36 protein-coding genes and 7 pseudogenes (1 of these 43 running past the window's edge) are annotated in these 48,443 nt (G+C 72.7%); 21 read left to right on the top strand and 22 right to left on the bottom strand.

Annotated features, from left to right (window positions below):
- The 7 genes and pseudogenes from BJF88_RS20700 to BJF88_RS00435 all read right to left on the bottom strand — a co-directional run.
- Window positions 1-976: FtsK/SpoIIIE domain-containing protein (locus BJF88_RS20700; protein ID WP_255371605.1), on the bottom strand; the 976-nt coding region annotated here is incomplete at its 3' end.
- 1,758 nt (window positions 977-2,734) lie between these two features.
- Window positions 2,735-4,231, bottom strand: coding sequence for an FtsX-like permease family protein (locus BJF88_RS22770; RefSeq protein WP_369824425.1), 1,497 nt, complete (start codon window positions 4,229-4,231; stop codon window positions 2,735-2,737).
- Window positions 4,204-5,289: an FtsX-like permease family protein gene (locus BJF88_RS22765; RefSeq protein WP_369824424.1), complete on the bottom strand. Its 1,086-nt coding sequence runs from the start codon at window positions 5,287-5,289 to the stop codon at window positions 4,204-4,206. The genes BJF88_RS22770 and BJF88_RS22765 overlap by 28 nt, the downstream gene beginning before the upstream one ends.
- Window positions 5,289-6,151, bottom strand: a pseudogene (locus BJF88_RS00450) (ABC transporter ATP-binding protein). The gene BJF88_RS22765 and the pseudogene BJF88_RS00450 overlap by 1 nt, the downstream one beginning before the upstream one ends.
- Window positions 6,152-6,220: 69 nt before the next feature.
- Complete coding sequence (locus BJF88_RS00445) at window positions 6,221-7,096, bottom strand: response regulator transcription factor (protein ID WP_083648737.1); 876 nt, start codon at window positions 7,094-7,096, stop codon at window positions 6,221-6,223.
- 157 nt (window positions 7,097-7,253) lie between these two features.
- Window positions 7,254-7,466, bottom strand: a pseudogene (locus BJF88_RS22760) (ATP-binding protein); the annotation flags it as partial.
- Window positions 7,448-8,488: a sensor histidine kinase gene (locus BJF88_RS00435; RefSeq protein ID WP_075827337.1), complete on the bottom strand. Its 1,041-nt coding sequence runs from the start codon at window positions 8,486-8,488 to the stop codon at window positions 7,448-7,450. The gene BJF88_RS00435 and the pseudogene BJF88_RS22760, both read right to left, overlap by 19 nt.
- 106 nt (window positions 8,489-8,594) lie before the next feature.
- On the opposite strand from BJF88_RS00435, the gene BJF88_RS00430 reads away from it, so the two are divergent.
- Both BJF88_RS00430 and BJF88_RS00425 read left to right on the top strand, forming a co-directional pair.
- Window positions 8,595-9,278: a response regulator transcription factor gene (locus BJF88_RS00430; protein WP_075827336.1), complete on the top strand. Its 684-nt coding sequence runs from the start codon at window positions 8,595-8,597 to the stop codon at window positions 9,276-9,278.
- Window positions 9,279-9,313: 35 nt separating this feature from the next.
- A pseudogene (locus BJF88_RS00425) lies at window positions 9,314-10,641 on the top strand (ATP-binding protein).
- Between the two features lie 10 nt (window positions 10,642-10,651).
- Here the strand turns inward: BJF88_RS00425 and BJF88_RS00420 are convergent.
- Window positions 10,652-11,209, bottom strand: a complete 558-nt coding sequence (locus BJF88_RS00420; RefSeq protein ID WP_075827335.1) for a GtrA family protein — start codon at window positions 11,207-11,209, stop codon at window positions 10,652-10,654.
- A 105-nt stretch (window positions 11,210-11,314) separates the two neighbouring features.
- Between BJF88_RS00420 and BJF88_RS00415 the strand changes: the two genes are divergently transcribed.
- Both BJF88_RS00415 and purE read left to right on the top strand, forming a co-directional pair.
- On the top strand, window positions 11,315-12,568 hold the full coding sequence (locus BJF88_RS00415) for a 5-(carboxyamino)imidazole ribonucleotide synthase (protein WP_075827350.1): 1,254 nt from the start codon (window positions 11,315-11,317) through the stop codon (window positions 12,566-12,568).
- A gap of 26 nt (window positions 12,569-12,594) precedes the next feature.
- Entirely contained in the window at window positions 12,595-13,086 is a 492-nt protein-coding gene (purE, locus tag BJF88_RS00410) for a 5-(carboxyamino)imidazole ribonucleotide mutase (RefSeq protein WP_075827349.1), read from the top strand.
- Between the two features lie 24 nt (window positions 13,087-13,110).
- Here the strand turns inward: purE and BJF88_RS20695 are convergent, their stop codons facing one another.
- The 3 genes and pseudogenes from BJF88_RS20695 to rfbB all read right to left on the bottom strand — a co-directional run bounded on the left by BJF88_RS20695 (window position 13,111) and on the right by rfbB (window position 16,952).
- Window positions 13,111-14,016 (bottom strand): LCP family protein, encoded by a 906-nt coding sequence (locus BJF88_RS20695; protein WP_075827334.1) that lies wholly within the window; start codon window positions 14,014-14,016, stop codon window positions 13,111-13,113.
- A 499-nt stretch (window positions 14,017-14,515) separates the two neighbouring features.
- Window positions 14,516-15,483 (bottom strand): annotated as a pseudogene (locus BJF88_RS00400) (LCP family protein).
- Between the two features lie 475 nt (window positions 15,484-15,958).
- Window positions 15,959-16,952 (bottom strand): annotated as a pseudogene (rfbB, locus tag BJF88_RS00395) (dTDP-glucose 4,6-dehydratase).
- Window positions 16,953-17,090: 138 nt separating this feature from the next.
- Here rfbB and BJF88_RS22755 point away from each other — a divergent pair.
- A pseudogene (locus BJF88_RS22755) lies at window positions 17,091-17,570 on the top strand (class I SAM-dependent methyltransferase); the annotation flags it as partial.
- Window positions 17,571-18,081: 511 nt separating this feature from the next.
- A complete protein-coding gene (locus tag BJF88_RS00385) occupies window positions 18,082-19,644 on the top strand; it encodes a glycosyltransferase (RefSeq protein ID WP_075827333.1) in 1,563 nt (520 codons plus the stop codon).
- A 77-nt stretch (window positions 19,645-19,721) separates the two neighbouring features.
- Here the strand turns inward: BJF88_RS00385 and BJF88_RS00380 are convergent, their stop codons facing one another.
- From BJF88_RS00380 to BJF88_RS20685, 3 genes are read right to left on the bottom strand one after another with little or no spacing between them, the layout of a single operon-like run.
- The gene (locus tag BJF88_RS00380) at window positions 19,722-20,927 is read right to left on the bottom strand and encodes a polysaccharide ABC transporter ATP-binding protein (protein ID WP_075827332.1); all 1,206 of its coding nucleotides are present in this window, start codon (window positions 20,925-20,927) and stop codon (window positions 19,722-19,724) included.
- Window positions 20,927-21,319 carry a hypothetical protein gene (locus BJF88_RS20690; RefSeq protein ID WP_369824423.1) on the bottom strand — a complete coding sequence of 131 codons (393 nt, stop codon included), beginning with the start codon at window positions 21,317-21,319 and terminating at the stop codon, window positions 20,927-20,929. Before BJF88_RS20690 ends, BJF88_RS00380 begins: the two co-directional genes overlap by 1 nt.
- The gene (locus BJF88_RS20685) at window positions 21,226-21,747 is read right to left on the bottom strand and encodes an ABC transporter permease (RefSeq protein WP_255371603.1); all 522 of its coding nucleotides are present in this window, start codon (window positions 21,745-21,747) and stop codon (window positions 21,226-21,228) included. Before BJF88_RS20685 ends, BJF88_RS20690 begins: the two co-directional genes overlap by 94 nt.
- 441 nt (window positions 21,748-22,188) lie before the next feature.
- Here BJF88_RS20685 and BJF88_RS00370 point away from each other — a divergent pair, with 441 nt between their 5' ends.
- The 5 genes from BJF88_RS00370 (at window position 22,189) to BJF88_RS20675 (ending at window position 29,162) form a co-directional block, all read left to right on the top strand.
- Window positions 22,189-23,229: a hypothetical protein gene (locus tag BJF88_RS00370; protein ID WP_075827331.1), complete on the top strand. Its 1,041-nt coding sequence runs from the start codon at window positions 22,189-22,191 to the stop codon at window positions 23,227-23,229.
- Entirely contained in the window at window positions 23,214-24,140 is a 927-nt protein-coding gene (locus BJF88_RS00365; protein WP_139315838.1) for a hypothetical protein, read from the top strand. Before BJF88_RS00370 ends, BJF88_RS00365 begins: the two co-directional genes overlap by 16 nt.
- Before the next feature lie 1,007 nt (window positions 24,141-25,147).
- Entirely contained in the window at window positions 25,148-26,599 is a 1,452-nt protein-coding gene (locus tag BJF88_RS00355) for a DUF2142 domain-containing protein (RefSeq protein ID WP_158068849.1), read from the top strand.
- A 53-nt stretch (window positions 26,600-26,652) separates the two neighbouring features.
- Window positions 26,653-28,206: a glycosyltransferase family 2 protein gene (locus tag BJF88_RS20680; protein WP_255371602.1), complete on the top strand. Its 1,554-nt coding sequence runs from the start codon at window positions 26,653-26,655 to the stop codon at window positions 28,204-28,206.
- Window positions 28,206-29,162, top strand: a complete 957-nt coding sequence (locus tag BJF88_RS20675; RefSeq protein ID WP_255371601.1) for a glycosyltransferase — start codon at window positions 28,206-28,208, stop codon at window positions 29,160-29,162. The genes BJF88_RS20680 and BJF88_RS20675 overlap by 1 nt, the downstream gene beginning before the upstream one ends.
- Before the next feature lie 39 nt (window positions 29,163-29,201).
- Here BJF88_RS20675 and BJF88_RS00345 read toward each other — a convergent pair whose 3' ends face one another.
- Together BJF88_RS00345 and BJF88_RS00340 are read right to left on the bottom strand one after the other, a co-directional pair.
- The gene (locus tag BJF88_RS00345; RefSeq protein ID WP_075827327.1) at window positions 29,202-30,218 is read right to left on the bottom strand and encodes a glycosyltransferase family 2 protein; all 1,017 of its coding nucleotides are present in this window, start codon (window positions 30,216-30,218) and stop codon (window positions 29,202-29,204) included.
- Entirely contained in the window at window positions 30,215-31,042 is an 828-nt protein-coding gene (locus BJF88_RS00340; protein ID WP_222843889.1) for a glycosyltransferase family 1 protein, read from the bottom strand. Before BJF88_RS00340 ends, BJF88_RS00345 begins: the two co-directional genes overlap by 4 nt.
- Before the next feature lie 521 nt (window positions 31,043-31,563).
- Between BJF88_RS00340 and BJF88_RS22750 the strand changes: the two genes are divergently transcribed.
- The 4 genes from BJF88_RS22750 to BJF88_RS00325 are packed head-to-tail and all read left to right on the top strand — an operon-like array spanning window position 31,564 to window position 34,721.
- Complete coding sequence (locus BJF88_RS22750) at window positions 31,564-32,076, top strand: glycosyltransferase family 2 protein (RefSeq protein ID WP_369824422.1); 513 nt, start codon at window positions 31,564-31,566, stop codon at window positions 32,074-32,076.
- Window positions 32,073-32,762, top strand: coding sequence for a phage holin family protein (locus BJF88_RS22745; RefSeq protein ID WP_369824421.1), 690 nt, complete (start codon window positions 32,073-32,075; stop codon window positions 32,760-32,762). Before BJF88_RS22750 ends, BJF88_RS22745 begins: the two co-directional genes overlap by 4 nt.
- 10 nt (window positions 32,763-32,772) lie before the next feature.
- Window positions 32,773-33,738: a glycosyltransferase gene (locus tag BJF88_RS00330; RefSeq protein ID WP_255371600.1), complete on the top strand. Its 966-nt coding sequence runs from the start codon at window positions 32,773-32,775 to the stop codon at window positions 33,736-33,738.
- Window positions 33,739-33,794: 56 nt separating this feature from the next.
- Window positions 33,795-34,721: a lysylphosphatidylglycerol synthase domain-containing protein gene (locus BJF88_RS00325; protein WP_255371599.1), complete on the top strand. Its 927-nt coding sequence runs from the start codon at window positions 33,795-33,797 to the stop codon at window positions 34,719-34,721.
- On the opposite strand, the gene BJF88_RS00320 is transcribed toward BJF88_RS00325, so the two are convergent.
- Window positions 34,663-37,428 carry a hypothetical protein gene (locus tag BJF88_RS00320; RefSeq protein WP_083648734.1) on the bottom strand — a complete coding sequence of 922 codons (2,766 nt, stop codon included), beginning with the start codon at window positions 37,426-37,428 and terminating at the stop codon, window positions 34,663-34,665. The genes BJF88_RS00325 and BJF88_RS00320 overlap by 59 nt on opposite strands.
- Window positions 37,425-38,006 carry a hypothetical protein gene (locus BJF88_RS00315; RefSeq protein ID WP_075827324.1) on the bottom strand — a complete coding sequence of 194 codons (582 nt, stop codon included), beginning with the start codon at window positions 38,004-38,006 and terminating at the stop codon, window positions 37,425-37,427. The genes BJF88_RS00320 and BJF88_RS00315 overlap by 4 nt, the downstream gene beginning before the upstream one ends.
- Window positions 38,007-38,145: 139 nt before the next feature.
- On the opposite strand from BJF88_RS00315, the gene BJF88_RS00310 reads away from it, so the two are divergent.
- Window positions 38,146-39,276, top strand: a complete 1,131-nt coding sequence (locus tag BJF88_RS00310) for a glycosyltransferase family 4 protein (protein ID WP_369824420.1) — start codon at window positions 38,146-38,148, stop codon at window positions 39,274-39,276.
- A 31-nt stretch (window positions 39,277-39,307) separates the two neighbouring features.
- Here BJF88_RS00310 and BJF88_RS00305 read toward each other — a convergent pair whose 3' ends face one another.
- Window positions 39,308-39,925: a dTDP-4-dehydrorhamnose 3,5-epimerase family protein gene (locus tag BJF88_RS00305; RefSeq protein ID WP_075827323.1), complete on the bottom strand. Its 618-nt coding sequence runs from the start codon at window positions 39,923-39,925 to the stop codon at window positions 39,308-39,310.
- Between the two features lie 186 nt (window positions 39,926-40,111).
- On the opposite strand from BJF88_RS00305, the gene rfbD reads away from it, so the two are divergent.
- Window positions 40,112-40,858: a dTDP-4-dehydrorhamnose reductase gene (gene rfbD, locus BJF88_RS00300; protein WP_369824419.1), complete on the top strand. Its 747-nt coding sequence runs from the start codon at window positions 40,112-40,114 to the stop codon at window positions 40,856-40,858.
- A gap of 35 nt (window positions 40,859-40,893) precedes the next feature.
- Here rfbD and rfbA read toward each other — a convergent pair whose 3' ends face one another.
- Both rfbA and BJF88_RS00290 read right to left on the bottom strand, forming a co-directional pair.
- A complete protein-coding gene (gene rfbA, locus BJF88_RS00295) occupies window positions 40,894-41,757 on the bottom strand; it encodes a glucose-1-phosphate thymidylyltransferase RfbA (RefSeq protein ID WP_075827346.1) in 864 nt (287 codons plus the stop codon).
- Window positions 41,758-41,785: 28 nt separating this feature from the next.
- The gene (locus BJF88_RS00290; RefSeq protein WP_075827322.1) at window positions 41,786-42,667 is read right to left on the bottom strand and encodes a glycosyltransferase family 2 protein; all 882 of its coding nucleotides are present in this window, start codon (window positions 42,665-42,667) and stop codon (window positions 41,786-41,788) included.
- Window positions 42,668-42,823: 156 nt separating this feature from the next.
- Here BJF88_RS00290 and BJF88_RS00285 point away from each other — a divergent pair.
- A pseudogene (locus tag BJF88_RS00285) lies at window positions 42,824-44,135 on the top strand (UDP-glucose/GDP-mannose dehydrogenase family protein).
- A gap of 45 nt (window positions 44,136-44,180) precedes the next feature.
- Here the strand turns inward: BJF88_RS00285 and BJF88_RS00280 are convergent.
- A complete protein-coding gene (locus BJF88_RS00280; protein WP_083648733.1) occupies window positions 44,181-44,963 on the bottom strand; it encodes a TIGR03089 family protein in 783 nt (260 codons plus the stop codon).
- A 158-nt stretch (window positions 44,964-45,121) separates the two neighbouring features.
- On the opposite strand from BJF88_RS00280, the gene BJF88_RS00275 reads away from it, so the two are divergent.
- The 3 genes from BJF88_RS00275 to BJF88_RS00265 all read left to right on the top strand — a co-directional run.
- Window positions 45,122-45,451 carry a WhiB family transcriptional regulator gene (locus BJF88_RS00275; protein ID WP_075827345.1) on the top strand — a complete coding sequence of 110 codons (330 nt, stop codon included), beginning with the start codon at window positions 45,122-45,124 and terminating at the stop codon, window positions 45,449-45,451.
- A gap of 99 nt (window positions 45,452-45,550) precedes the next feature.
- Entirely contained in the window at window positions 45,551-47,833 is a 2,283-nt protein-coding gene (locus tag BJF88_RS00270; RefSeq protein ID WP_075827320.1) for a glycosyltransferase, read from the top strand.
- Window positions 47,767-48,443: the 5' portion of a hypothetical protein gene (locus BJF88_RS00265; RefSeq protein ID WP_075827319.1), read on the top strand. Its footprint extends 463 nt past the window's final position; the window shows 677 of its 1,140 coding nt (coding positions 1-677); the start codon lies at window positions 47,767-47,769; the stop codon falls past the right edge of the window. The genes BJF88_RS00270 and BJF88_RS00265 overlap by 67 nt, the downstream gene beginning before the upstream one ends.

Here is a 48,443-nt window from a genome sequence, read left to right as displayed (position 1 = left end):
CACGTCGATCGCGGGCTGCCAGCGCACGCCCGCCGCGTCGACGACGACGAGAGCGCGTCGGGGTGGGGGCCGAGCGCCGCTCGGTCCGGTGCTCCCTTCCCGCGCGCCCCCCATCTCGGGGCCGGGCGCGCTCCGGCCGTGCCTGCCCGCACGGCGGCCCCGGCGCGCGCGCACTGCAGGCGACGGGCGGGGCTGCGCCGCAGCGCAGGACGAGGCGGCCCGGCGTGCGCGCGGGCACGAGCGCCGCGTGCGGCGTGTCGACGACGTCGCGCGAGTCCGCGGCGTCGACCACGCGCAGCGCCAGGCGCAGGGTGATGTTGGCGCGCACGTCCGCGCTGACGGCGCCCGCCGGTCGCTGCGTCGCGAGCACGAGGTGGACGCCCAGCGAGCGTCCCTGCGCCGCGACGCGCAGCAGCCCCGGGAGGAAGTCGGGCAGGTCGTCGGCGAGGGCCCTGAACTCGTCCATGACGACGACGAGCCGCGGCAGGGTGCCGGCGGGCAGCTCGTCGACGCTCGCGGCGCCCGCGTCGGCGAGCACCCGTTCCCGGCGGTGCAGCTCCGCGCGCAGGCCGGCGAGGGCACGTCCCGCGAGCCCGGCGTCGAGGTCCGTGACCTGGCCGACGACGTGCGGCAGCCGGCCGCAGGCACCGAAGCTCGCCCCGCCCTTGAAGTCGACGAGGGCGAACGTCAGCTCCGCCGGGGAGCGGCCGAGCGCGAGCCCGGCGACGAGGGTCTGCAGCAGCTCGGACTTCCCGGAGCCCGTCGTGCCCGCGACGAGCACGTGGGGGCCGTCGGCGACGAGGTCGACGCTCACGACCGCACCGTCCGCGCCCACGCCGAGCGGCGTGCGCAGCGCGCGGTGGTCGCGCCCCGCGGCGTCTTTCCAGCGTCTCGCCACCCAGGTCTCGAGGTCGGTCGGTGCGGCGTCCGGCCCGTCCGCGGCCGGACCGCCGCCGTCCCGCTCCGCGGGCGGCACCGGCGCGCCCAGCAGCGCGCCGAGCGCGACGTCGCCGGGAAGGGAACGTGCCGCCGGGTCGCAGCCGTCGGTGCCGGCGGCGTCGGCGGGCGCAGACGGTCCAGGTGGTCGGCCGCGGCGAGGTGGCGCGCGAGGACCTCGGCCCACGCCGTCCCGACGCGACGCGCGGGCACGCGGTGCGCGTGCCGTCGGCGCGGACGAGGGTCGTGCCCGCGTCGCCCACGTGCAGGACCGTGCGGCACCACGCCGGCACGGACCGCGCGTCGGCCGCGACGAGCACCAGCCGTGTCCCGATGGGCCCCAGACGTTCCCACGCGGCGGCGAGCTCCCCGGGCGCCGGCGAGCCGTCCACGACGAGCACGTCGGCGGTGTCGCGCGCCGGCACCTCGGCGTCGAGCCGCCGGGTCGCGCCGGCGCGCGGCAGCCAGCGGCACCACGCCCAGTCCGCGGTCGCGGCGGGGGAGTGGCGCACCGTGAGCGCCGGGCCCGACGCGAGCAGCTCGGCGAGCACCGCCCGCGCCGTGGCGAGCGCCGCAGGGCGAGGTCCGACGACCGCGACGCAGCCGTCCGGCAGCGCGGGGAGCGCCGTCGGGCCGCCAGGCTCCGTGGCGCCGCCCGGCTCCGCGCCGACGCCCGCCTCTCGGGTGCCGCCCGGCGGCAGGGCAGCACCCGGCCGGCGCCGACGTCGGGCGCGAGGTGCGCGACCAGCGCCCAGGTGAGCACGTCCGCCGGCCGTGGGCGCAACGGGTCCGGGGCGTCGGCGTCGTCCGCGCCGGGGCGCTCCGGCCGCGCCGTGCCCGGCGCGCCCGGGTCGCGCGCCGCCGGCGCGCGCGAGCAGCGCGGGGACGAGGAGGCGAGCGGCCACGAGCGCGAGCAGCGCGTACAGCGGCTGCCGGAACGTGACCGCGAGGGCGAGCGAGGCGACAGCGGGCGTGAGCGCCGTGGCGAGGTGCGTCGTCCAGGGCGCGGCGCCTCGGGGGCAGGGACCGGTGCCGGGCCGGGCACGGGCGGCCCGCCGCGCGGGCGGTGCTCGAGAGGGGGCGGCGGTCGCAGGGCGTAGGCCGACCCGCGGTGCACGACGACGTGCCGCGTCCGCCACGCCGCACCGCCCCGACGGCGGAGCCGGCGCCCACGCCGTCCGGCGACCGCCCGCGCGTCGTCCGCCACCTCGCCGCCCGCCCGCGCACGCACGCGCCGGGCATCCCCGGAGCCGCGGACGCGCACGGCCGTGCCGCGTCGGCCCCGCGACCACCGGACCTCGAGGTCGTCCACCACGACGACGCCGCGCCGGACGCCCGTGCCGTCCCCGGTCCCCAGCGGGACGAGGCGCCCCGCGTCCGCGCCGGTGAGCACGGCGACGTGCCAGGGCGCGGCGAGCACGTCGGGCGCGCGGGATCCCGGCTGCCGGGGCGCCACGGCACCCCGGCGGCGCGGCGCCGTCGAGAGCGTCGCGCCCGGCAGGAGCGGGCGCGTGCCGCACCGGTGGTCGTCGTCGACGGGGACGCCGTCCACCCGGAACGGCGCGGTGAGCAGCTCGGGCCGGCATGCGGCCCCCGCCAGGGCCGGCCGCAGGTCGCCCAGGCGTGCCCCCGCGTCGAGGAGGACGTCCGTCGCCGGGTGGAGCGTGACGCGGAGGCCGTCGGTCGTCGGGAGGGGCACGCGGCGATCCTGCCCCGGAGGCACGGTGCCGCGCAGCACGCGCGTGCGCCCCTGTGGACGACCGTCCCCAGGGGCGCACCCGCGGTCCGCGCCGCGGCGTCAGTCCACGGCGAGGGCGGCGACGGGCGACGTCCGCGCGGCCGTCCGTCCCGGGACCACGGACGCCACGAGCCCCGCGGCGAGGGCGACCACGAGCACGAGCGCGATGTCGCGCCACGGCACCGTGAGCGCCACGTCGCCCATGACGCTGAGCGCGGTCGCCGACCCGGCCCACCCGTACAGCAGGCCCAGCACGATGCCGAGCAGCGCGCCCACCCCGGCGATGAGCATGCCCTCGATCGCGAGCATCCAGCGCAGCTGCGAGCGGCTCAGCCCGATCGCGCGCAGCGTCGCGGACTCGCGGCGCCGCTCGATCACCGACAGCGACAGCGTGTTCGCCACGCCGATGAGAGCGATGACGACGGCCACCGCGAGCAGACCCACGATGACGCCCAGCACCGTGTCGATGACGTCCTGCATCATCGCGCGCTCGACCGCCGCACCGAGGACCTCGACCGGGACCTCGGTCTCGACGAGCGCGTCCTGGATCGTCGGCACGACCTGCGTGGCCGCCTGCGGGTCGTCGAGACCGACCCACAGGCGCGACACGACGGCCTCCGGGTCGAGAGCGCGGAGGTCCTCGGTCGTCAGGAGCCACCCACCCACGCCGCCCACGCGTGCCGTGACCTCGACGACGTCGCCCGCCGGTCCCGTGAGCTCGACGTCGTCACCGTCGGCCAGGCCGTACAGCTCCGCCGCGCTCTGCGGGATCAGCACGGTGCCCGCGGCGAGCTGCTCGAGCTCGTCCGGCGAGCGCACGACGCCGCGCGCCTGGTCGGGGTGCACGCCGTGCACGCTCGTGACGCTGCCGTCCGGGAGCGTCGCCTCCGCCGCGCTCAGCTCGACCACCCGCGCGACGCCGTCCACGCCCGACACGGCGCGCACGACCTCCGCCGGCACGGCGTCGCCCGTCGCCCCGTAGGCGTCGGTCGCCACGAGCACGTCGACCGGGTACTGGTCGTCGAGCGCCGAGTCGAGGCTCGACCGGGCGCTCGCGGCACCGGTCGACATCATGGCCACGAGCGTGACGCCGATGAGCAGCGCGGTGCTCGTCGCGGTGGTACGGCGCGGGTTCCGCAGGGTGTTCGCGGACGCGAGCCGCGCCGTCGACCCGGTGCCGGCGAGCAGGCGGCCGAGGAGGCCGACGACCGCGGGCAGCCAGAACACGGCGCCCACGAGGATCCCGACGAACGACAGCGCGCCCCCGGCGACGCCGACGAGGATCCCGGCCTCGGGCGTGCCGGCGTACCCGAGCGCGATGCCGCCGGCGAGCAGCGCGGTGCCGCCCAGGGTGAGCAGGGACGCCACGACGAGACGGACCCGACCTCCGCCGCGCGCCACCGTCGGGGCGTCCGCGGGGCGCAGGGCCTCGAGCGGGGCGACGCGCGTGGCGGCACGGGCCGGCGCGAGCGACGCCACGACCGTCACGGCCGTGCCGACGAGCAGGGGGACGAGCACGACCGCCGGCGTCACGGTGATCGTCGCCGGGATCGGCACGCCCAGGTCGCACCGCGCGCCACGAGGAGCGCCACCTGCGTGAGCAGGCCGCCGAGCAGGATGCCGCCGACGGACGACACGACGCCGAGGATGGTGGCCTCGGTGAGCACCGACCGGGCGAGCTGGCGCTTGTCCGCGCCGACGGCGCGCAGGAGCGCGAGCGTGCGCGTGCGCTGGGCGACGAGCACCTGGAAGGTGTTCGCGATGACGAGCGCCGCCACGAGGAGCGCGACGGCGGCGAAGCCGAGGATGACGAACGTGAACACGTCCCGGTCGCCGGTCAGCTGCCGCGCCTGCTCCTGCGCGTGCTCGGCGGGCGTGACGGCCTTCGCGTCCGCGGGCGCCTGCGCGCCGATCGCGGCGCGCGCCGTCTCGAGCTCGGTGCCGGGCGCGAGGCCGACCATCGCGGCCGAGTACGTGCGCTCCGGGTCGTCGGGCGTGGCCTGCGCGGACTCCCACGCCACGAGGTCCTCGCGCGCGACGACCGCGGCGCCGCCCATCTGCGCGTACGCGCCGTAGGGGTCGTCCGTGGTCCCGACGACCGTGAGCCGGTCGCGGACCTCCTCGTACGTCCCGCCGTCCGGTGCCGCGGCGTCCCAGACGTTGCGCGAGCTCGTCACCGTGCCGCCGACGGCGACGCCGAGGCGCTCGGCGACGTCCTCGGGGAGCGCGACCTGGCCGGCGGCGCTCGGCAGGGAGCCCTCGACGACCTCGAGCGCCTCGAAGCGGGGGTCCGACGGGGCCGGGACGGCCATCTGGAACACGCGCTTCGCCCCGTGCTGCAGGTCGAGGTACGTGAGCTGGACCGGCTCGACGGCGTCGACGCCCTCGACGCCCTCGAGAGCGTCGACGTCGTCCGGCGTGAGGTAGTCCGGCGCCGAGACGACGAGGTCGGCGTCCGCGTACTGCGCGGCGATCGAGTCGTTGGTGGTCTGCGTGATGACGTTGCCCGCGATGAGCGTCGCCGCGACGAAGGCCGTCCCGATGACGATCGCGACGCCGGCCGCCACGAGGCGGCCGATGCTGCGGCGCATCTGCGCCAGGGTGAGGCGGAGCATCAGGCGCGCACCGCCCCGGTGCCCGTGCCGGCGGGGGCCGTCGTGGCCGTCGTGGCATCGTCGGCCACGTCGAGCGTGCGCAGCGCGTCGAGCCCGGCGAGGACCGACTCGGGCGTCGGGTCCGCGATGTCGCCGGCGATGCGTCCGTCGGCGATGAGCACGACGCGGTCCGCGTAGGCGGCGGCCGTCGGGTCGTGCGTGACCATGATGATCGTGCGGCCCAGCTCACGGACGCTGCGGCGCAGGAAGCTCAGCACCTCGGCGCCCGCGCGCGAGTCGAGGTTGCCCGTCGGCTCGTCGGCGAAGACGACCTCGGGGGCCGCGATGAGGGCGCGCGCGATCGCGACGCGCTGCTGCTGGCCACCGGAGAGCTCGCTCGGCCGGTGCGTCAGGCGCTGCCCGAGCCCGAGCGTCGACACGAGCGTGTCGAACCACGCGCGGTCCACGGTGCCGCCCGCGAGCTCGACCGGGAGCGTGATGTTCTGCTCCGCGGTGAACATCGGCAGCAGGTTGAACGACTGGAACACGAAGCCGACGCGGTCGCGGCGCAGCCGGGTGAGCGCGGTGTCGTCGAGACGCGTGACGTCCGTGTCGCCGAGGAACGCGTGGCCGCTCGTCGCCGAGTCGAGGCCGGCGAGCAGGTGCATGAGCGTGGACTTGCCCGAGCCCGAGGGGCCCATGATCGCGGTGAAGTGGCCGCGTGCGAAGTCGACGTCCACGCCGTCGAGCGCGTGCACCGCGGCTCGCCCGTGCCGTACGTCTTGCGCAGCGCGCGGGCGCGCACCGCGGGCGGTCCGGCCGTCCCGGCTCCGGGGCCGCCGTCGGGTGCGGGCTCGGCGGGTCGGTACACGGTCGTGTCCACGTCGTCTCCTGGTCTCGTCGTCATGAGGTCGGTGCCCCCCGGGCGGCGCCCGGGCGGTCGTCCTCGACGCTACGGACCGCGACCTCGCGGCCGCGTCCGGCGACGGGGTGGTCCCCGGCCGCTGCGGGTCATCCCGTGGTCGTACGTGGGCAGCCCGTCGCGTCCGACCAGGGCCGACGCGGTGCGGGGCGGACCGGTCGCGGGGTCAGGAGCCGGGACGCACCAGCCGGTCTCGTACGCCGTGACGACGGCCTGCACGCGGTCGCGCGCGCCGAGCTTGGCGAGGATGCGGCCGACGTGCGTCTTGACGGTGGCCTCGGCGACGAAGAGCTCGGCGGCGATCTCGGTGTTGGACCGCCCGCGCGCCATGAGCAGGAGCACCTCGCGCTCGCGCTCGGTCAGGCCCGCGACGGCCGCGTGCTCCGGCGAGTCGGGCGCGTGGTCCACGGGGAGCGCCGTGACGAGGTGCTCCAGCAGCCGGCGGGTGGACGACGGCGCGATGACGGCGTCGCCACGGTGCACCGTGCGGATCGCGGCGAGCATCTCCTCGGGCGGCGCATCCTTGAGCAGGAAGCCGCTCGCGCCCGAGCGGATGGCCTCGAGGACGTACTCGTCGAGGTCGAACGTCGTCAGCACGATGACCTTGGGCGCGTACCCCCCGTCGGCGGCCGCCGCCGTGAGCCGGGCGGTGGTCTGCAGACCGTCGAGGTTCGGCATGCGGACGTCCATGAGCACGACGTCGACCGCGTGGTCGGCGAGGAGGCGCAGCGCCTGGAGGCCGTCCCCGGCCTCGACGGCGACCTCCAGGTCCGGCTGCGAGTCGATGACCATCCGGAACCCGGCGCGCACGAGCTGCTGGTCGTCGACGAGGGCGATGCGCACGGGAGCGGTCGCGGCGGCGTCCGGGGCGAGGGGGCCCGGGGGGAGGGGAGCGGCGTCGGTCATGGCGTCCTGTCGGTCGGTGCGAGGGGTCGGGTGGGCGGAGGCGGCGGAGGAGGCGGTGCCGGCCGTCGCGCGCAGCGGCCGGGCCGGCCGCCGCGGCGGGGACGGGAAGGGTCAGGTGGACCCGGAAGCCGCCGCCGGGTCGCGGGCCGACGCTCACCGTGCCGCCGAAGAGCGCGGCGCGCTCGCGCATCCCGAGCAGACCGTAGCCGCCGGAGTGCCGCGCGGCGTCCGTGGGCGCGTCCGCGGAGGCACCGCGCCCGTCGTCGTCGACCTCGAGGTCGAGGGCGGTCGCGCCCCACCGCACGACGACCGTGACCGTCGGGTCCGGCCCTGCGTGCTTGAGGACGTTCGTCAGCGCCTCCTGGCACACGCGGTAAACCGTGAGCCCGGCGCCGGCGGGAGGGTGCGGGCCTGCCCGACCCGGACGAGCGAGACCCGCAGGCCGCTGTCGCGCACCTGGGCGACGAGCTGCTCGAGGTCGGCCGTGTCGGGCTGCGGCGTGCGCTCGAGCGCCGCGGGGACAGTGGTCGAGCCGGCACCGGGCTCGGGGCCGGGGTCGTGGCGGGAGACCGGGGCGAGCGGGGCGCGCGGCGCGTCCGCGCGCAGCACGCCGAGGAGCCGGCGCATGTCCGACAGGGCCGCCCGCCCCGTCTCGGAGACCGTCGTCAGCGCGCGCTGCGCCGCCGCCGGGTCCGCGGACGCGGCGTACCGACCGCCGTCGGCCTGGGCGATGATCACGGACAGCGAGTGGGCGACGATGTCGTGCATCTCCCGCGCGATGCGGGCGCGCTCGGCCGCGGTGGCGATCTGCGCCTGCTGGTCGCGCTCGACCTCGAGACGCTCGGCCCGGTCGACGAGCGCGGCGATGGTCTCGCGCCGCGAGCGCCGCGCGAGGCCGAAGGCCCACACGGCGAGGAACGTCACGCCGCCGAAGGTCGAGGAGAAGAGGACCGTCATGGCGAGATCCGCGAGGCGGCCCGTCTGCAGCCCGAGCGCGACGCCGAGCACGAGCGCGCCGAGGAGCGCCGACGCGATCGCCGTGCGGTGCGCCCAGCGCGGTCCGTAGACGGTGACGGAGTAGAGCGCCACGAGGACCGCGAGGTCGGCGGGCATGAGCAGCAGGTAGCCCGCGAGGAGGTGTCCGAGGGCCGCGGCGAGCACAGCGACCGCCGACGCGACGGGTCGGGTGCGCCGCCAGGGCAGCGGGGCGAGGACGGCGAGCGCCCAGAACGCGCCCCACCACCCGCTGAGGTCCGCGCCGACGGCGCCCGCGTTCGGCGCGAACGCGGCCGACGCCGGGACGACGACGAGCGCGGCGAGGAGCGTGACGGAGAGGTCGACGGCGAACTGGTTCCTGTCGGACCACTGCCCGAGCCGCGCGTACCACCCCATGGCGCCCAGGGTAGGCAGGGAGGGGTCGCGACGGCGTCCGCCCACGGTTGCAGACGGGCCGCGACACGATAGGCCCGAAGTCGTACGGATGCCCTAGCATGAGCGAATGACCCACGTACTGCTAGCGGAGGACGACCCGGCGATTGCCGAACCTTTGGCACGTGCGCTGACTCGTGAGGGTTACGACGTCGTCGTCCAAGGAACCGGTCAAGGGGCGATCGACTCCGCGAGCGCGGCGGACATCGTGGTGCTCGACCTGGGCCTCCCGGACATGGACGGGCTCGACGTCGCACGCGAGATCCGCCACAAGGGTCTCACCACGCCCGTCCTCGTGCTGACGGCGCGTGCGGACGAGGTCGACCTCGTCGTGGGCCTGGACGCCGGGGCCGACGACTACGTGACCAAGCCGTTCCGTCTCGCGGAGCTGCTCGCGCGCGTGCGGGCGCTGCTGCGCCGCAGCCACGGCGAGACGGGGGACGAGGAGGACCTCGCCGCCCAGGACGTGCGCATCGACGTCTCCGCGCACCGCGCGTTCCAGGGCGAGCGCGAGCTGCACCTGACGACGAAGGAGTTCGAGCTCCTGCGCGTGCTCGTGGCCAGCGCCGGGTCGGTCGTCGTGCGCGACGCGCTGATGCGCGACGTCTGGGGATCCGAGCCCGTCGGCTCCACGAAGACGCTCGACATGCACGTGTCCTGGCTGCGCCGCAAGCTCGGCGACGACGCGAACTCTCCGCGCTACATCTCGACGGTCCGCGGGCTCGGCTTCCGCTTCGAGACCGGCGAGAGCTGACGCGCCTGCGCGGGCCGGGGAGGTCGAGGAGCAGCGTGCGCCGGCGGATGCTGCAGGCGACGGTGGCGGCGGTCGCCGTCGCGGTGATCCTGCTCGGGTTCCCGCTCGCCTTCTTCGGGGCGCAGCTCGTCCTGCAGGGCGAGGCGGACGAGGTGCAGGCGCGCGCCGACCGCCTGGCGACCCGCATCGACCGCCGGATCGCGGCGGACGAGGAGATCCCGGACGCATCATCGAGGACGCCGTCCAGTCGTCGGGCGCGGACATCGCGGCGTCGGTGTACGTCCAGCTCCCCGACGGCACGGTGCTGCGGGCCGGCGAGGACGTGACCGGGCGCGAGATCCGCAAGGTCGCGACGTCCGAGACCGGCGCGATCGTCGACATGTCCGTGTCGTACTGGGCGGCCTACTGGACGGCCGCGCAGGTGGTCATCCTCGTGGTCGCGGCGTCCGTCGTCGCGTTCGCCGCGGGGATCGGCATGGCGGTGTGGCAGGCGAACCGGCTGTCCGCCCCGCTCGTCTACCTCGCCGCGTCGGCCGAGCAGCTCGGCTCCGGCCAGGTGCGCCCGCGCGTCGAGCCGTCCGGGGTCGAGGAGATCGACCTCGTCGCGGCCGAGCTCGCGCGCAGCTCCGACCGGCTCGCCGGCCGCCTCGCCGCGGAGCGCCAGTTCGCCGCCGACGCCTCCCACCAACTCCGCACCCCTCTCACCGCGCTGAGCATGCGCCTCGAGGAGATCTCGCTCGCGTCCGACGACCCCGCGGTCCAGGAGGAGGCGCGCATCTCGCTCGAGCAGGTCGAGCGCCTCGTCGGCGTCGTGGACGACCTGCTCGCCTCCTCGCGCCGGTCGCAGGGCGGGACGACGGAGGCCGTGGACCTGCTCGACGTCGTACGCCAGCAGGAGGAGGAGTGGCTGCCGACCTTCGAGAAGGCCGGGCGCCGGCTCGTCGTCGACATCCCCGCGCGCTGCCAGGTGCTCGCGACGCCCGGCGCCCTCGCGCAGGTGCTCGCGACGCTGCTCGAGAACTCGCTCAAGCACGGCGGCGGCACGACGACGGTGCGCGCGCGTCCGTCGAGCACGAGCGGCGCCGTGGTCACGGAGGTCTCGGACGAGGGCCCGGGGGTCCCCGACGACCTCGCCCCCCGCATCTTCGAGCGCGAGGTCACGTCCGGTGCCGGCACCGGGCTCGGTCTGGCGCTCGCCCGCGACCTCGCCGCGGCGGACGGCGGGCGGCTCGAGCTGGCGCAGCGACGGCCCCCGGTGTTCGCGCTGTTCCTCGCGGGGGTGCCGCGCCGGCTCGACCCGCGCGTCGTGCTGCCCATGGGCACGGCGGTCCCCTCGGGGCGTCGTCGGCGCCGCAAGCGCTGACGACGCGGCGTCACGTCGAAGGGGTGCCGGTGCGCTCCGACTCGAGCGCGTCGACAGCGCCCTCGCCGTCCGCGCCGTCCATGCCGTCCATGCCGTCCCCGCTGTGCTCGCCTACCGCCGGCGTGCCCGTGAAGACGAGGCGCCGGTAGGCGACGTACCGGAACGCGGTGCCGAGGGCGAGCCCCACCACGTTCGCCGACACGTTCTTCGCGAGCGGCGACGTCAGCCCCAGCACGTAGGTGGAGAACGCGAGGCAGCCGACCGCGACGAGCATGCCGCCGACGTTCACCACGATGAACGCCGCCAGCTCGCGCCCCCGGGTCGCCGTGCGGCGCGCGGCGAACGTCCAGTGGCGGTTTCCCAGCCACGCGACGAGCGTCGCGACCGCGACCGAGACCACCTTCGCCGTGAGCGGCTTGTGCCCGAGCAGCTCGCCGGGACCGAAGCTCAGGAGGTTGAACAGCCCCAGGTCCACGACGTACGCGACCGCGCCCACCGAGCCGAACTTCGCGAGCTCGCGCACGCGGTCGGCGAGCCGCTGGCGCGGCCGGGACGGGACGGAGGCCATCCGCCGAGCCTACCGGGCGCGCCGTCGAGGACGCCGGGCGCGCGGGGCGTCCGCGTCGTGGCACCCGACCGGGCGTCCGGGCCGCAGGCACTAGGGTGGGTGCACGTGGCAGCACCAGTGATCGCGGTGGTCGGCGGCGGACAGCTCGCACGGATGATGGCCCCGGCGGCCGGGGAGCTGGGCGTGCACCTGCGGGTGCTCGTCGAGGCGCCCGGGACGTCGGCGGCCCAGGTGGTGGCGGACGCGCCCATGGGCGCCGCGTCCGACGAGGCGGCGATCCGCGCGCTCATCGCCCCGGCCGACGGCGCGCCGGCCGCCGTCCTCACGTTCGAGCACGAGCACGTCCCGAACGGACTGCTGACGGACCTCCTCGAGCACGGCACGCCGGTGCGCCCGGGACCCGAGGCGCTCGTTCACGCCCAGGACAAGATCGTCATGCGCCGGCGCCTGACCGCGCTCGGCGTCCCGTGCCCGCGCTGGGCGGCGCTGCCCAACGAGCCCGACGCGGCACGCGCGGCCCTCGCGGAGTTCCTGGCCGACGTCGGGGGCGAGGCCGTCGTCAAGACGTCGCGCGGCGGCTACGACGGCAAGGGCGTCCGCGTGGTCACCACCGCCGGTGGGGGAGCGGACCAGGTCGCCGAGTGGATCGACGCCGCCGCGTCCGGCGGCCCGGCGCTCCTCGTGGAGGAGAAGGTGCCGTTCACGCGCGAGCTCGCCGTGCTCGTCGCCCGGCGACCGTCCGGCGGCGAGGACGGCCGCGGCGAGGTCCGCACCTGGCCCGTGGTCGAGTCGATCCAGCGCGACGGCGTGTGCGCCGAGGTGGTCGCACCCGCGCCCGGGCTCACCGACGCCGAGGCCGCGCACGCCCGCGACGCCGCCGTGCGCATCGCCGAAGGGCTCGGCGTGACCGGCGTGCTCGCCGTCGAGATGTTCGAGGTCGCCGGGGGACCGGACGACGACGGACCGCGCGTCCTCGTCAACGAGCTCGCCATGCGCCCCCACAACTCCGGGCACTGGACCATCGACGGTGCCGTGACGAGCCAGTTCGAGCAGCACCTGCGCGCCGTGCTCGACCTGCCGCTCGGCGACACCAGCGCGACCGCGCCCTGGACCGTCATGGCCAACGTCCTCGGGTCCACGCTCGACGAGCTCACCTCCGCGCTGCCCGACGTGCTCGGTGCCTTCCCGGACGCCCGGGTGAACCTGTACGGCAAGGACGTGCGCCCCGGCCGCAAGCTCGGCCACGTCAACGTCAGCGGCGACGACCTCGACGAGGTGCGCCGCCGCGCGCTGGCCGCCGCCGCGATCCTGCGCGGCGAGCACCCCGACCACCCGGACGACGAGGAGCACCGACCGTGACCCAGAACCCGATCGTCGGCATCGTCATGGGGTCCGACTCCGACTGGCCCGTCATGCAGGCAGCCGCCGACGCACTCGCCGAGTTCGACGTGCCCGTCGAGGTCGACGTCGTCTCCGCGCACCGCATGCCCGTCGAGATGATCGACTACGGCCGCACCGCCGCCGACCGCGGCCTGCGCGTCGTCGTCGCCGGCGCCGGGGGAGCGGCCCACCTGCCCGGCATGCTCGCCGCCGTCACGCCCCTGCCCGTCATCGGCGTGCCCGTGCCGCTCCGGCACCTCGACGGCATGGACTCCCTGCTGTCCATCGTCCAGATGCCCGCCGGCGTCCCCGTCGCCACCGTGTCCGTCGGCGGGGCGCGCAACGCCGGGCTGCTTGCCGCGCGCATCCTCGCGTCCGGGACGGACGACGACGCGGTGCGCCTCCGCGAGCGGATGGTGGCCTTCCAGCAGGACCTGGGCGACCAGGCGCGCGCGAAGGGTGCGCGACTGCGGGAAGGGCGTGCGGGCGAGCGCTGAGCGAGCCCCGAGCCTGCCGCCGCGTCAGGGCTGCGGCAGGCCTCCCACCTGTCCCGGGGACAGATTGCCGTCGCGGACGTCCGACCAGAACTGCGGAGCCAGCTCGGGATCGAGCTGCACCGTCGACCCGATGTTCCCGGGACGGTAGTCCGGGTTGCCGATCGGCGGCGTGCCGGTCACGCCGCCAGGCCCGTTGGCCGCGCGGAACGCGAGCGCGAGCCTGCCGAGGTCGACGATGCCCGTGTCCTCGTCGACGGTCAGCGCGCCGATCCCGGCGTCGAGGAGCGAGACCTGGTCGCCCGGCCGGAACAAGATGCTCGCGTCCGCGGCCTTGGTGCTGACCGCGCCGATGACCTGGCGCTGCCGCTCCGCGCGTCCGATGTCACCCTTCGGGTCGGCGTAGCGCATGCGGGAGAAGGCGATGGCCGTCCGACCGTCTGCCATGTGGCACCCGGCGGTCCACACCAGGCCGCTGTTCGGGTCGTTCACGTCGTAGTCGAGGCAGAGCTCGACACCTCCGAGAGCGTCGACCACACCCTGGACCCCGCCGAACCCGACCTCGACGTAGTGGTCCACCGTCAGCCCGGACAGCTGCTCCACGGCGCGGACCAGGAGAGGCGGTCCGCCCCATGCGTACGCGGAGTTCAACTTGCTGGGGCCGTTGTCGGGGATCTCGGCATACGTATCCCGGGGAAGGCTGATGAGCGAGACGGGCCCGGACGCCGGGGCGTGCAGCAGCATGATCGTGTCCGTGCGCGCGCCCTCGGTGCCGTCCTCGGCGATGACGTCGCCGCGCGCGTCCGAACCGGCGAGGAGGTAGGTGGTTCCCGGCGTGCCCGGTGCGCCGGACAGGGCCTCGACGTGCTGGATCTTGCCGTTGGCCCACACGAGGAGCCCGATCGGCCAGGCGAGCAGCAGTGCCAGTACCATGCAGGTCACGACGAGTGCCACGCGGGCCCTGCGGACGCGGAAGCCCGCAGCGCGGCCCATCGGCGGCCCGCTCGGGACCGGCCGCCCGTTACCGGGCCGAGTCTGGCGCGGCCGGTGCTGGGCGCCGACCGTTCCCGAGGGCGCCGGGGTGCGTGGCGTGCCGGCTGCCCGCCGCACCCCCGCTGGCGCGACGCTTGGCGGCGCCTGAGCGCCACGGGGCTGCTGCCGGGTCTGCCTCGGCGCCGGCGTCGGGGACGCCGGCGGGACCGAGCTTTGGCGCCCCGGCGTCTGGGGGACCTCACGTGAGGACTGGCGACGGATCCGTGCCTCGGGACGCGCCGGGTCCGCGGCCGGGCGGGCGGGGCGTGCCGTCGACGGCTCCCCATTGCCCACGGCGATCGCATCGTTCACGGAGGACGGTCGAGGTGACCGGCCGCCCTGGGGCGTGAAGCTGGGCGGTCGTCGGTTCGCGTCCGGGGTGTCAGGTGTCATTGCGCGATCACCCGCAGACCGATGTGACGTCCGCTGCCGAGAAGGCCTCCTCGCCAGGGTTCTTCGTCTGCGCGGGGGCAGGCTGCGGCGAGGACTCCGTGTCTACGGTCCCTTCGCTCCCTCCGGCCTTTATCTCGGTCCCCGTGGTCCGGTCCGGAGCGGTGTCGCCGGCGTCGGCGACGTCACCGGCGGACGAGGCGGCAGGGTCGCCGATCGGACGGTCGTCCCGAACGTCCTCCCACAGGTCAGCCGCCTCGGACGTCCAGACGACGTTGTTCGGGTTGGACGGGTCGGTCGCGTACGGAACGGTCATGAAGGAGATGCTGCCAAGATCGATATCCCGCGCGCTCAGAGCGAGCCCGGCGAGTCCGGTCGCGGAGGAGAACTCGTCGCTCGCCGTGAGCGACTTCGTCACTGCGTCCAGGAAGCGCAGGAGCGCGCCGGCGTCGGTGAGCAGGTTCTTGTCGAGAACGCCGCGCACCAGCGCAGCCATGAGCTCCTGCTGCCGGCCGATCCGGTCGAGGTCCGAGCCGTTGCCGAGACCCTGCCCGGTCCGAGCACGGGCATAGCTCAGCGCGGTGGCGCCGTCGAGCACCTGCTTTCCGGCGGGGAGCGCGAGGTTGTTCGCCTTGGGGGAGTGGACCGGCTCGGGGATGCAGAGTTCGACACCGCCCAGCGCGTCGATCATGGACCGGAAGCCGGCGAAGTCGACGACGACGAAGCGTCCAGACGGACGTCGGTGAGACTCTCGACGGTCCGCATGCTGCACAAAGCCCCGGACGCGACGTCCCCGCCGAGGTCGGCGCCCGCCGCGAACGCCGCGTTGAACTTCGTCCCGGACATCGGGTTCGTCGTGCGGCCCGACGTCGTCGGGCACGACGGCACGTCCACGGTCGAGTCACGGGGGATCGACACGAGCTCGACCCGGGAGCGGTCAGCCGACACGTGCAGCACGATCGTGGTGTCCGACCGCATGCCTTCGGTCTGGTCGTCCACCACGCTCGCGTTCGCTCCCGAGCGGTCGTCGCTCCCCATGAGCAGGATGTTGAGGGCGGCTCCCGCATTCGGGTCCGCAGGATCCGGGGATGCGGGCTGCGGCCGGTCCTCGCCCAGCAGCGCCTCGGCGTCGACGGCGTCGATGTTGCCGGTGAACCGGGACAGCGCCGTCGCCCCGCCAACCCCCACGAAGACGAGGACGGCCGTCATGGTCAGCGCGATGGCACGTACGGGCGAGCGCGACGCGACGCGGCGCGCGTGCGCGGGGACCCGCGCCGGCCGCGAGCGGTGGGCAGGCCGTCCCGTGGGCCCGCGCTGCTGTGACGTCACGATCCAGCAGCATAGGTCGTCGGCATCACAGATCTGCGACGCCCCGGGACTCGCCGGGTAGAGGATTCGTGGAGGCCGTCCGATGGTCGGGCAGAGCCTGCCGGGACGGCAGTGCGTCCTCCCGTCACTGCCCGACGGCTGCGTACTTCGCCTCGGTCGCAGCCTTCGCCGGACGCCACCAGGACTCGTTGTCCCGGTACCAGGCCACGGTCGCCGCCAGGCCGTCGTGGAAGTTCGTGAAACGCGGGCTCCAGCCGAGCTCGTCGCGCAGCTTCGAGGCGTCGATCGCGTACCTCAGGTCGTGCCCGGGGCGGTCGGCGACGTGGTCGAAGTCGTCGCGGTCGCGGCCGAAGATCTCGAGAAGCGTCTGGACGACGTCGAGGTTGTTCTTCTCGCCGTCGGCGCCGATGAGGTACGTCTCCCCAGCGCGGCCGCGGTCGATGATCGCCCACACGGCGGAGTTGTGGTCCTCGACGTGGATCCAGTCGCGGACGTGAGCCCCGCGCCGTAGAGCTTGGGGCGCACGCCGTCGATCAGGTTGGTGATCTGGCGCGGGATGAACTTCTCGATGTGCTGGTACGGCCCGTAGTTGTTCGAGCAGTTCGAGATCGTCGCCTGCACGCCGAACGAGCGCGCCCACGCCCGGACCAGCAGGTCGCTGCCGGCCTTGGTCGACGAGTAGGGGCTCGACGGGTTGTACGGCGTCTCGGCCGTGAACTTCGCGGGGTCGTCCAGCTCGAGGTCGCCGTAGACCTCGTCGGTCGAGATGTGGTGGAAGCGAGTTCCGTGCTTGCGGACCGCCTCCAGCAGGGTGAACGTCCCGACCACGTTGGTCTGCACGAACGGTGAGGGGTCGTCGAGCGAGTTGTCGTTGTGCGACTCGGCGGCGAAGTGCACCACGAGGTCGGACTCGCCGACGAGGCGGTCGACGAGCGCGCCGTCCGTGATGCTCCCCTCGACGAGGGTGATCGCGTCGCGACCGGGGCCAGCGACGTCCGGTCGCCTGCGTACGTGAGGGCGTCGAGGACCGTCACGTCGACGTCGGGCCGCTCCCGGACCGTCTGGTGGACGAAGTTGGAACCGATGAAGCCGGCTCCGCCGGTGACGAGCACTCGCATGGTCGTGCCTCCTTGGTGTGAGATCGAGCGGAAGCCTATCCGAGGCGACGCGCGCCGTTCGAGCGCGTGCGGGTAGCCTTAGGCCGCCGGTGGCGCCGAGGCGCGCCCCGCGGACGACGCGATCCACAGAGGGGCACCATGACCATCTACGACGCCTCGATCGATTCGGGCAATCGCAACTCGAGCCACGCGCTCGTGCTCGAGCTCGTCGGTCGGGACAAGGCCGTGCTCGACGTGGGCTGTGCCACGGGCTACCTGGCTGAGGCTCTCTCTGCGCAGGGCTGCACCGTGCACGGTGTCGAACTCGACGCGGACGCCGCCGAGAAGGCACGGCCCCTCCTCGCCTCGCTCGTCGTCGGGGACCTGGAGGAATTGTCGCTGGGCGACTCGTTCCCCGACACCCGGTTCGACCGCGTCGTGCTGGCGGACGTCCTCGAACACCTCGTGGACCCCCTACGGACGCTGCGGCAAGCGGTCGGGCTGCTCACGGACGACGGCGAGGTGGTCGTGTCCATTCCCAACGTCGCGCACGGCTCGTTGCGCCTCGCGCTCCTCCAGGGGGCGTGGCGGTACACGCCCACGGGGCTCCTGGACGAGACCCACGTGAGGTTCCTGACTCTCGACGGTGTCGTGGGACTCCTGGCCGACGCGGGACTGGAGATCGACCAGGCATGGGCGACGACCGCCGATCCCCTGGCGACCGAGGTCGTGGTCGAGGCGGACGCGCTCCCCGAGGGCATCGTGGAGTGGGTCCGCCACCAGCCACGCGCCCTGGACTACCAGTACGTCGTCGCGGCCCGCCGCTCAGACGGCCCGCGCCGCGATCGCCCCGAGGTGCGGGTGGCCGTGCCCGACGACGAGGTCCGCCGCGAGGACGAGCATGCGGCCCGCGCACGCCGGATCGCGGACGAGCAGCACGCGGCGTCCATGCGCAAGGATTATGTGATAGGTCTCGAGGCGCAGGTCGCCCGTGCGGAGGCCGACGCGCGCGCGGCGAGGGAGGAGTCCGTGCGACTCCGGCAAGAGCTGCACGGACTCAACGCCGACCGCGCCGACATCTATCGGTCGATGTCATGGCGTCTCGGGCGGCTCGCGACAGCACCGGTCCGTGCGGTGAAGCGGCTGCTCGATGAGTGCGCCGAGGCCGCTGTTCTCCGTCGTCACCCCGGTCTACGAGCCCCCGATCGCGGCGCTGGAGGCGATGCTCGACTCCGTCCGGGCGCAGACGTACGCCGACTGGGAGCTGGTGGTCGTCGACGACGCGTCCCCAAGTGCGGCAGTCCGCGCCGCGCTGCAGGACACGGCGCGCGCCGACGCACGGGTGCGGGTCGTGGAGCGTGCCGTCAACGGGCACATCGTCGCCGCGTCGAACGACGGACTGGCCGAGGCGCGAGGCGAGTTCGTCGTGCTGCTCGACCACGACGACCTCCTGTCCGAGGACGCCCTCGCGACGATGGCCCAAGTCATCGAGGAGAACCCGGACGCGGACTATCTGTACTCGGACGAGGACAAGATCGGCGCCGACGGCGAGCGGTACGACGAGTTCCGCAAGCCCGACTGGTCGCCCGAACGCCTCCGCGGGCAGATGTACACGAGTCACCTGTCCGTTCTCCGCACCTCGCTCGTGCGTGCGGTCGGAGGCTTCCGTGACGGGTTCGAGGGTTCGCAGGACCACGACCTCGTGCTGCGGGTGACGGAGTCAGCCCGCCGCGTCGTACACGTCCCTGAGGTCCTCTACCACTGGCGCGTGGTCCCCGGGTCCGCCGCGGGCGACCAGGAGGCAAAGCCGTACGCCTGGAAGGCGGGGCGCCGGGCCGTCCAGGAGCACCTCGACCGCTGCGGCATCGACGCACGGGCCCAGCTCGGCAAGGTCCCGGGAACGTATCGCATCGAGCGCCGGGCGGTGCCCGCCGGGCTCGTCAGCGTCGTGATCCCCACGCGGGGCGGTAGCGGCATAGTCTGGGGCGAACCGCGAGCCTTCGTCGTCGAGGCCGTACGGTCCCTGATCGCGAACGCCGGGCCGGTCGACCTCGAGGTGGTCGTGGTGTACGACGACGTCACTCCCGTCGAGGTGCTCGACGCCCTGCGCGAGATCGCGGGGCGTCGTCTGGTCCTGGTGCTCTACAGCAAGCCTTTCAACTACTCGGAGAAGTGCAACATCGGGGTGCTGGCCTCGCACGGTACGACCATCCTTCTGCTCAACGACGACATCGAGGTCATCTCTCCCGGGTTCGTCCAGCAGGTCGTCGCGCCGCTGACCGAGCCCGATGTCGGGATGGTGGGCCCGCGACTGCTCTTCCCCGACAGTACGCTGCAGCACGCCGGTGTGGTCTTCCGCAACGGCGACCCCGGGCACGCCCACTACGGAGAGCTGGACGAGGCCTACGGCGACTCGAGCGCGTTGTTGATCAACCGCGAGTGCAGCGGGCTGACCGGTGCGTGCATCGCCTTGCGTCGGACCACCTGGGACGACGTCGGCGGGCTGTCGGAGCTCCTCCCCGCCAACTTCAACGACGTGGACCTGTCGCTGAAGGTCGCGCAACGAGGGCTCCGCCTCGTGTGGTTGGCCGAGGCGCGTGCCTTCCACTTCGAGTCCAAGACGCGGATCCCCGTGGTGCACAAATGGGAGCACGACCTTCTCCGTGGTCGATGGTCGTCCCCCCGGCGCGACCGGTTCATGCCCCTGCAGTAGGGGCTCAGCCACTGTGGTCCGGGCGCGTCCGCCCGGACCACACGGCTGGCGAGGACCGCGCAACGCGGCCCGGGTCCTCAGAGGACGACGAAGTCCGTCTCGGTCGCGAGGAAGCCGAGGGAGGTCGCTCGGCCCTCGACCGCGAACTGCGCGGCGACCGGAACGTGGTGGAGCTCCGTCCCCAGGGCGTCGCGCAGCGTGACTCGGACGTTGTAGTCGTCGGGGACGAGCGGGAGCGAGCGGAGGTAGAAGGCGAACCGGCGCGTTCCCTCGAGTCGCGGCAGGGGAGAGTCGAGGAGCGACGTGCTCGTCGAGGTCACCGTCGTGCCGAGTGCGGAGGTCACCCCGACCTCGATGGTGCAGCCGTCCATCGGGCGCTCGGCCTCGATCTCCATCGCGACGTGCAGACCCTCGCCCGCCTGAAGAGTGGGCCCGCCACCCGCGTCGGCGACTGCGCCCGACTCCGAGCGCACAGACACCCCGGTGAAGCGGGCCGGCGGCGCCGCCGACTGGCCCGCAAGCTCGCGCGCCCTCTCCTGCGCCGCGACGCGCTCTTCCTCGAAGTCCGAGCGCAGCGTCCTCAGTGCGTCACGGGGTGTCCCGTCGACGACGACGGAGCCCTGCTCGAGCACCACGGCCCTGTCGCAGAATTCGGCGACCTGGTCGAGGCCATGCGTGACGAGCACGATCGTCCTGCCCTCCGCCTGGAAGGTGCGGATGCGGTCGAGGCACTTGCGCTGGAACGGCTCGTCCCCGACGGCGAGTACCTCGTCCACGAGGAGGATGTCCGGGTCGACGTGCACCGCCACGGCGAAGGCGAGCCGGACGTACATGCCCGAGGAGTAGAACTTCACCTGGGTGTCGATGAAACGCTCGATACCAGAGAACTCGACGATGCCGTCGAAGTAGCGGTTCGTCTCTTCCCGCGTGAGCCCGAGGATCGACGCGTTGAGGTAGACGTTCTCACGGCCCGTCAGATCGGGATGGAACCCCGCGCCGAGCTCGAGCAGTGCCGCGAGGCGTCCACGGAGGCGTACGGTGCCGGTGTCAGGTTGCAGGATGCCGCCGATCATCTTGAGCAGCGTGGACTTGCCGGATCCGTTCGGCCCGATCAAGCCGATGGTGCTGCCCGACGAGATCGCGAGGTCCACGTCGCGGAGCGCCCAGAAGTCCTCCCGGAAGCGGCGCGAACGGCCGAAGTTGACGACACGCTCCTTCAGGGACTTCTCCTTGCGGATGACGAAGCGCTTGGACAGGTTCTCGATCTCGACGACGGTGGTCATCACAGCTCCTGGGCGAAGTTGGCCTGAAGGCGGGTGAACGAACGTTGCGCGACCCACAGGAGCACGACCCCCACCGCGAGCGCGACACCGAGCCGCGCGGCCAGGTCAGGCAGCGCAGGCAGGGCGTCGCCGGCTACCCAGAAGGTCTCCTGGAACCCGATGACCGCCAACGTCACCGGGTTCGCCAGGTAGAGCTGGAGCAGTGCGTCGGAGACACCGCTGCTGAGCGTCGTGTCGGCGAGGGTGTCCTGCACGAAGTGCCAGGCGTAGACGATCGGGGACAGCCAGAAGAAGATCATCACGCCGATGTCGACGAGGTACTGCACGTCGCGGAGGTACACGTTGACCGCGCTGAGGACGAGCCCGAGCGCGGTGGCGTAGACGACGAGCACGAGAAGAGCCAGCGGGAAGTAGACCCAACGTGTCCCCCGGGGGGGAACTGACCGACGAGGACCGTCGCCGCGAGCAGGATGACAAGCTGGATGGAGAAGTTGAACAGCGCGGACCCGATCGAGCTGAGAGGAAAGACCTCGCGGGGGAGGTACACCTTCTTCACGAGACCGCTGTTGGCGACGACCGAGCCGGTCCCCGCGGTCAACGACTCGGAGAAGAGGTTCCACGCCGTCAGGCCGGCGTAGATGAAGACCGCGAACTGCGGGATGCTGCGTGCAGCACCGAGGAACTGCCCCAGTGCGACGTAGTAGATGAGGAGCATGGCCAGCGGCCGGCCGAGGCTCCAGACGAAGCCGAGCGTGCTGTCCTTGTACCGTGCCTTCAGCTCTCGACGGACGAGCATGTCGAGCAGTTCGCGTTGTGCCACCAGGTCCTTGAGTGACGAGAGCGTGCCGCTTGCGAATCCTTTACGCGGACCCGCCGGCCTCAGAGGCTCGGACGCGAGCCGATCCTCGCGGTCAGGTGATGCTGTCGTCATCTGTGCTGCGATCCTCCACTCCGCCCTCACAGACGCCGAGAGTGCGCCGCGGGCGCGACGACTCTACCGCCTGCAGGAGCGCGGCTCGCCGGGCACCGGTCGGTCGTGCGGCGTGAGCGATCGGCGTGGAGAGCGTGCGGGATGACGACCGGTCGCGACCCGCCGTGACGAGCGACGGGGCGACTGCGCGGGAGGAGCCCGCGCTCGCGGCACCGGATCACGGAACGAGCGTCCCGTGATCGAGCTGTGCGGAGGCGGGGCTCGCCGACCGGAGGTACGACGGCGGACGGTAAGGTGTGCGCCGACGCCCCGCCCACGACAGGACGCTCCGTGATTCGCACCTCTCTGCTCCGCACGCCCGCCAAGGGCTGGACCGACGTGCTGCTGACGGCGTTCGGCTGGGCATGCGTCGCCGCGTTCGTGGCCGTCACCGTGGGATCGTCCCTCCTCGGTCGCACCACGTTCCTCGGTGTGGATCTGATGGAGATCTTCGCGCCGTGGCGGACGGACGCCACGATCGTGACGGACGTGCAGGTCCCGTTCCTCGGGGACACGGTGGACGGCTTCGCACCGCAGGCGGCGATGATCGTCGACGAGGCGCGGGAGGGTTCGCTCGCGGAGTGGAACCCCTACGGACAAGGGGGCGTGGAGCTCGGTGGTCTCCCGAACTCCGGCGTCTACTCCCCGATCTCGCTGCCGTGGTGGGTCCTGCCCCACGCGTACGCGCCGGGCGCGGTCAAGCTGCTCGAGATCCTCGTCGCGGCGATCGGCATGTCTCTGCTCCTGCGCCGACTAGGTCTCAGCCGGCCGACGTGGCCTCTCGCCACCCTCGCCTACGTCTCCTCCGGGTTCATGGTGACGTGGACGAACTGGCCACAGACGCGTGTCGCTGCCTTCCTGCCGCTGCTCTTCTGGGCGCTCGACCGCGCGGCCGTACGCCCGCGATGGCGCGAGGTGCTGATCCTCGGGATCCCGGTGTCCTCACTGCTGCTCGGGGGGTTCCCGGCGGTGACCGCGTACGCGCTCTACGCGGGTGCCCTCTACGTGGTCGTGCGGTCCGCCGTCGCGCACCGGAGCGTGCTGGCCACGCTGCGCGCCGGTGTCTGCTCTCTCGGAGGCGTGGTGTTCGGCGCGCTGCTGTCGGCGTGGCTGCTGCTGCCGTTCGCGTGGAACGCGGCGACGGTGCTCGACTTCGACGTCCGTCGCAGACTCCTGAGAGCCATCTCTCCTTCGAGTACATCGCGACCTCAGTGCTCCCGTACGCGCTCGGGAGGCCCGACGGGTCGGGTGTGTGGGGCGCTACCCATCCTGTCGAGGCCATGTCCTACCTCGGTGCGGCTGTCGTCGTGCTCGTCGTGGCCGCGCTCGTGATTCGGACGCGGGGCCAGGACCGTACCGGCTCCCTCGCGTTCATGGTCGTGCTGCTCGTCGGATCAGCAGGCGTGCTCTACGTCGGCGGGGTCGCACTGGGACTGCTCCAACAGCTTCCCGTCTTCTCCACCAACCCGGTGGCGCGCCTGCGCGTGATCGTCGGTTTCGCTGCTGCGGTGCTCGCCGCGTTCGGCCTGGACGCCGTCCTGCGCCCGTATGGAGCACGGGCCGACCTCACCGCGTTGCGCAAGCCCCGCGCGCGGACGACCCTGGCCCTGCGGGCGGCAGGCGGGCTGACGGTCGTGCTCGTCGTCATCTACGCCGTCCTGTCGGTGCGTCGGCAGACTCCCGACCCTGTGGGGCTCGGCCTGCAGCTCCGCGAAGGGTTCGCGCTCGCGGCCTGCTGCGCACTGCTCGTTGTGCTGGCCTGGGCGCTGGAGCGGAGATGGGCAAGCACCGTCGCCGCGGTCGGCATCTTCGTGCTCGTCACCGTGCCTGCCATCGGCCTCGCGCGCGCGTGGTGGCCCCAGAACGACGTGGAGCTGTACTACCAGCGCACCGCGACGCACGAGTTCCTCGACACTCGCCTGGACGGCCAGCGGTACGCCACCGTCGGGCAGGTCATGCTACCGGGATCGAGCACGGCTTACGCGCAGCGGAGCCTGGGAGGGCACGCCTTCACCACGCCGGAGTGGCGCGAGCTGATGCTTGCGGCCGACCCGGAGATGATGCTGACCCCGACCTACTCTGGAATCTCCCCTGCGAACCGCGACGTGGCCCTCGACAGCGGCGCCTGGACCGGATTGGCGTCCGCTACGTCGTCGACGCGCCCACCGCCCGTGTCGCCGGCGTCCCGGGGAATGCCGACGAGGCGGCCGCCAGCGAGCCGCTGGCCTTCGGCGAGACGCTGAGCTCGCACGTGCTTGCGGGCCCGGTGCGTGGCCTGTCGGTCGCGGTGTCCGACGTCGCCCCGGACGCGACGGTGCGCTGCTCGTAACAACCGTGCGTTCGACCGACGGGTCGGAGCTCGCGCGGACGGAGACCTGGCTCAGGTCGGGCTCGGGCACGGGCGAGGTGGCGTTGCCGGCGGAGGACGTCCCCGCAGCGACGGAGTGGGTCGCCGAACTGCGCCTAGAAGCACGTGAGGGCGGAGCCGCGACCAGGGCGGCTGACGTGGGCGTGACCGATGACGGGATGCTCGCACTCACGCCCGTCCTCCCCGTGGACGACGGCCTCCGCGTCGTCCACACCGGGGATGCGACGATCTACGAGCGCACGTCGGCCCTGGAGCGCGTGCGCTGGGCGTCCCGCGATGTGGTGGTGCCCGACGCCGCAGACCGCGTCGCCGTCATGGCGGACCCCACCACCCCGGACGACACCGTCGTGCTGGACGGCGCGGAAGATGCCGAGGGGCTCGACGGGACCTCGACCGCAGTCGTGCGACAGCTTGACTCGGACAGTGACCACGTCATCGTCGAGGTGGACGCGTCGGACGAGGGGTGGGTCGTCGTCGCAGACTCGCTCCGGCGGGAGGGATGGTCCGCGACCGTGGACGGGGAGACCGTGCCGCTCGTCGATGCCGAGCACGTTGGTGGCGCGGTCCTGGTCGAGGCAGGGCAGCACGTCGTCGGGCTCGAGTACCGGACGCCGCTCCTCAGGCAGGGGGTGTGGGTGACCGCAGCGGCGTGCCTCGTGCTGCTGGGCGCCGGTGTCGTGGGGGCGGTCGGCGCTTGGCGCCGTCGCGGCGAGCTACCGGGAGCGGACGCACGCACCTCGGACGTGAGGGCGAGGAGCCTGCCGCGCCCACGATGGATGCGATGGGCGCCTCATCCAGGGACGCGACCGCGAGAGAGGTCTCGGTCAGGGACCGATGCTAGGCGCAGCGGTGGTCACCCGTGCTTCGGCGGTCGTGCGCGCGATGCTGGGCGGCAGGATCTTCCTCGGCGCGGTCATCACTGCCTTCGTGGTCCAGGCAGGGTGGCTCGCCCTGGTGGCGCGCACCTCGATCTACGACGAGGACTACCACCTCGCTGCGGTCGACGCGTTCGCCGGAGATCTCACGCCCTTCCTGGACCAGCGCCCGGACGTCGGCCCGGTCGGTGACGTTGAACGGTACCCCTCGTACCTGTACCACTACCTCCTCTCGTTCCCTTGGCGCGCCACGTCCGGATGGCAGCCGGACGACAGGATGGTGCTGCTTCGGCTGTTCTCGGTCGCGATGGTCGCGGCCGGGCTCGTCCTCTGGCACCGCGTCGTGCGTTCTATGACAGGCAGCGCTCCCGTCGCCGGCGTCACGGTGATGCTGGTGTCGATGTCCCCGCTGCTGGTGACGATCGCTGCGGTCGTGAACTACGACAACTTGTTGTTCCTGCTCGTCGCAGCCTTCTCCGCGGTGGCCGTCCGCCTATGGGGAGAGCCACGCGAGCTGCGAGGCTGGCTCGCGCTGCTCGCACTCGCGTCCGTGACGGCGCTGACGAAATACTCCGCGCTGCCCTTCCTCGCGGTCGTGGTCGTGCTGCTCGTCGTGCGCGCCGTGCGGTCCGCCGACCGATGGTCGCGGGTGCGCGCGACCTGGACGGACCTGCTGCTCGTGGCCGCGGCCCTCGTCGGTCTCGCCCTCGCCGTCGAGCGCTACGTCGTCAACCTCGTCCGTTTCGGCACCCCGTTCCCTGACTGCGGTGCTGTGCAGCCGCTCGAGACGTGCATGAGCTGGGGGCCGTGGGGGCGCAACTACGAGGCGGACGCCGGATTCGACGACCTGCCCCTCACGGCGGGCACGGCCGGGGTCTACGCAGCGCGCGTGTGGGCGCCTCGGGTGCTGTGGCTGTGGAACGCCGTCGGTGTCGACGGCGGCGCTGAGACGTTCACCTCGAACGGACCCGCGGTCGCGGGCCTGATCTCGCTCGTGACGGTCGTCGCAGGTGCGGCCCTCCTCGTCCTCCTGGCTCCGCTCGTCCTGCGTGTGTCCGGCGCGGCGCCCCTGCTCCTCGGCACGGCTGCTTTCGTCGCCGCGCTCTTCTGGACCAACCTGCACGACTACCTCGCGATGGGACAGCCGATCGGGGTGCACGCGCGGTACCTCCTCACCTTCCTGCCGATCGTCGTGGGGCCCCTGGTTGCTGTGCTCGCCGAGGTGCTCAGACCCGCGAGCGGCTGGCGGGAGCTTCTGGTCGTCCTGGCACTCGCCGTGGGGACGCAGGGCGCAGGTGCGAGCGCGTTCATGGTCGTGTCCTCCGCCGAGTGGTGGCGTCCGGTTCCAGCTCTCGTCGCTATCCAGGAGGACCTGTCAGGGCTTCTGCGGCACATCGTGCTCGAGGACCTCGTGGCGGAACCTCGCCCCGACCCCCGGTCCGTCGCGCCGGGCCCGTGACCGTCGGCGCATAGGATGTGCGCGCCCGCTTTTCCCAACACCCTGGAGGTACTGTGAGCCGCTCGTCCTCGGACGCCGCCTCGGACGCCGAGGAGCGCACGGGCGTCGTCTCCGTCGTTCTCGTCAACTACAAGGGTGCCGAGGACACGGTCACATGCCTGCGGTACTTCGACGAGATCGACTGGCCGTCCGACCGTCTCGAACTCATCGTTGTCGACAACGACTCCGGGGACGGCAGCGTCGAGAGGATCCGGGCGGCCGTCCCCCACGCCCGGGTCATCGAATCGGGAGGAAACCTCGGGTTCGCCGGCGGCTGCAACCTCGGTGTCGAGGCCGCCACCGGAGAATGGGTCGGCTTCATCAACAACGACGCACGCCCGGGCGCGGGCTGGGTGCGGGCCGCTGTCGAGGCGATGGAGTCGGACTCGTCCATCGGATCGATCGCCTCCAAGGTTCTCGACTGGGAGGGGAACCTGGTCGACTACGTCGACGGTTCGCTCACCTGGTACGGCATGGGCTACAAGCGGGAGGCAGAGCGGCCGGACTCCGCCGAGTACGACGTCCCCAAGGACGTCCTCTTCGGTACCGGTGCTGCGATGTTCATGCCGACCGCGGTCTTCCGGGAGGTCGGAGGCTTCGACGAGCGCTTCTTCATGTTCTACGAGGACGTGGACCTCGGCTGGCGGCTGAACCTCCTCGGATACCGGGTGCGATACGTGCCGGGCTCGGTCGCCTACCACAAGCACCACGTGACGATGAAGAAGTTCGGCGACTACCGCGAGTCTTACCTCCTCGAGCGGAATGCGCTCCTGAGCATGTACAAGAACCTTGACGACGAGTCGCTGGCGAAGGCGCTACCGGCGGCCATGGCGCTGGCCGTGCGTCGGTCGGTTGCCCGCACCGGCACCGACGCCGCGATGCTTGACCTGCAGAAGCGCCCCGGCGGAGACGACGTCGGCACGGTCGAGGTGCAGAAGATGGCGCTGACGGGACCGCTCGCGGTCGACTACCTCGTCGAGCAGCTCGCGCACGGGCTGGCCGACGTCCGCGCGGAGCTGCAGTCCCGACGCCGCCGCAGCGACCGGGAGCTCTTCCCGCTCTTCCGCCATGCCATCGAGCCCGCCTACGCCATCGAGGGGTACAACGAGGGCCACGACGCACTCGTCGAGGCGTTCGGCATCGACCGTCACTTCGTCTCGAGGCAGCGTGTGCTGGTCGTGACGGGAGAGCCGCTGCTGGAGAAGATGGCAGGTCCCGCCATCCGTGCGTGGGAGATCGCCCGGGCGGTGGCGCCGTTCGCCGACGTCCGGTTGCTGTCCACGGCCGGCGTCAAGGTCACGTCGGATGAGTTCACCGTGGTGCACTCGGCCGGGCCGCCCCTGAAGAAGCACACCGACTGGGCTGACGTCATCGTCTTCCAGGGCTTCCTGCTCGAGGGCGCACCGTGCTCAAGCAGTCCAGCAAGATCCTCGTCGCGGACGTCTACGACCCCATCCACCTCGAGCAGCTCGAGCAGGCGCGCGACCTCGGACCCGACGGACGGGCTCACTCCGTCCGCGAGACCACGCGCATCCTCAACGAGCAGCTGCGCCGCGCCGATCTCGTGATGTGCGCCTCGGACAAGCAGCGGGACTTCTGGCTCGGACAGCTCGCGGGGCAGGGGCGCATCAACGCGCGCGTCTACGACGAGGACGAGTCGCTGAACTCGCTGGTCGCCGTCGTGCCCTTCGGCGTCAGCGACGATGCGCCAGTGCAGACCTCGCACGCGATCAAGGGGGCCGTTCCCGGCATCGGGCCAGACGACAAGGTGGTCCTCTGGGGCGGTGGGGTCTACAACTGGTTCGACCCGTTGACGTTGGTCCGAGCGGTCCACAGGCTCGTGGAGCGGCATCCGGAGGTCAAGCTCTACTTCCTTGGCCTGAAGCACCCAAATCCCGGTGTTCCCGACATGCGCATCGCGTGGGAGCTCAAGCAGCTCTCGGACGAGCTGGGCCTGACGGGGCGCCACGTGTTCTTCAACGAGGGCTGGGTGCCCTACAACGAGCGGGCGAACTATCTCCTGGACGCGGACCTCGGGGTCTCGACCCACTTCCACCACATCGAAACGGCGTTCAGCTTCCGCACACGCATCCTTGACTACCTGTGGGCGGGCCTGCCCATCGTCGCGACGAACGGCGACACGTTCGATTCCCTCATCACGGAGAATCGGCTGGGAGCCACGGTCGAGCCGGAGGACGTCGACGCGCTCGAGTCGGCGCTCGAGACGTATCTCTTCGACGGGAAGGCCGTCGCGGAGGCGCGCAAGAACGTCGCTGAGTTCGCCGAGCGGTACCGGTGGGCCACGGTGCTGGAACCGCTCGTCGAGTTCTGCCGGTTCCCGCGGCGCGCTGCCGACCTCGCTCACGAGCTGGGGGATGCAGAGACGCTGGCGCGGCCCTTCCTCCGCCGGGGTGGTGTGCGGGCCGATCTCCGTCTCGCCGTCGGGTACCTGCGGGCCGGAGGCCCTGGCGAGTTCGTCCGTCGGGCGTCCGGCAGGGTCCGCCGCGTGGCTCGCGGGGGATGAGCATCGGGCGCGCCCAGTGCCCGGCGTCCATGTGACGGCTCACCGACCTCGTGGTCGGTCAGGCACCACCCCACCGGCTCCTCCGGACATCTCCGGTCGCACAGCTCGAGGTCGAGCCCGGCGCTCGACGAGCAGGCGCGGCACCGTCTTCGTGTAGTCCCAGAGCGCCCGCCGGCGCGCCCGTCGGAGCTCCGCCGGCTCGGTGCGCAGCGCCGAGTGCCGCACGATACCGGCCAGCTGACGTCCGAGACTCCGCAGCACGAGCCCCCAGGGCGCGTGCCGGGTGGCCACCACGAGGGAGTTGCGAGTGTTGTAGTAGCGGAACAGCGCGCTGGCAGTTCCGGAACTGGCGGAGTGGCGGTGGTGGGCGACGGCCTGACCCTCGTACACCACCGTCCAGTCGCGCTCGCGCAGTTTCCAGGAGAGGTCGGTGTCCTCGTAGTAAAGGAAAAGGCGTGCGTCGAACCCGCCAGCGTCGCGAAGCGCATCGGTACGGATGAGACATGCGCCGCCGTACAGGCCGAAGACCTCTCGGGCGGGACGGGCCTGATCCACCGGAACGCCGAAGTCGCGGTCCGTGGCTGCGCCGGTGGGGCTGAGGATGTTGCCGGTCGAGTTGAGCACCTTGCGGCCTTCCCGATCAGGCTCGCTGAGCAAGACCTTGGCGGTCACGGCCCCGACCCGTTCGCCCGCCTCGCGAGCGGAGTCCGCGGTCGCCACCAGGCGGTGCACGGCCCCCGGCTCGAACCATGCGTCGTTGTTAAGCAGGACCACGTACTCCGGGACGTCCTGCCCGGGGACGACCTCGCGCGCCAGCAGGTCTTCGGTCCCCGCCGCCACACCGCCGGCGAAGCCGGTGTTCTCGCGCAGGTTCACCACGCGCACGCTCGGGAACGACTCCGCGAGCAGGGTCGCCGTGCCGTCGGTGCTCGCGTTGTCGACCACCACGACCTCCAGGCCACCCGGCAGATCTTGCGAGAGCAGTGACCGGAGGCAGGGCGGCAGCAGATGGGCGCCGTTCCAGGTCACCACGACGGCCCGGACGCGCGCGCTCATCGTGCGGCCTCGACGGCGGCCCGGTAGGCGTCGACGTGCAGCGCGGCCGATGCCTCCCAGGTGTAGGTTGCCGCGTTGACCCGTGCCGATGCGGCGATCTCGTCATGACGCGGTCCGGCGGCCGCGACGATCCCGGCTGCGAGCTCCTCGGCGTCCTCGGCGTCGGCGAGCACGACGCCGTCGCCGCCGATCTCCGCCATCGACGTGCCTCGCGACGTGACCACGGGCACGCCGTGCGCCTGCGCCTCGAGCACGGGCATGCCGAACCCCTCCCAGAAGGAGGGGAAGCAGAACACGTGGGCGCCGGCGTAGGCGAGAGCCAGGTCCGACGACGACACGGCGCCGAGGACGTGGACGCGTTCACGAGGGAGCGGCGCCCGGCGCCGCTCGAGGTCCTCGGCCGCCGAGCCCCAGCCGCCCGGGCCGACGAGCACCAGGTCAAGGTCCGTGCTATCGACCAGGCTCGCGAAGGCTTGCAGCAGCGTGCCGAGGTTCTTCCGTGGCTCGACCGCGCCGCACCACATGACGTACGGACGGTCGAGACGATGACGTCTGCGGAACTCCTCGGCTGCGGCGGGGTCGACGGAGGAGGTCCGGACGCCGTGCGGCACCACGCGCAGGCGCGACTCGTCCAGGCCGGCGTCCACGCAGTCGGCACGTGTGGTCATCGACGGGACGATCACGATATCGGCCTCACGGCGGGTGATCTCCAGCGCACGCTCGAAGAAGCGCACGCCGCGGGGTGTGAAGTGCTCCGGTGCACGGCGGAACGCGAGGTCGTGCACGGTCAGACGAGCGGCGCCGAGCGCGGGGGTACCGCCCATGTCGGGGCATGCACGACGTCGGGGCTGGGGCCCGGGACTGCAGGACGGCGCAGCCGCGACCACGCCTCGTAGAGTAGGGCGCGGGGAAGACGGGACGCGACGACGGGGACCGTGACGGGCAGACCGTGGTGGTCGGTTCCGGCGGAGCCTGCGCGGACGCCGGTCAGCGCTGTGTCGCGCCGCGTCGCCAGTGCGTGCGAGAGCTCACGGACGTACGTACCGGAGCCCCCGGGCACCGCCTGCCAGAGCTGCTCCACGACCATGGTCACGCTGAGAGGAGGGGTGGTGGTCACGGTCGAAGCGTATGCGTCCCCCTGGTCGTGATGTGGCCGACCGGCAGGTGACCCAGGGCCTGACGGCCCGGCGACCGACCAGGGTCCTCCGGCCGTGCCACGGCTCGACCGGCCGCCGAGGGCCTCACGACGGCGCCGACCGATCTCCGTGGACATCACAACTAGACTGTGCGCGCGACACGTGCCCACACGCTCGGGCAATCAACCCCACTCGACCCGGAAGCCGGTATGAAGCTCTTCGTCCAGATCCCGTGCCTCAACGAGGAAGAGACGCTGCCCCTCGTCCTCGCCACGATCCCGCGCGAAATCGAGGGGATCGACGAGATCGAGATCCTCGTCATCGACGACGGCTCGACCGACCGCACGGTCGAGGTGGCGCGCAACCTAGGTGTGAGGCACTTCGTGCACCACACCCGCAACATGGGCCTCGCCCGGTCGTTCCGCGATGGAGTCGACTACGCGCTCAAGCATGGCGCCGACATCGTCGTGAACACCGATGGGGACAACCAGTACCCCCAGGAGTCGATCACCGAGCTGGTCCAGCCGCTGCTGCGCGGTGAGGCCGACATCGCGATCGGTGACCGCCAGACGGCGACGATCGCGCACTTCTCCCCGTTCAAGAAGCTGATGCAGCGCATCGGCAGCCAGGTGGTGAACTTCGCCGCCGCACGGACCTTCCGGACGCCGCCAGCGGCTTCCGCGCCTACTCCCGGGCTTCTCTGTATCACCTCAACGTCGTGACGCAGTTCAGCTACTGCATGGAGACGATCATCCAGGCGGGGAACAAGCGTCTGCGCATCGCCTCCGTCCCGATCACCACGAACCCCAAGACCCGCGAATCGCGGCTCTTCAAGAGCATCTGGCAGCACATGGCGATGTCCGGCCAGGCCATCAGCCGCAGCTATGTGATGTTCAAGCCGCACGCCGTGTTCATCACTCTCGGTCTGGCCTTCCTCGTCGCGGCGCTGGTGCCGTTCGTGCGCTTTCTCGTGCTGCTGCTCATCGGCGACGCCGGGGACCACATCCAGTCGCTGATCTTCGGCGTCGCCATGTTGATCGGATCGTTGCTCTGCTTTGCCCTGCTCGTCATCGCAGATCTGGAGCGGACGAACCGCGTGCTTCTGGAAGAGACGCTCGAGCGGCTCAAGGAGGTGCAGTACGGGCGCTGCCGGAGCCGTCAGGTGCGCGCGCGCTCCCCGATGGAGTCCTCGCAGTCGACCTCGCAGCCACGCTCGAGCCGGTGCAGGCAGTGGAGGCGCGCCCCGAGGCACGGACGCCTTCGCGTGGTGGCGAGGCGGAGTGATCCTCTCCTTCGGCACGTACGACGGCTCCCGCCACCCTCGCATCGCGACTATCGTCGAGGGCCTGCGCGTCCATGGACGGACAGTGCTCGAGGTGAACCGTCCGCTCGGCCTCTCGACGGCTGAGCGTGTGCGGATGCTGCAGCAACCGTGGCGCCTGCCGGTGCTCCTCCTACGTCTCCTCGGGTGCTGGGCGGAGCTCGTCGTGGGAGCCCGGCGGACCGTCCGCACCCACGGGCGTCCGGAGGTTGTCCTGGTCGGCTACATGGGGCACTTCGACGTGGTCCTGGCGCGGGTGCTCTTCCCGCGCTCCACGGTCGTGCTCGATCACCTGGTGTTCGCCGGGGACACGGCCACCGACCGCGGCGCCGCGGGCCTCAAGGTGCGCATGCTGCACCTTCTCGACCGGCTCGCCACGAGGTGCGCGGACCTGGTCCTGACCGACACCGACGAGCACCGGCGCATGCTTCGCCGACCTGGTCGCGGCGTCGTCGTCCCGGTGGGCGCTCCCCAGGCGTGGTTCGACGCCGCCCCCGCTCCCGTCGCTCGCCACGCCGGTGGCTCGTTGCGAGTCGTGTTCTTCGGCTTGTACACGCCCCTGCAGGGTGCGCCGGTGATCGGCGCGGCTCTCGCGGCTGCCGTCGCGGCGGGCGCGCCGATCCAGGTCACGATGGTGGGCACGGGGCAAGATCTCCCGGCGACCCGCCGCGCGATGGAAGGTCTCGGGGACGTGACGTGGCTGGAGTGGGTCGAGCCGGCGGACCTGCCGGCCCTGGTGGCGTCCCACGACGTCTGCCTCGGCATCTTCTCCAGCACCCCGAAGGGTCTGCGCGTGGTGCCGAACAAGGTCTACCAAGGGCTTGCCGCTGGTTGCGTGGTCGTGACCTCCGACACTCGTCCGCAGCGGGACCTGCTCGGCGAGCACGTCGAGCTGGTGCCACCTGCGGACCCGGATGCGCTCGCCGCGAGGCTTGTGCGGCTGGCAGAGTCGTCCGACCTCGCCGCGGCGCGGGAACGCGCGACGGCGGGACGCGCGTCGATCACTCCCGAGGTCGTGGTGGAGCCGTTGCTCTTCGCACTGCGCACGGGCGGGGCACGATGATCGGCCGGGTGCTCGCCGTCCTCCGCTCCCCATGGGTCCGTTGGGCGTTTCTCGCCGTGGCACTGGGCCTGGCCGTCGTCGCCGTCGTCTCGTCCTGGGGTCAGATCGTCACCGCCGCCGACAGCCTCTCGGTGGGCACTCTGCTGGCCGTGGGCGGTGCCTCGGTCGCGTACGTGCTGTGCACGCTGGCCGCCTGGCGCGTCGTGCTGGCGGACCTCGGGTCACGTCTGCCGTGGGGCGCTGCCACGGCGGTCTTCGGCCTGAGCCAGGTCGGCAAGTACGTGCCCGGTGGTGTCTGGAACGTGGTCGCCGCGGCGGAGCTCGGCGCGGAGCACCAGGTGCCTCGCCGCCGCTCGTTGGCTGCGATGCTGGTAGCCCTGCTCGTCTCCGTCGTCTCCGGCTGTGCCGTCGGCGCCGTCGCGCTGCCCTTCGTGGGGTCGGACGTGCTCGGCGCCTGGTCGTGGCTCGCGTGGGTCGCGCCGGTCTTCGTCGTCGCCCTGCTACCCCCGGTGCTCAACCGGATCGTGGGACTTGGTCTGCGTCTCGGGCGCGGTGCACCGATGCAAGGCGCGATGTCGTGGCGTGGTCTCGGCCTCGCGACGCTGTGGTCCGTGGTCGCCTGGCTCTTCGCCGGGTTCCAGCTGTGGCTGCTCGCGACGGCGCTCGGCATGGACACGAGCGCGCGAACCCTCGCTCTCGCCGTGGCCGGGTACGCGCTGGCGTGGGTCGTGGGATTCCTCGTGGTCGTGGTCCCGGCCGGCGCGGGCGCGCGCGAGGCTGTGCTGCTCGCGGTGCTGGCCGGCTCCATCTCGCACGGTGCGGTGGTGCTGACCGTGCTGTCCTCGCGCGTCGTCCTGACCGTCACGGACTTCGCCCTCGCGGGCGCCGGGCTGCTGATCGTGCGGCGTCGGCGCCCGCGGACGGTCACGGCGCGGCGACGGACCCGCAACCGATCCGCGGGTTCGCGCCGGCCGGCCAGTTGATCGCATAGACGCAGACCTCCTGCGCTCCGGCGGGCACGGGGAGCGTGAGGTCGAAACCGTGCAGCGCACCGTTGTCGTGGACCCGTTCCACGTCGGGCCGGGAAAGGTTCGCCGTCACCCCGCGCTGGAGCGCGCCGTCTACGTAGACGTGCACGTTGATCGGTTCCGGCCGATCGGGGTCCATCGCCCAGCCACGGACCCGCAGGCCCGCGGGGCCGGCCTGGGCGACGTCCAGCGCCCCGAACGGATTAATGTTCGCGATCGTCACGGGGCTGCAGCCGAGCTGGACGGTCGTGCCGCTGCTGGGGTCCTTCGCACGGGCGCAGACCTCGTGCGTGCCTGGATCGACCCGCGCCGAGAGGGCAAAGCCCACTGTCGACCGGCCTGCCGCGGACGGTCGGGGATCCACCGTGCGGCCCGCGGTGCCGGACTCGACGACCTCGCCGTCGACGGCCAGCTGAATCACCACGGGGGAGGGCGAGTCGTAGTCCCACGCCCATCCCGTGACGGTCACCGTCGGAGGCGTGACTGCCGTCGTTGCCGCCTCGCCGGAGGTCTCCGTCAGCTCCCCCACCGTCGGCGTGTCGGGCACGGAGACCGACTTGCACCCGAGTGTGATGGGCGCCGCGGTCGTCGCGTCGAGGGCTTCGACGCATACCTTGCGCACTCCGTGCGTCAGCGCCAGCGTGCGGTCGAATCCGTGGAGCTCCGAGACGCCGAACGCGCGTGCGACGTCGGGTCGTGACGTGGTCGCCCGCTCGGTGGCGACGGTCGTGCCGTCCACCAGGTAGCGAACGGTCAGCGGTGAGCCGTCGTCCGGATCGAACGCCCAGCCTCGGACCCTCGTCTCGGCGGGCGTCGCGGGATCGACCACGTCGAGTGCGCCGCGGGGCGCCGCGTTGCGCACGGTGACGTCGCCGCACCCGATCGACGGGTTGCTGCCGGCGGGCGTGTTGATGGCGTAGACGCACACGCGGTGCGAGCCGTCGCTGGCGGGAACGGTGACCGTGTAGCCGTGCGCGGCCCCGAGACCGTAGATCCGTTCGATGTCGGAACGGCTGGTCGCCGCGCTCGCGGAGCCGGCCAGCTTGCCGTCGACGTACACGTGCACCGGGATCGAGGCGGTGGTGTCACGATCGAGCGCCCACCCGCGCACGGTGAGCTGGCCCGGGGCGGGTGTGATCGAGTCGACGTGTCCGATCGGTCGCTGGTTGGTGACGGTGACGGCCTTGCACGCCAGGCGGGGGTTGCTCCCGCTGGGCTGGTTGATGGCGTAGAGACAGACCTCGTGATCGCCCGCAGAGACGGGGACGGTGGCGCTGAAGCCGGACTGGGCGCGGCCGTAGATGCGCTCGATGTCCGAGCGCGGTGTGGAAGCGAGGATCGAGACGGCGGCGCGGCCGTCGACGTACACGTGCACGTTGATGGGGCCGGGGGCGTCGCGGTCGATAGCCCAGCCGCGGACCGCGACGGAGTCAGGTCCGGAGACCGTCACGCTATCGACGTGGCCGAGAGGCAGCCGGTTGGTGACGGTGACGGTCTTGCACGCGAGGCGGGGGTTGGCCCCGGCGGGCTGGTTGATCGCATAGACGCAGACCTCGTGCTGGCCGGCCGAGACGGGGACGGTGGCGCTGAAGCCGGACTGGGTGCGGCCGTAGATGCGCTCGATGTCCGAGCGCGGCGTCGAGGCGAGGAGGGAGCGCGCCCCACGGCCGTCGACGTACACGTGCACGTTGATGGGGCCGGGGGCGTCGTGGTCGATGGCCCAGCCGCGGACGCTCACGGTTCCTGCACCTGCGGGCTCGATGGTGTCGACGTGGCCGATGGGCTCCCGCTGGACGGGCGAGCCGAACCATCGGGTGAAGTACAGGTGGAAGTTCCTGTTGCCGTAGGACGAGCACGCGTCGCCGGTGCCGTAGCCCGCCGCGAGGGCCGCCGCGTTCGGCTGGTACGGCGTGTAGTTGTACAGGCTTGCCGTGGCCTGGTTCTCGATGTGGACGCTCGACGTGCCGCACGACGCGTCGGGATGGAACCGGACCTGGTTGATCGCACCGGCACGATGGGCGTAGGACGTCGGGTAGGCCGCGTAGCGCTGCAGCTGGCGGGCGGCCGAGTAGACCTGGTTCGCGAAACCGGCGTACTCGGGGTTGCAGACGCCTCCGGTGTTGTCCGGGCAGCCGAAACCCAGCGCCCGGGAGTACGTACGGGGGGGCCTGCCGTCCGACGCCGTGACGAGTCCCTGCTCCTTCTGGAGCGTCACGAGCAGAACCTGCGGATTGATCCCGCACGCCAGCGCGACCTTGCTGATGATCGCGGCGGCGGTCTCGTTGCTCCCGCCAGCGTAGGGGCCCGGGCAGAGGGAGCTCGCTGCGCGCGTCGGCGTGCTCTCCCGGTAGTCCTTGAGGCACGTGTTTCCTGAGGTCGCCCGGCAGCCAGCTCCCTCGGCCTGGATGAACGAGGCGACCTGTGCGGCCGTCATCGACGTGGCGTCGTAGAAAACGGCATCGCTGATGATGTTGCCCGGGTCGAACGCGGTGGCGGCCGCGGTTGCGACCGTCGCAGGGTGCGACGAGTCGGAACGCGCCACCGCACGTGCGGCATCCGTCCCGCTCGTCGGTGACGATGCGTCGAGGGCGCTGCTCGGCGGCGCCAGCGTCATCGCGAGGACGGACGTCACCGCGACGGCGACGAGGCGGCGCAGGCTCACGGGATCTCGACCTCTCGCGGCGCGGAGGAACGCTGTCCGGTGGACGACTCGTAGTGCAGGACGGCGGTCCAGGTACCCGGTGCCAGCTCGCGCGACGTGATCTCGAGACCGCCGCACGACGTCGTGGTGGCGTCCGGGAGTGCGGACACCTCGTCCGACAGCGTCCTGCCGCCGTTCGAGAGCGTGAGGGTGCACGTCCCGGACTCCTCGAGGACCGCCACCCATCCCGAGGCGAGCACCGAACGTGCCGCCTCGTCGAATTCGAGGTACGCCAGCGTGACGTCCGTGGGTGTCGGCTCTGCGGAGGCCCCGTCCGACGTGTCGTCGTCCGGCCGCGTCGTCGGCGCAGGACCGTCCGTGCCGGGCTCGACCGTCGGTTCCGCCGGGGCTGAGGTGCTCGGCGTGGGCTCGGGCAGGGTCGGCGCCAGGGGGAGATCGGTGCCGGACGTTCCCGGTGCAGTGCTCGACGGGGCGTCCGACGCGGTGTCGGACGGTCCGCAGCCCGCGGTGAGGAGCACGGCCGCGATGGCCGCGCAGGCGAAGCTGCATGCGCGCGCGCCGATAGCGCTGCTGGTCACGAAGGCCCCCTAAGCCAGTCAACTGAACGGCTCGAGCCTAGGCGACGGTGCTCCGCGATCTACGGATCCTCGCCGTGTCGGCGTGGCACAGGCGGTAGGGTCGACAGTCGGCACGGCCGAGGGGCGGCGGCCGGAAGGAGTGCACGTGCGGGTCCTGCTGGATGCCACTGCTGTCCCGGCGGACCGTGGGGGGGTCGGTCGCTACGTCGACGAGCTGGTCCCCGAGCTCGCTGCCGCTGGCGCTGACCTGGTCATCGCCGCGCAGCACCGCGATGCCGACCTCTACGCTGACGCGGCGCCGTCGGTGGAGGTCGTCGCCGCACCGCGGTCGCTCGAGCGCCGCGAGGTGCGGATGGCATGGGAGCAGGTCGGTCTGCCGGCACTCGTGCGCCGCGTCCGCGCCGACGTGCTCCACAGCCCGCACTACACGATGCCGCGAGGCGTATCCGTGCCGGTGGTCGTCACGCTGCACGACGCGACATTTTTCACGACGCCGGAACTGCACCTGCGGACCAAGGCAGCGTTCTTCCGGCACGCGACACGCGTCGCGGTGCGTCGCGCGGCCGTGCTCGTCGTGCCGTCCCGCGCGACGCGCGACGAGGTGCTGCGGCTCGTGGGCGGTCGGCGTGACGACTTCCACGTCGCGTACCACGGCGTGGACCACGGCCGCTTCCGTCCCGCGCCGACCGAGGAGCAGGAGAGGGTGCGTCGCTCGCTCGACCTCGGCACGTCGTCGTATGTCGGCTTCCTCGGCACGCTGGAACCGCGGAAGAACGTGCCGGCACTCGTCCGGGCCTGGACCGCCGTGTGCGCGGGCCTGGCGGAGCCTCCCGCGCTCGTCCTCGCCGGGGGGCGGGGGTGGGACGACGACCTGGATGCCGCTGTCGAGGCCGTCCCCGACCACCTCGTGGTCCGGCGGCCGGGCTACCTGCCGCTCGGCGACCTGCCGGGATTCCTCGCCGGCGCCGAGGTGCTGGCGTATCCCAGCCTGGGTGAGGGCTTCGGGCTCCCGGTGCTGGAGGCCATGGCCTGTGGGGCGAGCGTGCTCACCACACGGGAGCTCTCGTTGCCGGAGGTCGGTGGGGATGCCGTCGCGTACTGCGGGACCGGTGAGGCCTCCATCGCCGAGGCGCTCGCCTCGCTGCTCGCGGACGCCGACGAGCGCGCGCGCCTGCGTGCGGCTGCGGTGACGAGGGCGGCACAGTTCACGTGGGCAGACGCGGCGCGCCGGCACCTGGAGGCGTACGAGACCGCGCTCCGCCGTCGGTGACGACCTGCGGAGCGCGGCTCTGACGTCCCGGTCAGCCCGCCAGCGACGCCACGTACGCCTGGACCTCCTCGTACGTCGGCAGCAGCCCCTGCTCCGCGGCCTCGGCGAGGGTCGCAGCCCCCGTGTCCTTCTCGCTGAGCAGGGGCGTGACCGGGTTGCCATGACGGTCGCTCGTCGGCCACTCCAGCCCGATCGCGGTGTCCAACGGGTTGATGCCGTGCTCGCGCGCCGGGTCGTACCCGGTGGAGCACAGGTAGAGGACCGTCGAGTCGTCCTCGAGCGCCATGAACGCGTGCCCGAGGCCCTCGCCGAGGTAGATGGCGCGACGCTCGACGTCGTCGAGGAGGACGGAGTCCCACTGGCCGAAGGTGGGCGAGCCGACGCGGATGTCGACGACGACGTCGAGCACCGCGCCGCGGGCGCAGGTGACGTACTTGGCCTGGCCGGGCGGGACGTCGGCGAAGTGGATACCGCGGACGACGCCGGCCGAGGAGACGGAGCAGTTCGCCTGCTCCAGCGCGAGCGGGTGGCCCACGGCCTGCTCGAAGGCCGGGGACTTGAACCACTCGAGGAAGACCCCGCGCGGGTCTCCGAACTGCCTCGGTGTGATCTCGAACGCGCCGGGGATCGTCAGCTCGCGGTACTGCATGTCGGGAACTCCTCGGATGGGCGGGGCTGGCCCTAGGATCCTATGCGTGAACGACACGTTGATCTCCGCCGCCACCGCCCTGTCCACCTCTCGCTGGCTCGTGGTGGGTGCCGCCGGGATGCTGGGCCGGGACGTCGTCGCCGCAGCGTCCGCCGCAGCGCCGACGTCACCGCCGTCGACCGGACGATGCTGGACGTCACCGACCCTGCCCGCGTGCACGCCGCCGTCGCCGGTCACGACGTCGTCGTCAACTGCGCCGCCTGGACGGCGGTCGACGCGGCGGAGTCCCACGAGGGTGAGGCGTTCGTCGTCAACGCCGTGGGCCCGGCGAACCTCGCTCGCGCGGCGCGGGCCTCGGGCGCGCGCCTCGTGCAGGTCTCCACCGACTACGTCTTCGAGGGGAACGCCGCGCGCCCCTACCCGGAGGACGCCCCGGTGGCGCCCCGCTCGGCGTACGGTCGGACGAAGGCTGCGGGAGAGTGGGCCGTCCGTGCGGAGACCGACGACCACCTCGTCGTCCGCACCGCGTGGCTCTACGGCGCGGGGGGCAAGTGCTTCCCGAAGACCATGGCGCGGCTCGGAGCCGAGCGCGACTCCGTGACCGTCGTCGACGACCAGCTCGGGCAACCGACGTGGACGGTCGACCTGGCCGCGCTGATCGTCCGCCTGGTCGCCGCGGACGCGCCGTCGGGGACGTACCACGGCACGTCCTCCGGCGAGGTGAGCTGGTTCGGGTTCGCCCAGGAGGTGATGCGGTCGGCCGGTCTCGGGACACGGGTGGAGTCCACGACGAGCGCGAGTTTCGCCGCGCCGGCACCGCGTCCGGCCTACTCCGTCCTCGGGCACGCCGCGCTCCGGTCGGCCGGCGTGGAGCCGATCGGCGACTGGGCCGAGCGGTGGGCCGTCGCGTCGGGTCCCGTCCTCGCGGGCTGACCCGGCGCGACGCCCCTCGTCCGGCGAGCCGGGCGTCAGTCGTCGAGCAGCGACAGCAGGTACGTGCCGTAGCCCGACTTGGTGAGTCCCGCAGCACGCTCGCGCAGCTCGTCGTCGGTGAGGAAGCCCCGTCGCCAGGCGACCTCCTCGGGGCAGCCGATCTTCAGCCCCTGCCGGTTCTCGATCGTGCGGACGAAGTCGGACGCCTCGAGGAGCGAGTCGAACGTCCCCGTGTCGAGCCACGCCGTGCCCCGGGGGAGCACCTCGACGCGGAGCTTGCCCTTCTCGAGGTAGACGCGGTTGACGTCGGTGATCTCGTACTCACCGCGCGCGGACGGCTCGAGGCTCTTCGAGATCTCGACGACGTCGTTGTCGTAGAAGTACAGGCCGGGTACCGCGTAGTTGGACTTCGGTTCGGCGGGCTTCTCCTCCAGGGAGACGGCCTTGAGCTCGTCGTCGAACTCGACGACCCCGTAGGCCGTCGGGTCGGCCACGCGGTATGCGAACACCGCGCCGCCGTCGAGGTCGTCGAACCGCGTGAGCTGGGTGCCGAGGCCGGGCCCGTAGAAGATGTTGTCGCCGAGGACGAGCGCCACGGATTCGCCGCCGACGAACGTCTCGCCGAGCACGAACGCCTGAGCCAGGCCGTTGGGCTCCGCCTGGACGGTGAACTCGATGTTGACGCCGAACTGGGAGCCGTCGCCCAGGAGACGCCGGAACTGCTCGGCGTCGTGCGGTGTCGTGATGACGAGGATGTCCCGGATCCCCGCCGCGATCAACGTCGAGAGCGGGTAGTAGATCATCGGCTTGTCGTAGACCGGGACGAGCTGCTTGCTCACCCCGAGGGTGATCGGGTGCAGTCGGGTGCCGGAGCCGCCGGCCAGGATGATTCCACGCATGCGCGCCATTGTGCCGTACCGGCGACGACTAGCGACTCCGGGCTCGGCGCGACAGCGCGACCTCGGCGAGCTCCCTGGCGTGCAGACCCAGGACGACGGACCACCGAACCGGTGCCTGGTACCAGCGTCGGTACCTGCCGCGCACGTACCGTCGCGCACTCGCGTGGTGCGCCCGGATCATCGGCTCCGGCGTGCGCTTCCACGACGTGCCCTGGGCGTGCGTCACCGTCGCGGACGGCACGACGACGTTCTCCCAGCCCGAGGAGCCCAGACGCTCGCCGAGGTCCAGGTCCTCGAAGAACATGAAGTACGCGGTGTCGAAGCCCTGCACGTCCTCGAACGCCTCGCGGCGCAGGAGCAGCAGTGCTCCTGACAGCCATCCGACGGGGCGCTCGGTGTCGTGCTCGGTCGCGTTCTCCCGGCGGTAGCGGCGCGAGATCGGGTTCGAGGGCCACGCTCTCGCGAGCAGGGCGTGGCCAGCGCCCAGCCCCAGCGACGGGATCGCCCGGGCGGACGGGTAGACGGTGCCGTCCTCGTCGAGGATCTTCGGTCCGAACGCCCCTGCCCGGGGGTGCCGCGCCGCGGCGCCCAACAAGGCGTCGAGGGAGCCGGGGTGCCAGACGACGTCGGGGTTGGCGACGACCAGCCACGGCGCCGTCGACCCGCGCGCCCCGAGGTTGGCCGCGCGCCCGTACCCCACGTTGCCGCCGGACTCGACGAGCCGTGCGGCCCCCGAGTCGACGAGCGACCGGGCGACGTCGTTGGGGGCGCCGTTGTTCACGAGGACCAGCTCGTAGGTTGCGCTCGTCGCGGTGGCGAGCGATGCCGCGAAGGCGTTGAGCTCGCCCCCGGGGTTGAAGATGACGCACACGACGCGGACGGAGGGGGCCGGGTGGCCGACGGCGGGCATGGCACGCGAGCCTAGCGGCCTCGCGACGGGTCTCGACGCCGCCGGACGACGCCGCGGGGCTGCGCGGAGCGTCGCGCGTCCGCGCGTCTGATTCGTGAGCGGGCTCCGGAGGTCGGATAGCCTCCGGAGCACTGTCTGCCGGGAGAGGACGTTCGCGTGAGAATCTCAGTCATCGGGTGCGGGTACCTCGGAGCGGTGCACGCCGCGTGCATGGCCAAGCTCGGCCACGACGTGGTCGGCATCGACGTGGATGAGGCGAAGATTGCCGCGCTCACCGCGGGCCGGGCGCCGTTCTTCGAACCCGGTCTTCCGGAGCTTCTCGCCGAGGCGACCGCCACGGGACTCTGCGCTTCGGGACCGACCTCGCGGCCGTCGCGGGCTCGGACGCCCACTTCGTCTGTGTCGGGACCCCGCAGCGCGACGGGGAGTACGCGGCGGACCTGCGCTTCGTCGACGCGGCGATCGCGGCTCTCGTACCGCACCTGCGTCCCGGAGACCTCGTCGTGGGCAAGTCCACGGTGCCCGTCGGTACGGCCGCCACGATCGCGGAGCGGCTGGAGTCAGGTTCGACCGGCGCCACACTGGCCTGGAACCCCGAGTTCCTGCGCGAGGGGTTCGCGGTGAAGGACACGCTCCATCCGGACCGCATCGTCTACGGCGTACCTGTTGGTGCCGCGGGAGAGCGTGCGGTCGAGCTGCTCGACGCGGTCTACGAGGCCCCTCTCTCGGAGCGAACGCCGCGCATCGTCACCGACTACGCGACCGCAGAGCTGGTCAAGGTCGCTGCGAACTCGTTCCTCGCGACGAAGATCTCCTTCATCAACGCCATGGCCGAGCTGTGCGAGGAGACGGGTGCCGACGTCACGCGCCTCGCGGACGCGATCGGGTACGACGAGCGCATCGGGCGCAAGTTCCTCAACGCCGGCCTCGGCTTCGGTGGTGGCTGCCTGCCCAAGGACATCAGGGCCTTCATGGCACGCGCGGGCGAGCTCGGGGCGGACCAAGCCGTCGCCTTCCTCAAGGAGATCGACGCCATCAACACCCGGCGCCGAGTACGGATGGTCGATCTCACCCGCGAGGTTCTCGACGGCTCGATCATCGGCAAGCACGTCGCGGTGCTCGGAGCCGCGTTCAAGCCGAACAGCGACGACATCCGCGACTCCCCGGCGCTCGACGTCGCCGTGCAGCTCGCCCGTCAGGCGCGCTCGTGCGGGTCACGGACCCACAGGCGGTGCCGAACGCACGTCGGCTGCACCCCGAGCTCACCGTGACCGAGTCGTTCGACGAGGCCGTCTCCGGTGCGGAGATCGTCCTCCTCCTCACGGAATGGCCCGAGTACCGCGAGCTCGACCCGGACGATCTCGCGCAGAAGGTGGCGGCTCGGCACATCCTCGACGGGCGCAACGTGCTCGACCCTCACGCGTGGCGCGACGCCGGATGGACCTACCGCGCGCTCGGGCGGCCCTGACCGGCATCTCGCGTCCCGTGAGGGCTGCCGCACGGCGTCACTACGTCACGGCGTCACACGCTCGGCCGCGCTGAGCCGCGCGAGGGCGTGCGGGTCGGTGATCGTGGTGAGCACGATGGACCCCTCGTCCTTCCACGCCCCCATGACCTCCCGGAGGACCTCCTCGGCGGGTCGGCCGGCTGACACGAGAGACCGACGTCCCGGCCGGCCCGGCGTGGTGCGCCGCAGGAGATCTCGATGCAGGACCTCCGTGAGCGATCCGATCGCCACGGCACTCGGGTCGACCGGAGGCACCCATCCGATCTGGTCGCCGTACGTCATCACGGCTGCCGCCGCGTCGACCGCCCCGGGCGGCAGGTCGCCGTCGAACGCCCGGGCGAGCGCGGGGAGCGCGACGGCGACGACGTCGTCGGCACGGCCTGCCCAGGCGTCCGGCGTCGTCGTGATCACCACGTCCGCTTTGACCGTCCCGTGACCGTTCACGATATCTGCACCGTGCGTCCCTTCCGTGTCGATAAGAATGGTCGTCGCGCCGGTCCGCCACGCGCCGAGGGCCCAGATAACCGTGCGCCAATGGACGGGCAGATCGAGTGCGACGTGAGTTCCCGGACCGACGTCGAATTCCTCGACGAGGAGGTTGGTGACCTTGTTCACCCAGTTCTCGAGCACGGCGCCGGACAGCTCGACGCGTTCGCCGTCGTCCCCGTACCAGGTGAGCCGGGGGCGGCCCGGTTCCCGCGTGATGGTGCGCAGGAGGCCGGCCACGTCCGTCGGGACGGGCGTGGAAGGGTTTCCATGAGAGTTTGCGGCGATGTGGCTATTCGACATGCGCACGAGTCTATGCAGTGCGACAATCCCTCAGCCTGCGTGGAAAACTTTCACCCTCAACCAGTTCCGGGCTATCACAATCCGGCTTGACTCTGCCGGACGACACGCGTGTAATTTCCTCATTGCAGTTTCTCGCGAACGGCATAAAGGGGCGCACGATGTGGAACATGCTTGACGGGGCGGGCAGGGACCTCCCTACGGACGCAGGGCTCGAGGTGGAGCGGGTGGCCCCGGTGCTGCCGCTGTTCGGCGAGCCGCAGGACGACACGCTCATGGGGTGGCAGGAGCGCGCGCTGTGCGCGCAGACCGACCCCGAGGCGTTCTTCCCGGAGAAGGGCGGGTCTACCCGCGAGGCGAAGAAGGTCTGCACGGGCTGCGACGTCCGCGCGGAGTGCCTGGAGTACGCCCTCGCCAACGACGAGCGCTTCGGCATCTGGGGCGGGCTGTCCGAGCGCGAGCGGCGCAAGCTCAAGCGCCAGGTCGTCTGACGGATCGTCGCACCGCATGACGCCTCCTGGTCGGCGCGCCACTCCGGGAGTGCGCAAATCCCGGGTCTCGCGAGGTCCGGGGCGCATCATCGACAGGCCATGACTTCTTCGGACCTGAGCACCACGCGCGCGACCTCCGCCTGGACGGCGCGGGTCCCGGCGCGCACCGGCGCGGCGACGGCAGGACTCGCACCGCGACCGCCGGTCGACCCCGCCGCGACGCCCGACGTCGTCTCCACCGTCACCGGGGCGCTCCCCGTGGTCGTGAGCGTGACCGCGGTCGTCGTGACCCGGGGAGGGTCGCCGTACCTGCGGCGCACGCTCGATGCGATCCGCGCGCAGACGTCCGCCCCCGACGCCGTCGTCGTCGTCGACGCGGACAGCGCGGTGACCACCGGGCAGTACCCCGAGCTCCAGCTCGGCGACGCACGCTTCCTCGCCGCCCCGCGGGCCCGCTCGTTCGGCGACGCCGTGACCTACGCCCTGGGTCACGTCGACGCGGGGACCTGGCTGTGGCTCCTGCACGACGACTGCGCGCCCGCGCCCGACGCGCTCATGGAGCTGCTGCGCGCCGTCGAGCACTCGAGCGCCGTGGCCGTGGCCGGCCCGAAGCAGGAGCGCTGGGACCCCGGCACCGGGCGGGAGCCGCGCGACCCGTTCGAGACCGGCACCGTCGGCCGGCTCGTCGAGGTGGGCGTCACGACGACGCCGCTCGGCCGGCGCATGACCGGCATCGACGACGACGAGATCGACCAGGGCCAGCACGACGCGCGCGAGGACGTCCTCGCCGTCGGGCTCGCGGGCGCGCTCGTCCGCCGCTCGGTGTGGCAGGAGCTCGGCGGGACCGACCCGGAGTACGGGCCCTTCGGCGACGGGCTGGACCTGTGCCGCCGCGCCCGCCTCGCCGGGCACCGCGTGGTCGTCGTGCCCGGCGCCGTCGTGCGCCACGTGCAGGCGTCGCTCCTCGGTCTGCGGGACCGCGGCGGGCGACGGTCGGGCGACGCCCTGCCGGACGTCGAGACGTCGTACGCCGCCCGCCGACGCGCCCAGCTGCACGCCCGGCTCACCGGCGTCGCGGGGCCGTGGGTCCCTGTCGTCGCGCTCGCGATGCTGGTCGGCGCGCCGTTCCACGCGATGTACCGCCTCCTGGTGAAGCAGCCACGGCTGGCTCGCGACGAGATCGTCGCACCGCTGTGGGCGCTCGTGCGGGTCGGACCGGTGCTCCGTGCGCGCCGCCGGGCGCGCCGGACCCGCCGGCTGCCGCGGCGCACGCTGCGTCCGCTGCAGGGCACGTGGCGGCAGGTCCTGGCCGAGCGGCGCGACCGTCGCCTCGCGCGAGCGGAGGAGCGTCGGACGGCCTGGGCGCCCACCGACATCGAGCGCCGCGAGCTCCGGTCCCTCGCGGTCCGCCGCCGCGCCGGGCTCGCCGCGACCGCGCTCGTCCTCGCGACGTTCACCGCGGTCGTGTTCGGCCCGCTGGTGGGCGTGCTGCTCGGCGGCGGTCGTCTCGTCGGGGGCGGACTCCTGCCCGCGAGCAGCACCCTCGCGGACGTGTGGCGCGCCGCCACCACGGGGTGGGTCGCGGACGGCCTGGGCTCGCCCGCGCCCGCCGACCCCTTCGTCACGGCACTGCTGCCGGCGGCGGTGCTCGCCGGGGGCTCCGCGCAGACGGCCGTCAACGTCCTGCTGCCCGCGTCCTTCCTGGCGGCCGGCCTCGGTGCGTGGTTCGCCGCCGGGGCGCTGACGCGCTCGATCCCGCTGCGTGCCTGGGCGACGCTCGTCTGGGTCGGGTCCCCGGTGCTCCTCGCGTCCGTGGGATCCGGTCGCGTGGGCGCCGTCCTCGCCCACGCCGTCCTGCCGTGGGTCGCGCTCGCCGTGGTGCGTGCGCTCGGGCTCCAGCAGGTCGACGTCGTCGCCCCGGCGACCACGGACCACGTCTCCGCGGAGCACGTGTCCGACGACGCGACGACGGTGCCCGCCGGCGTCGCACCACGGCCCGCGGTCGAGCAGGGCGGCTCGCTCGTCGCCGCGGCGACCGCGGGGCTCCTGTTCGCCGTCGTGGTGGCCGGCGCGCCGGTGCTCCTGCCTGCCGGCCTGCTCGTCCTCGTCCTCGTGGCGGTCGCCGTCCGCCGGCACCGGCGCTACCTCGCGCTCGTCCCGCTCCCGGCCGTCGCCGTGTTCGCCCCGTTCCTCGTCCACGTCGCGCGGACGCGGCCCGACGGCGGGTGGCGGCTCCTGCTGGCGGGGCCCGGCGCGCCGGTCGCCTCGCCGACGGCCGAGCCCTGGCAGCTCCTCCTCGGCGCGCGACGACGCCGGTGCCGTGGTTCGGCCTCGACGGCGGCGGCGCGCTCGACCTCCTCGCGCGGTGGGCGCCGCTCGTGAGCGGTGGCCTCGTCGTCGCGCTCGCCGTCGTGGGCGTGCTCCGGGCACGCCGCGTCGCCGTCGGCGCGTGGTTCGTCGCCGCGGTCGGGCTCCTCGCCGCGGTCCTGGCGGGGGCGACGACGGTCGCCGGCGCGGTGGACGGGCAGCCGGTCGTCGGATGGCCGGGCGCCGGGGTGTCCCTCCTCCTGCTGGCGCTGCTGGGCGCCGCGCTCTCGGGGGTGCCCCCGCTGCCGCACCGGGGTGCGGCACCGTGGCGCACGGGGTGCGTCGCGGCCCTCGCGGTCGTCGTCACGCTCGCGCCGCTCGGCGGGGTCGCGTCGTGGACCGCCGGGGTGCTCGACCGCTCGGAGCCGCGCGTGGCCGCGCTCACGGCGACCTCCGAACCGGTGGTCCCGCCGGTCGGTCGACAGATGCAGACGTCCCCGGCGCAGGCTCGCGTGCTCAGCGTGGAGCTCGCCGAGGACGGCACCGTGGAGTACGCCGCGCTCCGTGCGGACGGCCCGCAGGCCGTCGACTCGTCCGTCGTCGTGCACCGATCCCGGCTCGCCGACCCCGCGGCGGGTCAGGGCGGCCTGCCGCAGGTGGTCGCCGAGCTGACCGCCGGGACCTC

The organism is Cellulosimicrobium sp. CUA-896 (genome assembly GCF_001942335.1).
In the GTDB taxonomy this organism is placed as follows: Bacteria; Actinomycetota; Actinomycetes; order Actinomycetales; family Cellulomonadaceae; genus Cellulosimicrobium.
This window is presented reverse-complemented; position numbering and strand designations above follow the sequence as displayed.

What these genes read in the sequence shown, in the direction of transcription:
- BJF88_RS00355 (WP_158068849.1), top strand. Translation starts at nt 25,148, where the DNA reads ATGCTGGGCGGCAGGATCTTCCTCGGCGCGGTCATCACTGCCTTCGTG.
- BJF88_RS00280 (WP_083648733.1), bottom strand. Translation starts at nt 44,963, where the DNA reads ATGTCGAATAGCCACATCGCCGCAAACTCTCATGGAAACCCTTCCACG.
- BJF88_RS20675 (WP_255371601.1), top strand. Translation starts at nt 28,206, where the DNA reads ATGTGCGCCTCGGACAAGCAGCGGGACTTCTGGCTCGGACAGCTCGCG.
- BJF88_RS00445 (WP_083648737.1), bottom strand. Translation starts at nt 7,096, where the DNA reads ATGACCGACGCCGCTCCCCTCCCCCCGGGCCCCCTCGCCCCGGACGCC.
- BJF88_RS00330 (WP_255371600.1), top strand. Translation starts at nt 32,773, where the DNA reads ATGCTGCAGCAACCGTGGCGCCTGCCGGTGCTCCTCCTACGTCTCCTC.
- BJF88_RS00290 (WP_075827322.1), bottom strand. Translation starts at nt 42,667, where the DNA reads ATGCCCGCCGTCGGCCACCCGGCCCCCTCCGTCCGCGTCGTGTGCGTC.
- BJF88_RS00305 (WP_075827323.1), bottom strand. Translation starts at nt 39,925, where the DNA reads ATGCAGTACCGCGAGCTGACGATCCCCGGCGCGTTCGAGATCACACCG.
- BJF88_RS22750 (WP_369824422.1), top strand. Translation starts at nt 31,564, where the DNA reads ATGAAGCTCTTCGTCCAGATCCCGTGCCTCAACGAGGAAGAGACGCTG.
- BJF88_RS00385 (WP_075827333.1), top strand. Translation starts at nt 18,082, where the DNA reads ATGAGTGCGCCGAGGCCGCTGTTCTCCGTCGTCACCCCGGTCTACGAG.
- BJF88_RS00420 (WP_075827335.1), bottom strand. Translation starts at nt 11,209, where the DNA reads ATGGCCTCCGTCCCGTCCCGGCCGCGCCAGCGGCTCGCCGACCGCGTG.
- BJF88_RS00340 (WP_222843889.1), bottom strand. Translation starts at nt 31,042, where the DNA reads ATGGGCGGTACCCCCGCGCTCGGCGCCGCTCGTCTGACCGTGCACGAC.
- BJF88_RS20695 (WP_075827334.1), bottom strand. Translation starts at nt 14,016, where the DNA reads ATGGTACTGGCACTGCTGCTCGCCTGGCCGATCGGGCTCCTCGTGTGG.
- BJF88_RS22765 (WP_369824424.1), bottom strand. Translation starts at nt 5,289, where the DNA reads ATGCTCCGCCTCACCCTGGCGCAGATGCGCCGCAGCATCGGCCGCCTC.
- BJF88_RS00275 (WP_075827345.1), top strand. Translation starts at nt 45,122, where the DNA reads ATGTGGAACATGCTTGACGGGGCGGGCAGGGACCTCCCTACGGACGCA.
- BJF88_RS00435 (WP_075827337.1), bottom strand. Translation starts at nt 8,488, where the DNA reads ATGGGGTGGTACGCGCGGCTCGGGCAGTGGTCCGACAGGAACCAGTTC.
- rfbA (WP_075827346.1), bottom strand. Translation starts at nt 41,757, where the DNA reads ATGCGTGGAATCATCCTGGCCGGCGGCTCCGGCACCCGACTGCACCCG.
- rfbD (WP_369824419.1), top strand. Translation starts at nt 40,112, where the DNA reads ATGCTGGACGTCACCGACCCTGCCCGCGTGCACGCCGCCGTCGCCGGT.
- purE (WP_075827349.1), top strand. Translation starts at nt 12,595, where the DNA reads ATGGGGTCCGACTCCGACTGGCCCGTCATGCAGGCAGCCGCCGACGCA.
- BJF88_RS00430 (WP_075827336.1), top strand. Translation starts at nt 8,595, where the DNA reads ATGACCCACGTACTGCTAGCGGAGGACGACCCGGCGATTGCCGAACCT.
- BJF88_RS00380 (WP_075827332.1), bottom strand. Translation starts at nt 20,927, where the DNA reads ATGACCACCGTCGTCGAGATCGAGAACCTGTCCAAGCGCTTCGTCATC.
- BJF88_RS00345 (WP_075827327.1), bottom strand. Translation starts at nt 30,218, where the DNA reads ATGAGCGCGCGCGTCCGGGCCGTCGTGGTGACCTGGAACGGCGCCCAT.
- BJF88_RS00270 (WP_075827320.1), top strand. Translation starts at nt 45,551, where the DNA reads ATGACTTCTTCGGACCTGAGCACCACGCGCGCGACCTCCGCCTGGACG.